We start from the raw sequence: 48,172 nt of genomic DNA, 5'->3' as shown, positions 1-48,172 counted from the left end.
CTGGCACATCACCTGGACCGCCAACGGGCACACCGGCACCGACACCACCACCCGCCCCGCCGGCACCCACCACATCACCGTCATCGAACTGTCCTCAATCCTCACCAACCCCAACCAATGAGCCAGCGCATCGACCCACCCACGCCATCGAGTGGACCGCTGCCGTGACGAGGCCGTTGACGTGACGAGACCGTCGTAGCACCCCCACGGCATGTCCCGTGACGCCGCCATGGCGGTCCACCGCGTCCGTTCGGCGCGGACTTGCCACACTGGCATACTTGAGGAGTTGCACCGGGGTGCTCCGATACCCGTGCACGCGTCGTCCTCGCTTGCCCCGTCCGGGCGAGCAGAGGCCGCTGCGCGGCTCGTACGCCGGTGCGAGGTCCGGTCCGCTGCCCGAGGCGACCGGTCCACGGCAGGCGGTCCCCAACAGACGCGAAGGAAAACCACGCCCTCATGGCTGAATTCATCTACCAGATGCACGATGTGCGCAAGACGGTCGGCGAGAAGCTCATCCTCGACAACGTCACGCTGTCCTTCTTCCCCGACGCCAAGATCGGCGTCGTGGGCCCGAACGGCGCCGGCAAATCCACCCTCCTCAAGGTGATGGCCGGTCTTGAGCCCATCAACAACGGCGAGGCCTTCCTCGCAAAGGACGCCACGGTGGGCCTGCTTCAGCAGGAGCCCCCGCTGACCGAGGGCAAGACGGTGCTCGAGAACGTCCAGGAGGCCGTCGCCGAGGTCAAGGGCATGCTCGACCGCTACAACGCGATCAGTGCCGAACTCGCCGACCCCGACGCCGACTACGACACCCTGCTCGCCGAGATGGGCGAGCTGCAGGAGACCCTCGACCAGCGCAACGCCTGGGACATCGACTCCCAGCTCGAACAGGCCATGGACGCCCTGCAGTGCCCGCCGTCTGAGACCCCCGTCGACGTGCTGTCCGGTGGCGAGCGCCGCCGCGTCGCCCTGTGCAAGCTGCTCCTGGAACAGCCCGATCTGCTGCTGCTCGACGAGCCCACCAACCACCTCGACGCCGAGTCCGTCAACTGGCTCGAGGGGCACCTGAAGAACTACCCGGGCGCCGTGCTGTGCATCACGCACGACCGCTACTTCCTCGACAACGTCGTGGGCTGGATCTGCGAGGTCGACCGCGGCCGCCTCTACCCGTACGAGGGCAACTACTCGACCTACCTGGAGACCAAGCGCAAGCGACTGCAGATCGAGGGCCAGAAGGACGCCAAACGCGCCAAGATCCTCGAGCGGGAGCTGGAGTGGGTCCGCTCCAGCCCGAAGGCCCGGCAGGCCAAGAACAGGGCCCGCCTGGCCCGCTACGAGGAACTCGCCGCCGAGGCCGAACGTTTCCGCAAGATCGACACCAGCGAGATCAACATCCCGCCGGGCAAGCGCCTGGGCGCCGACGTGCTGCAGGCAACCGATCTGCACAAGGGCTTCGGCGAGCGCAAGCTCTTCAACGGCCTCGACTTCACCCTGCCGCGCGCCGGCATCGTCGGCATCATCGGCCCGAACGGCGTCGGCAAGTCCACGCTGTTCAAGATGATCGTCGGCGAGGAGACCCCCGACTCCGGTGAGCTCAAGGTCGGCCAGACCGTCGAGATCAGCTACGTCGACCAGAGCCGCGCCGGCATCGACCCGGACAAGACCGTGTGGGAGGTCGTCTCCGACGGCCTCGACTACATCAAGGTCGGCAACTTCGAGATGCCCAGCCGCGCCTACGTCGCCTCCTTCGGTTTCAAGGGCCCCGACCAGCAGAAACCAGCCGGCGTGCTGTCCGGCGGTGAGCGCAACCGACTGAACCTGGCGCTGACCCTCCGGCAGGGCGGCAACCTGCTGCTGCTCGACGAGCCCACCAACGACCTCGACGTCGAGACCCTGCAGAGCCTCGAGGACGCCCTGCTGGAGTTCCCCGGCTGCGCCGTCGTCATCAGCCACGACCGCTGGTTCCTCGACCGCATCGCCACCCACATCCTCGCCTTCGAGGGCGACGAGGACAACGATCCCAAGTGGTTCTGGTTCGAGGGCAACTTCGCCGACTACGAGAAGAACAAGATCGATCGCCTCGGTGAGGAGGCCGCGCGTCCCCACGCCAGCCGTCACCGCCGCCTCATGCGCGACTGACCAAGACCGCTCGTATCCAGGAGCCCGGGCCATCTGTGGCCCGGGCTCCTGCTCTGTGCGCGTCCGTGACCGCCGGCTCCGTGCCGCCCTGGGCGGGGGAGCGTGGTGCGCCAGGCCGCGGTCGCGGGCACGTCCCGGCCACAGGGCGCTCGGCAGGGATTGCGGACTGATATTGTCCGCTTTGAGCAATACGGGGCAGGGGACTGTCCCCACGATGTTATCTTGACGTCAAGATAAACCGCTGGACCGTCGCCGCCGCGCTCACCCGCCGCAGTAGACCAGACGCCTGGGAAGAGTCAATGAGCCTGAACAGTTTCGATGCCCGCCACGACCTCGTGGTGGGGGACAGCCACTACGAGGTATTCCGGTTGGACGCGGTGCCCGGTCACGAGCACCTTCCGTACAGCCTGAAGGTGCTGCTGGAGAACCTGCTGCGCACCGAGGACGGCTCGTCGGTGACCGCCGACGACATCAGGGCCCTCGCGGGCTGGCGCCCAGACGACGAGCCCCACCACGAGATCCAGTACTCGCCGGCCCGTGTCATCATGCAGGACTTCACCGGCGTGCCCTGCATCGTCGACCTGGCCACCATGCGCGAGGCAATGGCCGACCTGGGCGGCGACCCGGCCCGCATCAACCCGCTCAGCACCTCGCAGATGGTCATCGACCACTCCGTCATCGCCGAGCACTTCGGCACGCCACAGGCCCTGCAACTGAACACCGACATCGAGTACGGTCGCAACAAGGAGCGTTACCAGTTCCTGCGCTGGGGTCAGGGCGCCTTCGACAACTTCACGGTCGTGCCCCCGGGCACCGGCATCGTCCACCAGGTCAACATCGAGCACCTGGCCCAGGTCACCTTCACCCGCGAGAAGAACGGCGTCGTCCAGGCATATCCCGACACCTGCGTCGGCACCGACTCGCACACCACGATGGTCAACGGCCTCGGCGTCGTCGGCTGGGGAGTGGGCGGCATCGAGGCCGAGTGCGCCATGCTCGGCCAGCCCGTGAGCATGCTCATCCCGCGCGTCGTCGGGTTCCGGCTCAGTGGTGAACTGCCGAGCGGGGCCACCGCCACCGACCTCGTGCTGACCATCACCCAGATGCTGCGCGAGTACAAGGTCGTCGGCAAGTTCGTCGAGTTCTTCGGCGAGGGCGTCGCCCGGGTGCCGCTGGCCAATCGCGCCACGATCGGCAACATGAGCCCCGAGTACGGCTCGACGATCGCCGTCTTCCCCGTCGACGAGGTCACCCTCGACTATCTGCGCCTGACCGGCCGCGACGAGCAGCAGATCGCCCTCGTCGAGGCCTACGCGAAACTGCAGGGCCTGTGGCACGACCCGGCCCACGAGGCCAGCTACTCGGAGTACCTCGAACTCGACCTGTCCATCGTGCGGCCCTCGATCGCCGGTCCGAAACGCCCGCAGGACCGCATCCGGCTCGACGAGGCCCAGGAGACCTTCCGTCGCGACGTCGTCAACTACGTCACCGACACCACCAGGGCCCTCGACACCGAGATCGACGGTGAACCCGTGCGTCTCGACAACGGCGCGATCGGCGTGGCCGCCATCACCAGCTGCACCAACACCTCGAACCCGTCGGTCATGATCGCGGCCGGTCTGCTCGCCAAGAAGGCCGTCGAGAAGGGCCTGCGGCGCAAGCCCTGGGTCAAGACGACACTCGCCCCCGGCTCCCAGGTGGTCACCGACTACCTCACCAAGGCCGGACTCATCGAGCCGCTGGCCGCCCTCGACTTCGACGTCGTCGGCTACGGCTGCACCACCTGCATCGGCAACTCCGGCCCGGTGATCCCGCAGGTCTCCCAGGCCGCAGGAGACAACGACCTGGCCATCACCTCGGTGCTGTCCGGCAACCGCAACTTCGAGGGGCGCATCAACCCCGACGTGAAGATGAACTACCTGGCCAGCCCGCCCCTGGTCGTGGCCTACGCGCTGGTCGGCACGATGGACGCCGACCTGACCACCGAGCCGCTGGGCGTCGGCTCCGACGGCCAGCCGGTCCACCTGGCCGACATCTGGCCCAGCGAGGACGAGGTCGCGCAGGTCATCAACGACTGCATCGACCCGCAGATGTACAAGGCCGACTACGCAGACGTCTTCACCGGCGACGAGCGCTGGCAGAACCTCCCGACCCCCACCGGCGATCTCTTCGCCTGGGACGAGGACTCCACCTACGTGCGCAAGCCCCCCTACTTCGAGGGCATGCCGGCCGAGCCCGACCCGGTCGAGGACATCTGTGGCGCCAGGGTGCTGCTCAAGCTCGGCGACTCGGTCACGACCGACCACATCAGCCCCGCCGGTGCCATCAAGGCGGACACCCCGGCCGGCAGATACCTGCTGGAGCACTGCGTGCAGCCGCTCGACTTCAACTCCTACGGCTCGCGTCGCGGCAACCATGAGGTCATGATGCGCGGCACCTTCGCCAACATCCGGCTGCGCAACCAGCTCGCGCCGGGCACCGAGGGCGGGTTCACGAGGGACTTCACCCGGCCCGGCGCGCCGGTCAGCACCGTCTACGAGGCCTCGCTCAACTACCGGGCAGCCGGCGTCCCGCTCGTCGTGCTGGCCGGCAAGGAGTACGGCTCGGGCAGCTCGCGTGACTGGGCCGCCAAGGGCACCCTGCTGCTGGGCGTGAGGGCCGTCATCGCCGAGAGCTTCGAGCGCATTCACCGCTCGAACCTCATCGGCATGGGCGTTCTGCCGCTGCAGTTCCCCGAGGGCGAGAGCACCACCAGCCTCGGGCTGACCGGCGAGGAGACCTTCGCCATCAAGGGTGTCGAGAGACTCAACGACGGCGCCATCCCGAGGATCATGACCGTCGTCGCCACCGCCGCCGACGGCTCCGAGACCAGCTTCGAGGCCGTCGTACGGATCGACACCCCCGGCGAACGCAACTACTACGTCAACGGCGGCATCATGCAGTTCGTACTGCGCAACCTGGCACGAGCCTGAGCCGTCTGCTGCTACTGTGCTTCGTGCGGAATCCGCGTGCCAGCGGTGGGTCACCCATGGGTGAGCCACCGCTGGCCCAGAGAGATCCGGTGTCTTCACCGGGCGATCGGTGCGGATGAGGGTGGTCAGGCCAACAGGCCGGGCCACCCTGCCCGCCGCAACAGACGGACAACCACGCACCGGAGTTCACCCGCCCGGTCACGGAAAGGACCACGATGACCCCCTTCGGTTCCAAGAGACTCGTTCAGGCTGCCGCCGTGCTCGGCAGCATCACCCTGCTGGCCGGCTGCTCGGGAGGCGGCTCCGACGCGGATGCCGCATCCTCGGCCGCCAGTGCCGTTTCCTCCGCCGCCAGTGCCGCGTCGTCGGCCGTCAACTCCGCCGCCGACGAGGCCGCCAGCGCCGCCGCCGGGGCAGCGAGTGCCGCCCAGGAGGCGGGCTCCGAGGCAGCCGAGATCGCCGATGAGGCCTGGCGCGAGGCCCTCGACCAGGCCGAGAAGACGATCCAGGCCTCCGCCAGCACCTTGATCGGGGAATCCGATGCGAATGTCAGTATTGACGGCGACTGCGACAGCCTGAACATTTCTGGTTCCGACAACACGATCGTCGCCGAGGGCGTCGGCACCCTCACCGTCGGAGGCAGTGGCAACACGATCTATGTCAAGGACCCGGTCACCATCAACCTGCTCGGCTCGGACAACACGATCGTGTGGAGCGGCACGGAGCAGCCCACGATCAACGAGGCGGGCGCGGACAACACGGTGCGCCAGGCATCGTGACCGACTGACCCGCACCCGGACGAACAGGCCCCGACAGGGCTCCAGCCGAAAGAGCCTCGTCGGGGCCTGCTGCTTCAGCAAGGCCCGCCGGCCTCACCACCAGCCCATGAGGGCCCCGACGCCATGCGCCGCCGCCACCTCCTCCCCGGAGCAGCTGAGACCGGCTGTCGCCGGATTGCGACATCGGGGCGACAGCCCTGCGGCATCGGCTCCCTAGGCTTGAGGCAGACGAGATGAAACGGGAGTGCACGACCACTCGGCACCCCAGGGCCCAATTTCATCCGGCTCCGATCCACAACCCGGGCCCGCCAGAAGAACCGGCGGGCCGACGAAAGGAACAACGACCATGAACCCGATGAACCACGGCAGGAAGCTCATCCTCGTCGTCGCCGGTGCCACCAGCGCCATCCTGCTGGCCTCCGGCTGCTCGTTCAGCGTCAACGACTCCTCCACGCCGACCACGACCACCCAGCCGGCATCGGTGTCCTCGACCACTGCCGATCCCAGCGCCTCCAGCGCCGCACCCGCCAGCACCGCGGCGGCCCCGAACACGCAGGCCAGCACCGGGACCACGGACGTGGCTGACCCGGACGATGACATCACCGATCCCGAATGGCTCGAGGCCATCGCCAACTCCCAGAAGACCATCGCCGCCACCCCGACGACGACCATCAGCGGCTCCGACCAGGTGATCACCGTGCGGGGCGACTGCGATGTGCTGATGATCAGCGGCTCGGACAACACGATCATCGCCGAGGACGCAACGAGAATCGACATCTCGGGCAGTGGCAACAAGGTGTTCGTCGAGGAGACCAGCACAGTGACGATCGGGGGCTCCGACAACATGATCGTGTGGGACGACGGCACCGAGCCGACCGTGCAGGAGAGCGGCTCGGACAACATCGTCCGACGGGCCCGCTGAGAACCGTCCCCTTGCCCGACCATGGGGCGGGATATAGTGCAGGAACTCCGCGGGGGCGCCAGGGGCGCCCCCGCGGTCGCATCGGATTGACAAGGAACTCATCATGCCCGACGACCACGGCAGGCGGACGGTCCTCCTCGTCGACGACGAGGACGCCATCACCGGTGCCCTCGCCCCCTACCTGGAGCGATGCGGCTTCCGGGTGCACGTCGCCACCGACGGTGCGCAGGCCCTGACGCTGCACGACCGGACGGCACCCGACATCGTCGTGACCGACGTCCTCATGCCCCGCATGGACGGCCGTGAACTCGTGCGCCGCATCCGCGCCAAGGGCGGGTGGACGCCGATCATCCTGCTCACCCAGATCGACGCCCCCTACGAGCGCTCGGCCGCGCTCGACGAGGGGGCCGACGACTACCTGTCCAAACCCTTCGATCCCCAAGAACTCGTCTCGCGCATCAGGGCGGTCCTGCGCCGCGCCTCCGGCGCCCCCAAACCCCTGTCGGCCTCCGACACGGTGGTCTGCGGCGATCTCGTCGTCGACCGGGTCGCCCGCCGGTTCTTCCTCGCCGACCGCGAGCTGTCCCTGACCCCGAAAGCCGCCATGCTGCTCGACTACCTCGTCACCCACCCCGGCGAACTCCACACCCGAGAACGACTGCTCGCGGCGCTGTGGGGCATCGACTTCGCCACCTCGACCCGCGCGGTCGACCACCGTGTCCGTGAGATCCGTCGCGTCCTCGGCGAAGATCCCTCAAAGCCGCAGTACATCGAGACGGTGCCCTCGATCGGCTACCGCTTCATCGGGCAGGTCCACGCGTCATGACCACGGTCCCGCGCACCGGCGCCGATCCGCAGCATCTCGGCGCCGACGAAGAGTCCGCCTCCTCGCCGTGGCCGGGCCGGCTGCTGCCCCTGTTGCCCGCTGCTGCCGCTGCCGTGGCCGCGCTCGTCTGGTGGCTGGCGGGGGAGCGGCGTTCGCTGGTGCTGTCCGCAGAACTACCCGGTGTGCTGTTCGGTGCCGGGGTGGCGGCCAGCGCCGTCCTGCTCGGCGTCCGGTTCCTGCGCACCGGCACGGCGTCGCGCATCGAGCAGGCCCGTCAGGACGCCGAGGAGTTCAACCGCCAGGCGTACCGCCAGTTCCTGGGTCGCCTGGATCACGAGTTGAAGAACCCGCTGACGGCCGTGCGCGCCGCGGCGAACAGCATCGAGGACGACGAGAGCCGTGCCATCATCGACGCCCAGTCCCAGCGGATGGGCAGACTGCTCAAGGACCTGCGCAAGCTCGCCGAGATCGAGGTCGCGCCACTGGAGATGGAGGAGGTCGACCTCGTCGAGGCCACCCACGACGCAGTGGACGCGGTTCAGCAGGAACTGGCCGTCGCAGGGCAGCGACGCTCCTTCTCGGTCAGTTTCCCCGGTGCGCCATGGCCGCTGCCCACCGTTCGAGGCGACGCCGACATGCTCTACTCGGCGGTCTACAACATGGTCTCGAACGCCGCCAAGTACACCGGCCCGGAGGCCCTCATCGAGGTGCGCGGGTCCCAGAACGGGGGCGCCGTCACGCTCGAGGTCGCCGACACCGGGATCGGTATCCCGGCCGAGGAGATCGGTCAGGTCTGGAGCGAGCTGGGCCGGGCCAGCAATGCCCGCGGCCTGCCCGGTCACGGTCTCGGCCTGTCCCTCGTCGCGACGATCGCCTCCCGCCATGGCGGCAGCTGCTCACTCAGCTCCCGGCTGGGCGTGGGAACGAGCATCACCATGACCCTGCCGGCTGCGGGCTGAGGCGTGCGCCGCCGGGGGCGATGCGCGTGCTCCCCGCCGAATGTGCCGGCTGCGGGGCTGTGAGGGGCACGGTGGGGCATGGCTCCTGCGCGAGGACCGACCGGTGTCCCTCGGGGACACCGGCTGCACGGCCCCGGATCGCCCTGCGGGTGTGCCCGTGACCCTCGGGCGGGGACGACACGGTGATCTGTCAGTGGCTGCGTCCACACTGGTGAGTGAACAGGAGTTCGATTCATCGAGTGGATGAGGACGGTGCGAGATGAGCGTTGCCCCCGATCATGCGACCGGTGTCAGGGCCCCAGCAGGCTGGCCCTCCCGGGTGGCCTCGCCAGGTTCGGTGCGGATGCGTCGTGACGCCGTGGTCTTCCTGCTCGAGCACTGCCCGCCCGAGTTCAGGGCCCACGCGCCGCTGCGGCGCCGGCCACTCGTCCTGGCCCGTCTCGCCGCCGCCCACGTCGACAAGCAGCTCAAGGTGACGCGCAGGGCGCTGGCGCAGGAGCGGGAGGGCCCGGAGCAGGCCGCTGTCCTGGGCATCCTGGACGACGCGGCGGCGGTACTGCGGAAGGAGGAGACGCGACTGATCAAGGCGTCCCGCTCCGTCGCCCTCGTCGAGCAGGCGCTCCGCGCCGAGACGCCCTGGGGCGGCCACGACGCGGATCCGCATCGGTGACGACCCCGGCCGGGCGCCCGGTGGACAATCGACGTCCCCGGCGGCAAGGAGCCGGTCGGCGGCTCGTGACTCAGCCCTGCCCGGTCACGCGGTTCACCTCGGCGATCATCTGGCTGGCGCTCAGCGCGCCCGGGTGGGCGACCTGCACCACGCCGTCGGCGTCGATGAACACGTGGCTGGGAATGCCCATCACGCCGAACGAGCCGGCGATCTTCGAACTCGCGTCGGGCACCTGGGAGTACGTCAGGCCGAGCGTGTCGACGTACCGCTGCACGGCAGCGGAATCCTCCGACAGGTACAGGCCGACGGTCTGGAGCCCCGCCTGCCTGCCGTGCTGGTAGGCCGCCTCGATGTCCGGCGCCTCGGAACGGCAGGCCGCGCACCACGTGGCCTCGAAGACGAGCCAGACCGGATGGCCACGCAACTCACTGAGCGCCACCGTCTGCCCGTCGATCGTCGTCGCCGTGAAATCGGGGGCCTGCTGGCCCACCTCGACCAGTTTCGAGGCGCCGCCACTGATCTGGACACTGGTGATATTGGTCTCGTCGGCCTCGTCGTGGTGGTTCACCAGCCACACGCCGGCGATCACCACGCCAGCTGTGACGGTGAGCACGAGCAGGGTGAACAGGGGGCTGCGCCGGAACCTCGCCCAAGCCGACTGCTCGGCCCCGGTCCGCTGCGCTGCGGGCGCCGTCGCCCCGGCACCGTGATGATCAGGCATAGGAGTGCAGACCTCCGAAGAAGAGATTGCCCATGAAGGTGAAGATCACCGCGGCGAACCCGAGGATCAGCAGCCACGCGGCCCTGGCCCCGCGCCAGTTGCCGACGACCCTCGCATGCAGATAGGCGCTGTAGAACAGCCAGGTGACCAGTGCGGAGGTCTCCTTCGGATCCCAGCTCCAGTAGCGTCCCCAGGCCACATTGGCCCAGATCGCGCCGAGAATGATCATGAGCGTGATGAGCGGATAGGCGATGACGATCGAACGGTAGCCGATCTCGTCCAGACGATCCCTGCTCGGCAGCCGTACCCGGCCGAGACGGTCATGCAGCAGGTAGAGGATCGCCGCGCCGAACGAGACGGCGGCTGCGCCATAGCCGAGTGAGGCGGTGATCACGTGCAGGGGCAGCAAGAAGCCGTTCTGCAGGGCCGGCATGAGCTCGGTGGCGGCGTCATCGAGGGTCAGCGAGTACAGGCACAGCGCCAGGCCCACCGGCAGCACCCCCAGGGCCAGTGCCCGCAGCTTCGTGCGCCACTCGACGATCACCATCGCCAGCATGGTGCCCCAGGCGAAGGAGACCGCGAACTCGTACTGGTTCGACAACGGCGCCCTGTGCACGACGATCGTGCGCAGCACCAGGCACGCCGTGAGGCAGACGAACGCGAACTGGTCGAGCACGGCCGCGTAGTGGGCCAGTCCCCGGCCCCTGGGCTGCGCGGGCCGTTCCTTCGTCGTCTGCTCGCCGCCGGCGCCGGCGCGGGCCGTCGACACGACGATCTGGGCGATGAGAGCCAGGGCCACCGCGATGGTTGCCGCGACCAGGCAGTATCGGGAAATCTCAAGCATTGTCGGCGCCCTCCTCGGCAGTGTCCGCGAGGCTCGCGGCCATGCGGTTCAGCAGGTTCTCGAATGACGTGTCATGGCGGTCGGGGCAGGCGAACTGTACGAGCGAACCGCCCTCGGAGGACTCGCTGATACGCACCCAGACCCGCCTGTGGCGGGCGAGCATCGTCATGCAGATGCCGGCCAGTAGCAGGCCCGAACCGATCCACACCCACACGGCTCCCGGGTCCCGGGCGACGAGCAGCCCGGTGTACGACTTCTCGCGGTTGAAGGTGAACTTCAGCCCGCCGACCGTGCCCTGGGTGCCCTGCTGGATCGTCCCCGTGCCACGCAGCGTCTGCTGGCCCTCACCGTAGACCTCGATGCGTGCCTCCCCCGGGGCCAGCTGGGAGGCGTTCGCGCCAGAGGCGGCCGTCATCACGTAGACGTCGAGGTGCTGCTCGGGCAGGGTGACCATCCCGTACGCGTTCTGCCCGTCATCGGTGCTCCACTGCAGCGGCACCACCTGCGTGGTGATCTCGCTGCCGTCGGCATCGGCGATGGTCACGTCCGCGGCGACACCGAAGTAGCTCTGGTTGAAGGCCACCTCGTCGACAGTGAGCGGGTGGTTGACGCGCACCATCTGGCGGGCAACCTGCTGGCCGTCCCGGTAGACGGCCAGGTCACTGACGTAGTCCTTGGGGCTGCCGTCGGCGTAGTAGCTGTCCTCGAAGGAGATGAGCTCGACCTCCAGACCCGTGTCGTGGCCCACCGCGACGCGGCTCTCCAGCGGGACCGTCACATCCTCGTCCTGGAAACCGGCCGCGCCGGTCAGGGTGAAGCCGATGAGGATGATGATGAAGGCGGTATGGGCGAACACCGTGCCGAAGGGCGCGAAACGGAACCTGTCTGCGTAGATCTGGTCGGAGCGCTCAGGGTCCGACAGCACCCGGAAATGGGCCTTCGACAGCATCGTGCGCACCTGCTCGTGGGCCTCGCCGGTGCCCAGGGGGCTCACCGCCTGTGCGCGGGTCTGGGCCCGTGAGTAGAAGCCCGTTGTCACGCGCGTCTTCGGGTGCGCTGCGTTCTTCCACAGCACTGGGATCCGGTGCACCGTGCAGGCGATGATCGACAGGGTGAGCAGGGCGAGCACCGCGATGTACAGCGGCGAGCTGAACATGTGGAAGAAACCGATCGCATCGAGCACGCTCGTCCAGCCGCCGTACCTCGATCGTGCCTGCTCCAGCCAGGCGGCGTACATGTCGGGATCGGAGCGCACCGTCGAATCCGCCTGCTCGATGAGGATGCCGAGCAGGCTCAGCACGCCCATCGCCAGGATCAGAGCCAGACCGACCTTCTTGCTGTGGAGGAAGCGGTAGATCGCTGCGAAGAAGTCGCCGACCCCGATCTGCGGGGTCTCGTCGTACTCATCGGCTGGTGTCGTCATGATTGTTCCCACCTAGTCCTCAGGGAGCCAGCACCGGCAGATACCCGGCCAGGCGCTCGAAAAGATTCGTGATGATCAGGAAGCCCGTCACCATGAGCAGCGCACCGCAGATGCGCGAGACCGCCACGTGATGACGCTGAAGCCAGCCGAGCCGGTTGCACAGGTGTGAGGCGCCGGCCGCCACCAGCACGAAGGGGATCCCCAGCCCCAGGCAGTAGACCACCATGAGGAGGGCGCCGCGCCCGGCGGAGGAACTCATCTGCGCCAGGGCGATGATGCCGCCCAGGACGGGGCCGATGCAGGGAGTCCAGCCGGCTCCGAAACCCACGCCCAGCAGGAGCGAGGCGAGCCCGGGGTGTGATGAGGAGCGGCGCGCCCGCAGCAGCGGCTGGCTGCTCTGGTCGAGCGGGGTGAGTCGGAGGAGGCCCGCCACGTACAAACCCATCAGGATGATGACCGCCCCGCCGACGATGCGCAGGAGCCCTCGGTGGCTCGCCAGGAGCTCGCTCAGGGCGCCGAGCGAGGCCCACAGCGCCATGAAGACGGCAGAGAAGCCCAGGACGAAGAGCAGGGCCCCGGTCACCGCCTGCCGCCGCGAGCCCGCAGCGCCGTCACGGCCCTGCGCCACGTAGCCGATGTACACCGGCACGATGGGCAGGAAACAGGGCGACGCGAACGAGACGATGCCTGCCAGCAGGGCGATGGGAAGAGTGATCGATTCCATGGTCGGTCACGGTGTCGAACCGGCACTGGGGGATGCGGTCATGTCGTCGAGGCTGCCCATGTGCGATTCGACGATCTGGGCGTACTGGCTGTCGGGTTCGAGCTCGATGACCCTGTTCCACTCCTTCTTCACCCGCTCGATGTCGGGCGGGTCGATCGACAGGTAGTAGTAGCCGAGGTTGAAGTGCAGATCCGCGCGGTCCGGGTCGAGCTCGTTGACGATGTCCCAGTGCTCCTTGGCGCAGTCCAGGTCGCCGATGTTGAAGCACGAGACGCCGAGAGTGAGCTGGGCGTCCACGTCGTCGGGCATCAGCTCGACGCGCCGGGCCTGCCACTTGGAGGCGTTCTCGTAGTCGTCGACCGCGGCGTACAGCGAGGCGAGCTGAGCCATCGCATCGGTGTCCTCGGGGTTGTCCTTGATGCGCTGTTCGAGCTCGGCCACCTGGGCCGCGTCGAGCGTCGGTGTCGCACTGGACCCCATCATCCCCGCCGAGTCGGAGGCGTCTGAGCCCGAGGAGCCCGCGGGGGCCCCGAGCTTGTAGACGGCCAGGACGACCGCCACGACGATGGCGACGATGACGATCCGTGCCACCCAGCTGGTGGGGTCAGCGCGGCGGGAGGAGGGCGCCGCGTCCTTGGTCGCCTTCGACGCTTTCGTCCTTGAGGTCGTGCGCGGGGTGGCCGCGTCGACGCCGTTGACCGAGTTCTTCCGGGCGGCCTTCCTGGCCAGGCGGCGGGCCTCGGCCACCTCGTCGATCTCGTCGAGGGCGACCGGGTCATCGGGGTCGACCGCCTCGTCGGCAGGGTCATCGGGCTCGGGAGGCGGGTCCTCGGCCGGGTCGGGCACGTCCCCGGACGGGTCTGCCCCCTCGACCTCCGCACCCCCCTCTGCGGCACCGAGCGCGATGACGGCATCGACCTTGGCGATCTGCTGGGTGATCCATTCCGTGCGCCCCTTGGGGGCGGTCTTGAGGGATGCGCTCAGTTCGGCCTTCTTCGCGGCCAGCTCCTCGTCGCTCGCATCCGGGGGGAGTCCCAGCGAGTTCAGCAGCGTACGTCTGGCCTGGGACAGGCTCGAGTGCTGCGTCATCATCATCTCCGGTCCGTCATTGATCCGAGTCGTTCGCTGTGTGCCAGTGTGACAAGCAGGGACTCCATGCGGTATCCACCTTTGGGTATGTGCGGGGTACAGAAAGTGCGGCACCGGTGCACATCACCGGTGCCGCACTGCCTGTTTTCTGGATCGTCAGCGTCTCACGACGGTGACGGGACGGATGTGTTGATCGGGGTCGAACCCGCCGGTAGCGGGGCGGCCTCGTTGTTGGCGCGGCCCGGTTCGGGCGTGCTCGGGACATCCGCCCCGCTCAGCGCGAGCTGACCCTTGCGTGCCGTGTCGGTCACGTCGTTGAGGATCCGCAGCGAGTACTCCGGGGCGTGGAAGCCGTGGGAGTTCTCGGACTCGACGTAGTCCATGTAGAACTGCGCCTTGCGCTGGTAGTTGCGTGCGGCCTCGATGCGATCGGCGGGTGTCCCATCGGTCTGGGCCTTCTCGATGTCATTGATCAGGTCGACCAGGGCGTCGAAGGAGACGTCACGGGCCTGGTAGAAGCGGGTCTGGATCGTCGCCACGCGCGCCTTGAGCTCGTCGTCGGAGGCCTTGTGGCAGGTGCCGCAGGTCCCGTTGACGTCCCCCATCGGCGTGGTGACGTGGTGGTTGCTGACCTTCTTCGCGCCGGAGCTCTGGTACGCCATGTGGCAGTCGGCGCAGGTGACGCCGGCCTGACCATGGGTGCCGTTCGACCAGGTCTCGAAGTCAGGGTGCTGTGCCTTGATGATCGAGGCGCCGGTGAGCTTGTGCGTGAAGTCCGTGAAGTCGATCTCCTGGTAGTAGTTGTACGCGTCGTCGATCGTCAGGCCCTTGCTCCATGGGAACGTCAGGTTGTCGTCGGTCGGGGACCGGTAGTACTCGACGTGGCACTGGGCGCAGACGTAGGCGCGCATCTCCTGGGTGGAGGCGTCACGGTTCACGTCGTAGTCGGAGACGCCCTGCGAGGCCTTGTAGGCGGCGATGCCCTTCTCGAAGGCCGGGCGGGTGACGCGCAGTTCCGTCGTCGCCGGATCGTGGCAGTCGATGCAGGCCACCGCGCCGTTGTGCTTGGCGATCTCGTAGGCGTCGTCGTAGGTCATCGCGTTCATCTTCGCCCAGCCGGCCTCGGCGTCGCCGTCACCCAGATCGTTGAACAGTTTCGGCGTGCTGACGTGGCAGTTGAGGCAGTAACCGGGCTGCTTGAACTGCGTCGTCCGCTTGGTGTAGCGCTGGTCGATGAGCATCCAGTTGTGCCCGCGGGGCTCGGTGTAGTCCACCGAGAACGGGTAGCCGGACCACATGGTCACCAGCCGCTCGTCGTTGGCCAGGTTGTCGTAGCTGAGCCATTCGCGGGGATCATCGGCGGTCGGGGTCCTGGGGAAGTAGTTCCCGGAGCGCGGGTCGCTCGTCTTCATGTACGACTCGTACTGCTCGGGGAAGTTCTGCCCCCACACTGCCGGGTCGACCACCGTCTCGTCGAGCGCGACGACCTGGGTGAACTGCTCCCTGCCCTCCTGCTTGTGATTGAAGATGCTCGTGAGCAGCGCGACGATACCGGCCACGACCAGGGCTCCGGCGATGAGGAACACGATGAACAACGCGGTCTTGCTCATGCGCGAGACCCGCGGTCTGTACTGTGACTGGTTCGATCCGCTCATCCTCTTCTCACCTCCTGTGCCTGTGCTCGGTGTGCTGACTGTTCTGGCTGCCCGGGCCGGAGGGCCGGGACGCTGGGATCACTTGCCCCGCACGTCATGGCCCACCCCCTGGTGGCATCGGATGCACATGATCTGGTCGCCGTCCCGCTGGCTGGCCAGCACGTCGTGGGTGAAGCCGCCGTGGCAGTAGATGCAGTTGTTGTTGATGATCTGCAAGGAGACGTCGCGCGCCCGGATGTTCTGCGGGTAGTTGCCGGAGGTGAAGGCGATCGAGTGGTGCAGGCCGTTCTCGGCCTTGACGGCGTACTTGCCGACCAGATCGTGGGGGGTGTGGCAGTCGTTGCACCCCGCCACGTGGTGGTGGGCCCCGGCGTTGTAGGCGTCGTAGTAGTCCTGCATCACGTGGCAGCTGGCGCAGGCCTTGGGGTCATGGCCCAGGTAGGACAGGCCGTTGGCGTAGACGAACGTGAACGCCGCCAGGCCCACCAGGGCGCCGATGAGAAGCCCCATGATCCCGGGCAACCAATGACGCGCAGCAGTCAACACACCAGATGCCCGGTGTCCGCTCGTCATGGTCACCCACCCCCACGGCAGTGTGAATTGTCCCTGACTCAATCCTGATGGAGACGGGCTGTCGCGTCCATGGGGCGGAGGGCACAAACTGGGCACAGAAAGGGCACAAGGGCGCTGGCCGGGGGCGGTCGCCGCGGTGATCGCGCGGCCGGTCAGACCCTGGCGTTCAGGCCGTTGCGGATGATGTACGCGGCGGCCTGGTTGCGGTTGCTCATGCCGAGCTTGCGCAATGCGTTGTGCACGTGGTTCTTGACCGTGCCCTCGGTGATGGTCAGGTGCGTGGCGATCTCGCGGTTCGACATGCCCTTGGACACGAGCGTCATGATCTCGAGTTCGCGGCGGCTCAGTCCGTGTGCGGTGTCCGGTTCGGGGACGATGACCTTCTGCACGTCCAGGCCGCCGCGCAGCTGGTTGAGCAGGCCGCTCACCAGCCGCGGCGACAAGGGGGACTGGTCTGCCATGACGCCGCGGATCATCTGCAGCAACTCGGCCGGTTCGAGATCCTTGAGCAGATAGCCGTCCGCGCCGGCCCGGATGGCCTCGGTCAGCAGCTCGTTCTCGTCGTGCACGGTGAGCATGACGATCTTCAGTCCGGGGTGCCGCTCACGCAGCAGCCTGGCGGCCCGGGCCCCGTTCATGACCGGCATCTCGAGATCGAGGATCGCCACGTCCGGTCCGCTGGAGGCAACGGCCTCCAGGGCCTCCAGTCCGTTGGAGGCCTCACCGACGATCGTCATGTCGTCCTCACGGTCGATGAGGGCGCTGACTGCTCGGCGGAAGAGCGTCTGGTCATCGGAGATGACGACGCGGATCGGATTCGTGGGTTCCGGCTCCGCCGGGATCGTGTTCATGCATGCGTCCTTTCCTCACGCAGGCCCTCGTCGGAAACGGCGAGAGGGACGACTGCGCTGACACAGGTGCCCGCCCCCGGGATGCTCATGATGCTCAGGTGTCCGCCGATCTCCTCGATGCGTTCACGCATCGACAGCAGGCCGAAGCGGCCGGGGCCGGGGGCAGGATCCTCGAAGCCGATTCCGTCGTCGCTGATGTTGACGGTGATGCTGCTCGGATTGGCGCGCATCGTCAGGTCCACGGAACGTGCGTGCGCGTGCTTGCGCACATTGGTGAGCGCCTCCTGCACGACGCGCAGCAGCTGCAGACGTGCCCCGGCCGCCAGGGGTACGTCCGGCTCGGCCAGCTCGAGACGGCAGGTGATGCCGCTGCGGCGTTCGAAGGCGCCGGCCGCTGACTGGATGCCCGAGCTCAGCGAACCGGTCATCTCCTCCGGCATGCGCAGGTCCCAGATGGCCTCCCGGACGTCGGAGTAGGCCATGGCACAGTCCTGGCCGATCTGGGTGAGTTCCCTGGCCGTCTCGTCCCCGAACTCGCCCCGCTCGGCCAGGGAGGAAAGCCTCAGGTGGGCCGAGCCGAGCACCTGGGCGACCCCGTCGTGCAGTTCTCGGGAGATCCGCTCGCGTTCGTTGGCGATCATGCGCGCCTCGGAGTCATCCGCGCGAACGGCCCTGGCGATGAGGCGCTCGGCCATGCCGGCCATCGCCACCAGCACGAGTTCCTCGGCCTGCCGGCGGCTCGGGTCGGTGCCGCCCAGGCGTGCGTGCCACAACCAGCCGAACTCGTCGTCGGTGCCGAGCCCCACCCGGACGACGTCCTTCTCGTCCATCGCGCGCGGGCACTTCAGCCGCGGCCCGGTCAGGATGCAGGTGCTGCCGGGGTCGAGCAGGCAGGTCATCGGCTGGAGCTCTTCGGCGGGACGGACCTGCATCTGGACGGTCTGGCAGCGTGTCGCGGTCAGACAGCGGTGCACGCACAGGCCGCTCTGGTCCGGTCCGAGGGTCGCGTGAACCTGCGCGACGACATCGGCCAGGGAACCGACGAGCTCGGTGACGGGCAGGGTGGTCCTGCCGGCTGGCCGCTGGCCATCGGTTGCTGGTGCATGGTGTCCGGTCATTCTGAGCGACTGCCTGGCTTCCTCGTCACAGCGGTTCGGTCCTGCCCTCCCCGATGACGCCATAACCCACCATAACGGGGCTCCAGGCAAAAGTGTGGGTTGGGCCGTGGAAAATCTGCGTGGCGTGTCCTGCCGGTGCTCGATGGACCTGCCGCGGCCCGGGGTGCGTCTCACTCTAGACTGGCGCACATGGCGCTGCTGGACCGTATCCGTGAACCCTCGGACCTGCGAACGCTCAGCGACGAGGAGCTACGGGCGCTCGCCGACGAGATCCGCCGGTTCCTCGTCACGAACGTCGCGCGCACCGGCGGGCATCTCGGTCCGAACCTGGGTGTCGTCGAGCTGACCATGGCCATTCACATGGTTTTCGACTCCCCGAAGGACCCGATCGTCTTCGACGTCGGACACCAGAGCTACGTCCACAAGATCCTCACCGGTCGTGCCGCTGAGTTCGGCGCGCTGCGCCAGAAGGGCGGGTTGTCCGGCTATCCGAACAGGGACGAGTCCGAGCACGACTGGGTCGAGAACTCGCACGCCTCGGCGGGCCTCAGCTGGTCCGAGGGCATGGCGCGGGCCTTCAGACTGACCGGGCGTGCGAATCGGACGGTCGTCACCGTCGTCGGTGACGGCGCGCTCACCGGCGGAATGGCCTGGGAGGCGCTCAACAACATCGCCGCCGATCCAGGGCTGCCGATGGTCATCGTCGTCAACGACAACGGCCGGTCCTACTCGCCGACGGTGGGTGGCCTGTCCAGGCAGCTGTCCGGCCTGCGCACCGATCCCCGGTACGAGAAGGCCATGGAGAATGTGAAGACGACCGTCTCGCGTGCTCCGCTCGTCGGTAGACCCGCCTACGATCTCCTGCACGGCCTCAAGATCGGTTTGAAGGACGTGCTCGCCCCCCAGGGCCTGTTCAGCGATCTCGGTCTGAAGTACATCGGCCCCATCGACGGCCACGACCTGCAGGCGCTGGTCGTCGCCATGGGCCAGGCGAAGGGCTTCGGCGGGCCGGTCATCGTGCACGCCATCACCCAGAAGGGCAAGGGATTCGCCCCGGCGGAGAACCACGAACGCGATTTCTTCCATGCCATCGGCAGGATCAACGAGTGCACCGGTGAGCCCCTCACCCCGTCGGTGCAGGCCACCTGGACCGACGCCTTCGGGGCCGAGCTCGTCGAGCTCGGTGCCGAACGCGACGATCTCGTGGCGATCACCGCCGCCATGCTCCACCCGGTGGGACTGGGCCGTTTCGCCGCCGCCTACCCGGACCGCGTCTTCGATGTCGGCATCGCCGAACAACATGCCATGGGACTGGCCGCCGGCCTGGCCCGTGCCGGCCTGCACCCGGTCGTCGCGGTCTACTCGTCCTTCCTCAACAGGGCCTTCGACCAGCTGCTGCTCGACGTGGGCATGCACCGGCTGGGTGTCACAGTCGTCCTCGATCGCGCCGGTGTGACCGGCCCGGACGGCCCCAGCCACGACGGCGTCTGGGACTGCTCCATCGTCGGCATCGTGCCCGGTGTCCACCTGGCCTCCCCGCGTGACGAGGTCCGTCTGCGTGAGGCGCTGCGCCAGTCCGTCGGTATCGAGGACGCCCCCAGCGTCATCCGCTACTCCAAGGAGAAACTGCCCGACCCGATCGAGGCCGTCGCGAGCAGTGACGGCATCGACGTGCTGGCGGCGGGGGAGCGGCCCGAGGTGCTCGTCATCGGTTACGGCCAGCTGGCCGGTACCGCCCTTGCCGTCGCCAGGGCACTGGAGGGGAGGGGACTGTCCGTCACCGTCGCCGACCCGCTGTGGTCGTTGCCGGTGACCGATGCGCTGCTGCAGCTGGTCGCGCAGTACTCCCTGGTTGCGACGATCGAGGACAATCAGGTCGTCGGCGGCGTCGGTTCGCAGCTCCAACTCGCCATGAACGCCAGGGGCGTCAATGTCCCCGTGCGCCAGTTCGGCGTCCCCCAGGAGTATCTGCCGGTCGGCTCCCGCGCTGAGGTGCTGGCCGACATCGGTCTCACCGCTGAGCGGATCGCCGAGTCCGTCGCCGCGTCATGGGCGGGGCTGGGGCACGGGCTTTCCTGATCGTACGGGGATCACCAGCTCCTCGCCTGTGCTCAACGCGGCGTGGAGCCCAGCGCGGCGACGATCACCGGCGCGGTCAGCCGGCACTGCCATCCGCGCGCGCCGTGGGCGGCCAGACGAGCAGCGACATGCTCGCGGTCGACCGTCTCCAGCGGCTCCCAGGCCAGCCGGCGCAGCGTCTCGGGTGCGATGAGATTCTCCGGCGGTACGTCCAGGGCCTTGGCCAGGCGGTTCATCGCAGGGCGCACGCGTTGCCAGCGGCGCCATGCGTCCGGATTGGTGCGTTGCCAGTTGCGCGGCTGAGGGGAGGGGCCCTCGTGGGGAACCCGCAGACGCGGTAGCTCGGACTCGCTCATCGCGGCGATTCGCCCCGCGGCCGCGAGCCAGCGGCCGCGGTAGCGGCGGGCGTTGCGGCGTTTGAAACCCATGACGGCGTTCATCTGAGCCATCCCGGGCACGTCGGGGGTGTTCTTGGTGATCTGGCTGGCCAGTTCGCTGATCGCCTTGTCGGGCAGGATCTTGCCCGGTGCCCGGTCCAGTTCGCGGGCCACCCGGTCGCGTTCGGTCCAGATCTCGCGCACCAGCGCCAGGCCACGGCGGGTGCGCACCGAGTGCAGGCCGTTGACGTGGCGCCATGGTTCGGCGGGCGGTGTGGGGGGCTCACGGTGAGCGTCGATCATGTGCTGGAACTCCTGCTGCGCCCAGCCCCATTTGCCCTGCTCGTGCAGCTGGCGCCACAGCAGATCGCGCAGTTCGACGAGCAGCTCGACGTCGAGTGCCGCATAGGCGATCCAGTCGGCGGGCAGGGGGCGCTTGGACCAGTCGGCGACCGAGTGCTCCTTGAGAAGGTGGACGCCGAAGAATGTCTCCGCCATCGGGCCCAGCCCGACCCGCGGCATGCCGAGCAGGCGCCCGGCCAGTTCGGTGTCGAACAGTCTCTCGGGCAGCAGACCGAGCTCGCTCAGGCAGGGCAGGTCGGAGTTGGCGGCGTGGATGACCCATTCGCTGTCCGTGATCGCCTCGCGCAGCGTACTGAGGTCCGCGACGGAGCCGTCCCCGGGCTCGAAGGCCTGTGGGTCGATGAGCCAGGTGCCGCATCCGTGGCGGCGGATCTGCAGCAGATAGGCCCGGCCGCTGTACCGGAAGCTCTGGGCGCGTTCGGTGTCGATGGCCACCGGTCCGGTGCCGGCCCCGAGGACCTGGACGCATTCGGCGAGCTTCTCGGCCGTGTCGACGAGGGGAGGCAGTCCCTCCCCTGGGACGGCCAGGACGGGCAGGCCGGAATCCGGGTCGATCAGTCCGTCGCGTTCAGTCGTGGCGTGCTGCGCGCCGTCGGTGTCCTTCATCCTGTTCCTGTCACTGAGAGGTTGACGCGGATCGGAGTGACCTTCTCGGGCAGCGGCGGCATGCCGGCCGCCTGGCACATGAGCTGTTGCCACGCGCGAAGGTGGCCGGTGATGTCGGAGGGATCGTTGATGAGCGGGGTCCAGCTCGCCCGGATCTCGATCTCGTCGCGATTGGCCTCGGTGCTCATCGAGCCGAACGAGCGGCTCGTCACGGTGGTCACCGTGCCAGCAGGCGCGGTGAAGACCGCACCGCATTCGCCGAGCGCCTCGACGAGCCAGCTCCAGGCCACCTCGGCGATGAGGGAGTCGGCGACCATGTCCGCGTCCGTGCCGGCCCGCACCAGGGTGACGATCCGCCAGTCACCGTCCCAGGTGTCATTGCCCGCTGGATCGTGCAGCAGGATGAGCCGTCCTGATCCGTACTCCTCCGCATCGGTTCCCAGTTCTGCTTCCAGTGCGTAGCCGTAGGGGGCGATGCGCTGGGGGGTGCCGATCTCCTCGACGTTGACGTCGGGTCTCCATCCGAATGCCTCGAGCTCGGTGATGACACGGCGGAAGCCGTCGTCCCCGAGGCGATCACGTAGGTCGGTGGGCATGCCCTGACCCTACGATTCTGCTCACCCGCTGCCCTGGACGCCACGCCGCGGCGCCGCAGCTGGCGGGGGAGGGCTCGACCATCGCCCGTGGATGGTCTCAGGCACCCGCGGCCGGGGCGAATCGCAGGCTGATCGAGTTGATGCAGTAACGCTGGTCGGTGGGGGTGTCGTAGCCCTCCCCCTCGAAGACGTGGCCCAGATGTGAACCGCAGTTGGCGCACCGCACCTCGGTGCGCGGGCGGCCGGGGATCGAGGTGTCGGCCAGGTAGCGCACGCGGTCGGCCGCCAGCGGGGTGTAGAAGCTGGGCCAGCCGCAGTGGGAGGCGAATTTGGTCTGGGAGCGGAAGAGTTCCGCGCCGCACGCACGGCAGCTGTAGACGCCCTCGGCGAAGTGCTCGTCGTACTCTCCGGTGAACGGGGCCTCGGTGCCGCACTGACGGAGCACGTGGAACTCCTGCGGGCTCAGTTCCGCGCGCCACTGCTCGTCGCTCTTCTCGACGGGGTAGTCACCCATGTCTTCCTCCTGTTCGTTGCCCCGAGACTAGCTCTGCGCCTCGAAGGGCAGAGGCCGGGAGAAAAGGTGGGATCGCTGGGTCACGTGCTCAGAGAGCGACCAGTTCGAGGGAGCTGGTGATGACGTCGTCGCCCAGGTGCTCGTCGGCCGGCACGGCGTCGAGCATGTCCATGGCGGTGAACGAGTACCGGCTCATGACGAGCTCGATGATGCGTTCGTCGGCGCCGAGGGGGGCGCTGACAGTCAGGGCACCCGCTGACAAGGCCTGCTCGACAGCCGCCATGAAGCTCTCCGATGCGGTGAGGAACAGTGCACCGACCGCGATGGCCCTGCGCCCCTGTTCACGCAGCAGGTTGATCGCCGCAGCGATGGATGAGCCGGAGCCGTCGACACTGGCCATGGCGACCGGCAGCCTGTGGTGAGAGCTCCACTGGCGGGCGCGGCGGGCGATGAGACCCTGCCCGCGGACGTCGCCGCTGTTCGGCGTGGCCAGCACGAGGCCGTCCAGTTCGAGGGCATGGCAGCTCGACAGGGCATTGCGCAGGCGCAGGTCCAGGATGCTGAGGAGTTCGGCGGCCGGACCGATCGGGCGGGCCATGGCGAGATTCATGTCGGGGTGAGCAGCACGGACGCGTTCGAACATGTCACTGGCGGCCTGTCCCACGTCGACGGCGTGGGTCAGGGACATGGGGACGAACGCCGCCTCGCGTGTTCCGCGGGACGCCAGGGCGCTGATGACCTGGGGCCCGCTCGGCGGGCACTGATCGAGGAATGCGAGATGGATGGGCAACTCGGGGCGCTGGATCTGCATCCGCTTGCGCAGCAACCGTATCTCCTCGGCGCCGTCGGCCAACAGAATCAGTGCTGGTGCAGTCATAGCGTGCCCTTATCTCTTGTTACTGTCAGGGCGGCGCCGTTGCCGTGGTGTCTCAACTGTCGGACATTTTTCCGCGAATAGCAAGTTGGATGTCCACGATGTGACACAAGAAAATGAATCCGCTTGGCTGTGCGGCCCGCCATGGCTGAGCTCTCCGGGGTGTTGGGGGCGAAAGATTTTTCTGCTCGACCCTCGATCTGGACGTTTCCCGCGGGTCTGGACCATGGCGTGTCGGAGCAGTCGCGCTACCCGGGTCGGTCGGCGCCGGCCGCGCATGCCGTCTCAGTCGCTTGTCAGAGAGAGCAAGGGTGCCCGGAGCGGGATTCAGGGTCGGATCGGTTGTCGACCGGCGCACTGAAAGAACTGCGGGGCGCACTGCCGACAACCCTCATCCAGGAAGTGGAAAGAGTTATCAGTGGGCGATACTGGGTTCGAACCAGTGACCTCTTCGGTGTGAACGAAGCGCGCTACCGCTGCGCCAATCGCCCGGCTTGGCCAAAGCTAGCGCACCGCTTCAGGTCTGGACAAATCCGTTGCCATGGGTCCTCGCGGGGGCCGATCCCTCGCGGCGGGTTCCCCCGGCGCTGCGGGACGTCGTCCCGTCGGCGGGGTAGGTCGTGGGCGGGTCAGGCGTCCCTGGGCTCGTACGGCCTCACTCGAGGGGCGCGCTTCGTGTCCGGTTGCTCTGCCCCGGCCTGTCCGCCCGCTCGTCCTATGGTGAAGCACCTGGTCAGGTCACTGTTGACGGGAGCGGGGCAATCGCTCGCAGCGTTCGATTTGTGCTGTCCGGATGAGTTCGCTATTGTGGTCTCCGCGCTTCGTCGAGGGAAACCTCGTGAAAGCGATGCGGACGTGGCTCAGTTGGTAGAGCATCACCTTGCCAAGGTGAGGGTCGCGGGTTCGAGTCCCGTCGTCCGCTCGGAGAGGCCTTGGCCCCATCCACTGACCATGAAGCTTCGTGGTGGAGGCAAGCTCTTCACCCGGTGGAGTGGCCGAGAGGCGAGGCAGCGGACTGCAAATCCGTATACACGGGTTCAAATCCCGTCTCCACCTCGGGCGGCTGGCGCAGTGGTAGCGCGCTTCCCTGACACGGAAGAGGTCACTGGTTCAAACCCAGTGTCGCCCACCATGATGAAGACCCCCGGTTCCTCACCGGGGGTCTTCGTGTGTGCCCGCCGCCCCGCGGATCAGCGGGGGCGGCGGACGGGCATCGCCCGCCCGGCCGGGCTTATTCGGGAATGGAGATGCAGTAGGTGCGGCCGGGTTCGTCGTAGGTCAGCCCGCTCGTGGAGGTGTCCGGGCAGGTCGCGTCGTACTCCTCGATGATCTCATCGATGCGGAAGTAGGCCTCGGTACTGCTGCAGTCGACGCTCTGGAAACTCAGATCGCTTGTCTCAGTCGGGTAACAGGCGTCCTTCATCATCTGGGGCACCAGACACATGCTGGCCCTCGTGCCATTGCTCGTGATGGTGATCTCGTCGTAGACGCCGCCGATGTTCTTCTCGGTGTCGGCCACGTCGGTGCAGGTCACGTCCGAACCGGCCTTGGCGACGTAGTAGGCACCCTCGGTGCTGCAGTCGACGCGTTCGGTCTTGACGTCGTCCTTGGTGCCGGACAGGGCCACGCACTGCCCGACGTCCTTGGTGGCGTCGTGCGTGGCCGTGATCCAGCCGTAGACGAGCCTGCCGCCGATGGCCAGGGCGACCACCACCACGATGCCGATGATGCGCTTGAGCACCACGTTGCCGCTCTTGGCCGGGACGCTGCTGCCCATTGCGGCTGCGGCGGGCGGAACCTGGCCCTGCTGAGGGGGCTGGCCGTTGGGCTGGAAGGGTGGCTGGCCCTGCTGAGGGGGCTGGCCGTTCGGCTGGAAGGGTGGCTGGCCCTGCTGAGAGGGCTGGCCGTTGGGCGGGAACTGGCCTGGAGCCTGCTGCTGGAACTGCGACTGGCCCTGCGCCGGTGCGGGGCCGTACGTCTGGTTGATGGCATCCTGGCCTGTGCCGGGCTGCTGCGCGGCGTTGGGATCATTGGGCTGCCACGAACCGCCGGCGCCATCGGCGGCGGAGGTGGCCTCGTTCGGGTTCTGGGGATCGCTCATGTCTCGTGAGTATCGCACAATGGTTCCCTCTCCATCTGCGGTCTCAGCCAGAATTCCGCTCCCGCCCGGCGGGACCGCCCTCACGACTGGCATGTCCGGTCGGGAAAGGCCGCCCCAGGGCTGATGTCCCGGATGCCGGAGGCGGCCCCGCGCCTGACCGGCAGGCGGCGAGATCCGCCGTACGGCCAGCTCAATGGGGCAGAATGTACGAGGTCCCAGCATGGGACTGCTTCCCGCCGCAGGCGGGTGATCGACCACGGGCGGCCCGGTTCGCCGCCGAAAGGAACAGAAGTGTCGGTATCAGTCATCATCGCCAGTGATCGCCAGGATGAGCCGAAGGTGGTCGGTGCGGGCAGCACGGGCCTCGACCTGTTCGGCGATGACAAGTCCGTCGTCGCCATGCGCGTCAACGGCGAGACCTGCGACCTGGCCACCGAACTGTCCGACGGTGACCGGATCGAACCGGTCCTGGCCGCCAGCGAGGAGGGGCTGGCCATCATTCGTCACTCCGCCGCGCACGTGACCGCCCAGGCGCTGCAGGAGATCTTCCCGCAGGCCCGCCTCGGCATCGGCCCGCCCATCACCGACGGCTTCTACTACGACTTCAAGACCGATCCGCTCAACCCGGAGGACCTCAAGGCCGTCGAGAAGAGGATGCAGACGATCATCAAGCAGCGTCAGCGCTTCGTTCGTCGCGTCGTCACCGAGGAACAGGCCCTCAGCGAGGAGGCCGACGAGCCCTTCAAGATCGAGCTGATCACGGACAAGGGCCGCCCCGGGGTGCAGGACGGTTCGCAGGTCGAGGTGGGCGGCGCAGAACTGACCATCTACGACAACGTCCGCCGCGACGGCACCGTCGCCTGGAAGGACCTGTGCCGTGGCCCGCACGTGCCGCACACCGGCTACATCAAGGCCGTCGCCCTGACCCGCACCAGCGCCGCCTACTGGCGCGGGGACCAGAGCAGGGACACGCTGCAGCGCGTCTACGGCACCGCCTGGGCCAGCAGAGAGGACCTCAAGGCATACCAGGAGCGCATGGCCGAGGCCGCCCGGCGCGACCACCGGAAACTGGGCGCCGAACTCGATCTGTTCAGCTTCCCCGAGGAGATCGGTCCCGGCCTGGTGGTCTTCCACCCCAAGGGCGGCATCCTGCGCCACGAGATCGAGTCCTATGTGATCGGCCGCCACCTCGAAGCCGGCTTCGACTTCGTTCACACCCCCGAGATCAGCAAGGGCGGCCTCTTCCACACCTCGGGCCACCTGCCCTACTACGCCGACACGATGTTCCCGCCGATGACCGTGGACGAGGAACACGACGCGGACGGTGAACTCACCAGGGCGGGCCAGGACTACTACCTCAAGGCCATGAACTGCCCGATGCACAACCTCATCTTCCGTTCCCGCGGGCGTTCCTACCGGGAACTGCCGCTGCGCTTCTTCGAGATGGGCCGCGACTACCGCTACGAGAAGTCCGGTGTCGTCCATGGCCTGACCCGGATGCGCGGATTCACCCAGGACGACTCCCACACCTACTGCACGCCCGAGCAGGCCGAGACGGAGATCACCGAGCAGATCGCCTTCTTCCTGTCCATTCTCGAGGCGTTCGGGCTGGACGACTTCTACCTGGAACTGTCCACCCGTGACGAGGAGGGCTCCCACAAGGACAAGTTCATCGGCTCGGACGAGGACTGGCGGGAAGCAACCCGGGTCCTCGAACGGGCCTGCCGGGCCACCGGTCTGCAGCTCGTGCCGGACCCGGGCGGGGCCGCCTTCTACGGGCCGAAGGTCTCGGTCCAGGTGAAGGACGCCATCGGCCGCACCTGGCAGATGTCGACCATCCAGTACGACTTCAACCAGCCCGAGCGCTTCGACCTGGAGTACACCGCCTCCGATGGTTCGCGTCGGCGCCCCGTGATGATCCACTCCGCCAAGCTCGGCTCGGTAGAGCGCTTCATCGGCGTGCTCACCGAGCACTACGCCGGGGCCTTCCCGGCCTGGCTGAGCCCGGTCCAGGTCGTCGCCATCCCGGTCGCCGGCGAGTTCAACGACTACCTGCACGAGGTCGCCGCCAGGCTCAAGACCAGGGGGGTGCGTGTCGAGGTCGACGACTCCGACGACCGGATGCAGAAGAAGATCCGCAACGCCACCCGGCAGAAGGTGCCCTTCATGCTCATCGCGGGGGAGAGCGACCGCGCGGCCGGCGCGGTCAGCTTCCGTTTCCGTGACGGCAGCCAGTTCAACGGCGTCGACGTCGACGAGGCCGTCGACCGGATCGTCGGGCACATCGCCGCACGCGCCAACGAGGACCCGACGGCACCGGGGCAGGCGAACTCAGGTGAGTGAGCCGGAGCCCCCGGGCACCACAGCCGGGGCCGTCGAGTGGGTCGAGAACCTGCCCGGCGTCCCTGACGCCCTTCAGCGGTTGTGGACCCCGCACCGGGCCGGCTACGTCGGCGGTGAGGGCAAGCCGAGCGACTCCGGGGCCGGCCCGCAGTGCCCCTTCTGCCGGGCGCCGCGGATCGGCGACGACGAGGCCTCGCTCATCGTCCGGCGCGGCCGGACGGCCTTCGTCGTGCTCAACCTGTACCCCTACAACCCCGGGCACCTGCTCGTCTGCCCCTACCGGCACGTGGCCGGGTACGTGAACACCACCGAGGACGAGGCCGGTGAGATCGCCCAGCTGACCAAGCAGGCCGTCACGGTCGCCAGGCACGTCTCGGCCCCCGCCGGGTTCAACATCGGTATGAACCAGGGTGAGGCCGCGGGCGCCGGTATCGCCGCTCACCTCCACCAGCACGTCGTGCCTCGATGGCTTGGGGACACGAATTTCCTGCCCATCGTCGGACGGACCAAGGCCGTCCCCCAGCTCCTGTCCGACACGCGCAGGCTCTTCACCGATGCGTGGGCCGAACTGTTCGGCCCACACCAGGAGGTCACGCATGCTTGAGCATCTTCGCTCCCGCTGGACGAAGGTCATGTCACCGATCGCACTCGCCCTGCTCAAGGCCCGTGTCACGCCCGACATGGTCACCTGGGCGGGCACCATCGGAGTCGTCGCGGTCTCGCTGATCTGTTTCCCGAACGGGTGGCTGTGGCAGGGCGTCCTGCTGCTGCTCGTCTTCATCTTCTCCGACTCGCTGGACGGCATCATGGCGCGCACCAGCGGCCGGAGCTCGGACTGGGGCGCCTTCCTCGACAGCACCCTCGATCGCATCGCCGACGGGGCGGTCATGGGTGGCCTGGCGCTCTACTTCGTCGGCGCCGGCAACAACGTCTGGTGGGCGGGGCTGGCTCTCGCCACCCTCGTGCTCGGCCAGGTGACCAGCTACACCAAGGCCCGCGGCGAGTCCCTCGGCTACGAGGTCAACGGTGGTCTGGCCGGTCGCGCCGACCGTCTGCTCCTCAGCCTGCTCGGTGCCATGCTCACCGGGATCGGCGTCGACTGGGGGCTGCCGGTCTGCCTCATCATCCTGGCCATCGCCGGGGTCATCACCGTCGCCCAGCGCATGATGCTCGTCCGCCGTGCCACCAAGGCCCCGTCGCAGGCCGGGGAGCGCCTGGAGTGAGCGCCCGTCGCCACCACCGACCCAGCATGCTGATGGTCCTCAAGGCCGGGGCGCACCTGCCAGGGTGGTTCTGGCGTCCCGTCAGCGTCATCGGGGCGGCCGTGCTCGTCCTGAGGCCCAACCGGACCGTGCGCCAGTGGCAACTCAACTACGAGCGCGTCCAGGGGCGTGCGCCCGGACCGCGAGCCACCTATCGGGCAATGACCGGCTGGATGGAGAACACGATGATCTCGCTCCAGCTCGCCGGGTGGAGCGAACGCCGCATCCGCCGCCGTATCGTCCTGGAGAACCCCGACGCCTGGGAGCGCCTCAAGGCCGTCCACGAGGAGGGCGGTATCGTCGCGGCCCTTCCGCACATGGGCAGCTGGGACCTCGTGGGTGCCTTCGCCTGCCTCGAGGGGCTGCCGGTCAGCTCGGTCGCGGAGGGGCTGCCCGATGGCCAGTTCGAGTACTTCCGTGATCTGCGCAGCAGGCTCGGTTTCCGCATCTACAACGTCAAGGATCGTTCAGTCTTCCCGCGGCTGCGCGCCGACCTGGACGAGGGCCGTGTCGTCTGCCTCGTCGCCGACCGTGACTTCAGCCGCAGGGGCGTGCCGGTCACCTGGCAGCTGCCCGGCGGGGACGCCGAGATCACGATGCCCCCCGGGGCCGGGCTCCTGGCCCAGCAGAGCCATCGCCCCCTGTTCGGCGTGGTGACCTGGTTCGACCGGCTCGGCAGGCTCCACGTCCTCGTCACCGAACCACTGAAGGTGGCCCACGGGGCTGACGGATTGCCGCTCATCATGCAAGAATTGGCCGATTTCTTCAGCGAGCAGGTCAGCGGGCACACCGTGAGCTGGCTCATGCTGCAGAGATTCTTCAAGGGGGTGAGCGCATGAGGGTGGGGATCGTCTGCCCCTATTCCTTCACGTATCCCGGTGGCGTGCAGAATCATGTCCTCGGACTGGCCTGCTGGCTCAAGAAGCACGGCCACGAGGTCTCGATCCTGGCCCCGGGCCAGGCGAGCCCTGCCCTGCTGGCAGAGACCGGCCTGCACCCGGAGGAGTTCACCAGCGCCGGGCACGCCGTCCCGATCAACTTCAACGGATCGGTGGCCAGGATCAACTTCGGCCCGGGCCCGGCCGCGAAGGTCAAGCGGTGGCTCGACTCGGGCCACTTCGACGTCGTGCACCTGCACGAGCCCATCGGCCCCAACATCGGATTGATGGCGCTCTACCTGACGGACCGTCCGGTCATCACCACGTTCCACACGGCGATGCCGACGCTGCGGGCCATCAGGATGGTCAACTCGATCCTGCCGAGCGTCGTCAGCCGCATCGACGCCTCGATCGCGGTCTCCGAGGCCGCCGCGAAAGTGGCCCACGAGCACTCCGGCGTCAACCCGGTGATCATCGGCAACGGCATCCACGTGGACGACTACCCGCTGGAACCCGTCCAGGGCCGCTGGCGGGGCGGGGACGCGCCGCGCCTGACCTTCCTCGGCCGCTACGACGAGCCCCGCAAGGGCTTCGAGGTGCTCACCCCGGCGCTTCCCCTGGTACGGGCCCAGTTCCCCGACCTGGACGTCATCGTCATCGGCTCGGGGTCGGCGCGCTCGGAGCAGGGCGTGCGCTTCCTCGGCGGACTGGACGACGAGGCCCGCAACTACTGGCTGGGCCACACCGACGTCTACATCGCCCCGCAGACCGGCCGGGAGAGCTTCGGCATCGTGCTGCTGGAGGCACTGGCCTGCGGTGCCCCTGTCGTCGCCTCCGACCTGCCGGCCTTCGTCGACGTCCTCACCGACGACGAGGGCATCGTCGGTCACGTCTTCCGCAACGGCAACTCGGCCAGCGCCTCACGGGCGATCCTGCGCAGCCTGTCCGAGCCCCGCGACCTGCGTCTGGAGCGCGGCAGGGCCCAGGCCGCCCGTTTCGACTGGTCCCAGATCGGCCCGCAGATCGTGCAGATGTACCGCACCGCACGGCTCAACTCGGCGAGGATGCGGCTGAGCAGCCGCTGGAGGTTCCCGAGCCTGCGCACCCGCTCCTCCCGGCGGGGCGCCCTGCGTCCCTGACCGAGCATTTCCTGTGCACTTCTTGTGTACAGTGTCTGGCGGTGCGTGCCCGGGTGGACCGTCCGTCCGGGACGATGATTGACTGTGCGGCAGGTGGGCCCGCGCTCACCTGCCGCACGCGCGACCGCGGCTCCACTGCGGGCGCGCCGGAGGCTTCAGGCTCTGCCGGAAGGGTGAGGACATGGCGCAGTTCCCGGCTGGACTTCGGTACAGCAGCGAGCACGAGTGGGTTCGCTTCGAGGAGGGCAGCGCGATCGTCCGCGTCGGTATCACCGACGGTGCGGTCGATGCCCTGGGGGACGTCGTCCATGTCGACCTGCCCACCGTCGGCAACGAGCTCGTCGCCGGTGACGCCTGCGGCGGGCTGGAATCGACGACCTCGGTCCGCGACGTCCACTCGCCCGTCACTGGTGTGGTGAGCGCCGTCAACGAGACCGTCATCGCCGCGCCTGAGACCATCAACGCCTCGCCGTACGGCGAGGGCTGGCTGTTCGAGGTCGAGCTGGCCGAACAGTCCGGCACCGACGATCTGCTCGACGCGGCCGGACGTGCCGGTCTCGTGCAGCAGTAGCCAGCCACCGGTTCCCGCTACCATGGTGGCAGGGCCAAGCCACAGCGTCCGACGGGGGAGTCACATCATGATGATCTGCGCCAAGTGCGGCCACGAGAACGCCGACGGCAGCAATTTCTGCGCCCAGTGCGGCGAGCGGCTGAGCACCGCGTCCGACACCACGTCGGTCATCCCGGCCATCGACGAGGATGCCCCCCACGCCGAGATCAGCGCCGAGGACTCCGCCGCGGTGCACGCGCTGCCCGCCGGCCATGCCCTGCTCGTCGTCACCCGTGGCCCCGACGTCGGTGCCCGCTATCTGCTCGACCAGCCAGAGACGCTGGCCGGTCGCAGCCCCGACTGCGACATCTTCCTCGACGACATCACGGTGTCACGGCACCACGCCAAGTTCGTCATGGGCCGGGACGGCGTGACGATCACGGACCTGGGCAGTCTCAACGGCACCTATGTGAACCGGACCCTCGTCGACGGCTCGGCCGTCCTGCGCCACGGTGAGGAAGTGCAGATCGGGAAGTTCCGGATGGTCTTCTTCGTGAGTGAGCTCGGACTTCGCTGATGCCCCCGGCTCAGCTCGTCGGTATCGGCCGTGTGGTCGAGACCCTCAAGGCCGAGTTTCCCGACATCACGATCTCGAAGATCCGTTTCCTTGAGACCGAAGGACTCGTCTCGCCCGAGCGGGCCCCTTCCGGTTACCGCAAGTACTCCCCGGCCGACATCGACCGGCTGCGGTACATTCTTCGCGTCCAGCGCGACCAGTACCTGCCCCTGAAGGTCATCCGCGAGCACCTGGAGATGATGGACGCCGGCCAGCAGCCGCCTGCGGCCGAGAATCCCCCGCAGCCTCCGGCCCAGTCAGGACCCGCCGAGGATCCGGCGCCCACGGCGACCACCGCGCAGCGGACCCCCAAGACGGTGCGCCTGACCCGGCGTGAACTCATCCGCGAATCAGGTCTGCCCGAGGCCACCCTCATCGAGCTGGAACGACAGCAGATGGTGCTGCCGCGGCGCAACTCCATGTACTACGGGCGTGATGCCCTCATGATCTGCGTCGTGGCACGCCGCCTGCAGGACTACGGCATGGACACCCGCCACATGCGAGCCATCAAGCAGGCCGCCGAGCACGAGGCGGGGCTCATCGAACAGGGCGCCCTGCCGCTGTCACGCCGTGGCGGGAACAACAGCCAGGTGATCGCCGAACTCGCCAATCTGGTCGTCCACGCCCACGCCGCGCTCGTCCAGACGATCCTGGAGCACTGATCATGGTCACACTGTCAATCGTCGGGGTGCAGCTGATGGAGTCCAGCGAGCAGCCCGTGCTCATGCTCGGCCAGGCCTGGACCAGCCGTTTCCTCCTGGTCTGGGTCGATGCCCAGGTCGCTGCCGCGTTGTTCGCGGCGGCCGATCCCGACAGCCGGGACGACCCGAGCCTGCGGACCTACGAGCTCTTCGCCCAGGCCCTGGCGGTGACCGGGGAGCACGAGCTGACCGGCCGCGTCACCGGATGGTCCGACGGCGTCTTCAGCGCCGAGCTCGTCATCGACGGCGCACCGGTTCCCGGACGGCTCTCGGACATCGCCGTCCTCTCCCACACGATGGGTTTCCCGCTCGAGTGCCCCGACGAGCTCATGACTCAACTGGCCGTTGAGGCTTTCGAGGGCGACAGCGACGTCATCGAGGAGTTCAAGAACTTCCTCGACAAGGTCGAGGCGGATGACTTCGGTGAGGACAGTCCCTAGTCACATGCGGTTCGGGAGAGGATTCGAGGGCTCTCGGGGCAGCGGCTGCGGCCTGGGCCCGCCCGACACGCCGGACCCGGAAGATTGCACGGACGAGGGCTCGGCGCTTACCGTCAGGTGTGCAGCCGCTCGTGCGAGGCTGTCCATCCGACGAAAGAGGCCATTGTGACCAACCCCGTTCCCGAGGCCCCGTCGTCCGTCCTCGTGCAGGACGCACTCTTCGAGGGTGACTTCTCGGCGGTCCCCGAGGACGCGGGTTTCCGAGGTCCCGTCGCCTGCTCGGCCGCAGGCATCACCTACCGCCAGCTCGACTACTGGGCCCGTACCGGCCTGGTCACCCCTGGCATCCGGTCCGCCGACGGCTCGGGCACGCAGCGGCTCTACTCGTTCCGGGACATCCTCATGCTGCGCGTGGTCAAGAACCTGCTCGACGCCGGCATCTCGCTGCAGCAGATCCGCAAGGCCATCGACCACCTGCGCGCCCGTGGTGACGAGAACCTCACCGGCATCACGTTGATGAGTGACGGCGTCTCCGTCTACGAATGCACGAGCGAGCACGAGGTACTCGACCTGCTGCGCGGCGGCCAGGGCATGTTCGCCATCACGCTGGATGGTGTCGTGCGTGACCTGGAGGGTTCGCTCACCGAGCTGCCCACCGAACGCACCGACCTGACCAGTGGCGACGACGAGCTGGCACGCCGCCGGCGCGCTGCCGCGAACTGACGGCCGTCGCCTGCTCTCCGTCGCGTCTCCAGGGGGAGATTCGCCGTCCCGTTAGACTCGTCCCCATGGATCCTGCTCCAGCCGCGGTGGAGTCTCGCGGGCGTGCTGCCGCCGGCCCGGCCGCGGCCGGGGCCTGCACCGACGGTGGTGGTCGATGAGTCGGGTCTACCACGCGCTGCCCGCCCCGGCATCCGCGGCCGAGACCGTCCGGGGACCGGCCGGTAACGTCAACCGTCTCCTGGGCTGGGCTGCGCGCAATCGGATCGTCGCTCACCTGTGGCGCACCAACGAGCGGTTCAACAACCGCCTCGGCAACCAGTTCGCCGGCGGCATCACCTACTTCAGCGTGCTGGCCGTCGTGCCGGTGCTCATGTTCGCGTTCAGCGGCCTGGGATTCGTCCTCACACGCATCCGGCCGTCCTGGCTCGTGCAGGTGAAGGAGATCATCACCCGCAACGTCTACTCGGGTCCGGTGCGTGACACGATCCTGAGCTACGTCGACCAGTACCTGTACAACTGGCAGGCCGTCGGACTGGTCGCCACCGCGGTGGCCCTGTGGGCCGGCGCCGGCTGGGTGGGCAACGTCAAGGGCGCCATCCGCGCCATGTGGCGGCCCGAGTTCGACACGAACGAGAAGAGGCACTTCTTCCTCACCGAGGTGCTCATCAACATGGGGCAGCTCATCTGTTTCATCGTGCTGATCCTGCTGGACCTCGCGGCCAGCACGGTGTTCATCACCTGGGGCGAGGACCTGGTCCACCTGCTGCCCTTCAACGCCCTCGGGCTGTCGAACTGGCTGGTCAGACTGGTGTCCGCCGCCGTCTCGCTGGCCTCCGGGTGGATGCTCTTCTTCGCCTTCTTCACGGTGCTGCCGGCCGAGAACAGGGCCCCGAGGCGATCGGTGCGGCGCGGCTCGCTGATCGCCGCCGTCATGTTCTGGGTGCTGCAGGCCGGGGCCGGCACGCTGGCGGCGATGTTCGCCCGCAACCGCAGTGCCGCCCTGTGGGGCGCATCCTTCGTCGTGGCCCTGCTGTTCCTCAACGTCTTCGCCCGGCTCATCCTGTACGTCGCGTGCTGGATCGCGACCGCCAACCAGCCGGCGGTGGCCCGGCGCTGGAGCGATTTCGATCAGCCGCTGCGGCACCACGACGACGTGGTCACCGTGCCGGGGCACTGGGACGCCGCGGACGAGGACCGCGCCCGCCGCCAGACCGAGGACACGGATCCGGGCGCGGCCGCACGCCGCAACACCGTCTACGTCCTCGACACCGTCATGGGCAGTCTCATGTCGGGGCTGGGCGGCCCACCCGCCGACGCGATGACGCACCGCGCACCGGTCGTCGGTGGCGGGCATGGCCGCGGCGCGCGGCAGCGGCTCCCGGAACGGCTGGCGCAGCGGACCTCGTGGAGTCCCACCAACCCGTCACCGGCCACGAGCGAACGCAGGGGTGAACGTCGCGCCCGCAGCGGCTGGCTGAGCGGCCTGGCCGCCGGACTGGGCGCCGGGGCCCTCCTGCCCCGGCTCCTCGGCCGGCTGCTGGCCCGCCGCAGGGCATCGCGGCGCGAGTGACGGCCCGCCCCGCGTGTCCGCGCCGGGCCGGCCGGTCAACCGGATGCGGGTTCCCCGGCCGGTGCGGCCGCCTCAGGCGGTGACCGCCACGGTGAGCAGATAGGCCAGTCCGGTCAGCTCGATGAGCGAGCCGAAGACATCGCCGGTGATGCCGCCCAGCCGGGCCAGCAGATGACGTTGCCACAGTGCCTCGACGAGCCAGGCGAGCGCGCAGGCCACGACGGCCGCGATCGCGGTGCGCACGCCGAACAGCAGCCAGCCACTGACCGCCGAGACGACGAGCACCCCCGCCAGGTCCAGGGCCAGCGTCGCCGGTGTCGTGAGGTCGGCGAAGAGCCTGCCGAGGCTGCTCGTCGGGGCGGCCGGGACCCCGCGGCGGCTGGCCAGGACGGCGCCAGTGCGGGCCACCATCGGCATCGTCACGAGCGCCCAGACACCGCGCCAGCCCGCCAGGTGGGGGGAGGCCGCGGCGGCGAGCTCCAGGGCGAGGACGCCGACGACGGCGACGACACCCATCGGGCCGATGTCGGACTTCTTCATGATGCGCAGCGCCTCGTCCGGGGGCTTGCGGGAGCCCAGGCCGTCGGCCGTGTCCGCCAGGCCGTCCAGGTGGAAACAGCCGTTGGTCAGTGCCAGCACCGCCAGGCCGGCCGCCATGGTGAGCAGTCTGCCGCCGTCGAGCAACTCGACGAGGGCCGCCGCGGTACCGGCCAGCAGCCCCAGGCACAGGCCGATGACGGGGATCATCCGCATCCCCCTCGCGCAGGCCGGTCGGCTGAAATCGTCCACCGCCGGAGCCGGGATGACGGTGAACATCGCCCACGCGGTGACGAAACCACTGGCCATCAGGGCCGCTCCTGGCCGCTGACCGGGCAGGGGAGTGTGGTCGTGGCGGGCAGGTCGAGGGCGCGGCCCGCCACGCACAGGACGACACGGTCGCACCGGTCGGCGATGGTGGCGTTGAGAATGCCCAGCCAGTCCCGGAAACCCCGGCTGCCCGCGCCGGCCGGGACGATCCCGGAACCGACCTCGTTGGTGACGAGCACCACGGTGCGCCGGCTGGTCTCCAGGGCCGCGGCCAGTTCGCCGACGCGCGCCCGCACCGCCGGCTCGGCCGTCTCGCGGTCGGTCCAGAAGCCGGCCTCGTCGAGGACGCGGGTCAGCCACACGCTCAGGCAGTCCACCAGCACCGGCGGGCCGTCAGCGGCCAGCACGGCGGCGACATCGAGCGTCTCGATCGTGTGCCAGCCGGCGGGTCGGCGGGCCACGTGAGCGGCGATGCGCGCCATCCACTCGGGGTCGTCCTCGTTGCGTTCGCTCGTGGCCACGTAGTCGACCACCGGGGCGGCGGCGAGCAGCGACTCGGCGTAGCTCGACTTGCCTGAGCGCGCCCCGCCCGTGACGAGGGTCCGGCGCCCCCCGGCGGGGCCGAGGCGGGCCCCGAACGCCTGCAGCGCCTCGACGAGGGCCCCGGTGCGCGGGTCATCGTCGGGCAGCTCGATGGTGAAACGGCTCATACGTCCTTCTCCGCGCTCACCTGGCCGTCGGAGAAGTGGGACATCTCACGCATGATCTTCGCTGCTGCGGCGAGGACGGGCAGGGCCAGCGCGGCACCGGACCCCTCACCCAGACGCATGCCGAGCTGGAGGAGCGGGGTCAGGCCGAGCGCCTCGAGACCGACTGCCAGACCGGGTTCTGGCCCCAGATGGCCTGCGAACAGGTAGCTCCTGGCCCGGGGGGCGAGGGCGACGGCGGCGAGGGCGGCCGAGACCGCGATGACGCCGTCCAGGACGACCGGGACGCGGGAGGCGGCGCCACCCAGGATGAACCCCGCCATCGCGGCGTGCTCGAACCCGCCGACGCCGGCCAGGATGCCCAGGGCGTCCTGCTCGGTGACGCGGTTGGCCGCCAGGCCCTGCTCGACGGTGCGCGTCTTGCGGGCGAGCATCTCGTCGTCCGCGCCGGCCCCACGGCCGGTGACGTCCTTGGCGGAGCGGCCCGTGTAGGCGGCGATGAGGGCGGCCGCCGGGGTGGTGTTGCCGATGCCGAGCTCGCCGGGCACGAGTGCCCGCGCGCCGGCCGAGATGGCGTCCCGCGCGGCCCCGATGCCGATCTCGAGGGCCTGGGTGGCCTGTTCGCGGGTCATCGCCGGCCCCTGGGTGAGGTCAGCGGTGCCGACTGCGACACGGCAGTTGACGATGTGCTCGTCCTCGGGGAGTTCCTTGAGGCCGCCCACGTTGTAGAGCCGGTAGCCGGCGCCAGCGTGGCGGGCCAGGACGCTGACGGCGGCCCCACCGGAGGCCAGGTTCACCCCCATCGTGTAGGTGATCTCCTGGGGCCAGGGCGAGACCTTGTTGGTCTGCACTCCGTGGTCGCCCTCGAAGACGCCGACGAAAGCGGGGTCCGGGACCGGGGGCGGGCACTGGCCCGAGATGGCGCACAGCTGCACGCCGAAGGCCTCTAGGTCGCCGAGTGAACCCGGCACCTTCGTCAGGTCGTCCTGCCAGGCCAGGGCTTTCGCCTGGGCGTCCTCGTCGAGGGGCCCGATCGTCTCGATGGTCTGTCGCAGTGTCTCACCACTCATGTGTTCTGTCCGCTCCTTGATCCTTGTTGTGGTCCTCGCCGTCCACGTGGGCGAGGTGGTACTCCAGGGCTCTGACGAAGGCCCTGCTCGTGTCCGGGTCGCGCACGGCCAGCCGCAGCCAGCCGGCCCCCAGCCCGGGGAAGGACTCGCCGCCGCGCACGGTGAATCCGGCGTCGCGCAGCTGCGCCCGCAGCCGCTGCGGGTCGTGCCCGCGCAGATCGGCCAGGACGAAGGGGCCGGCCGGTGCGGGCACCGTGGTCACGCCGATCCTGGTGAGCTCGCAGACGAGGACATCCCGGTCGCGGGCCGTCGCGCGGGCCTGTCGCCGGGTCAACGCGAGGGCCTCCGGTGCCGCCGTGGCGACGGCGGCGTCGACGGCGGGGGCCGAGACCGACCAGGGGGGCTGGTGCGCCGCGAGCCGGGCCACCAGGTCCGGGTCACCGACGACGTAGCCGATGCGCACCCCGGGAATCGACCAGGTCTTCGTCAGTGAGCGCACGACGAGCAGGCCCGTCATGGCGGGGCCGATGAGCGAGTCCGGTTCGCCGGGTACGCAGTCCATGAAGGCCTCGTCGACGACGAGGACGCGGCCCGGGGCGCGCAGGCCGAGCAGCGTCCGGGTGGGGTGCAGGACGCTCGTGGGGTTCGTCGGGTTGCCGACGACGACCAGGTCGCTGCGCGGGTGGACGCGTCCGGGATCGAGGGTGAACCCCTCCTGCGGCCGCAGGACGAGTCTCCCGACAGGGTGGCCCTTGGCGCGCAACGCCACCTCTGGTTCGGTGAACTGCGGGTGCACGACGGTGGCCCATGCCGGTGCGAGCGCCGCGGCGATGAGGCTGAACGCCTCGGAGCCGCCGGCCGTGATGAGCACCTGCTCCGGCGCCACGCCGTGCCGGGCGGCGACGGCGAGGCGGGCGGGTTCGGCGTCTGGGTAGCGGCCCCAGCCGTCGGTGCGGGCGGTGAGTTCGCGCACGAGCCAGGAGGGGGGAGCCGGCGCGTGCACGTTGACGGCCAGGTCCGTGGTGCCGGGCACCAGGTCCTGGTCGCCGTGGTGGCACAGGTCGACGGTACCCGGCAGGGCGCCGATCGCCGGTTCGGTGGCGGGATCGGGACGCCCGGTGAAACCGGCGGCCGCCGCGGCGAACCGCTCGGCGAGCTGCGGGCAACCCGCCCAGTGCAGGTGCTGGTAGCTGGCGTGCACGCTGGCCGTGCCGCCGGCGGGGGAGGCGACGACGCCCTCGCTGCGGCCGTCGACGTGCCAGGCGGGGGCGAGCGGGACGCCGCCGAGGCTCGCCCCGGTGACCGTGCGGTGGAACTCGTGGGCGCGGACCTGCTCGCCCGCAGGCACGAGGAAGCTGTCGGTGGCGGCCGTGGCCACGTGGTAGCCCATCGTCAGGCGCGGGGTCATCGCCGAGTCCAGGTCGAGGGCCCCGGTCATCGCCAGGCCGTCGAGACTGCGGCACAGGTACAGCAGGCCGGCGCACTCGGCGACGACGGGCATGCCCTGATCGACGAGGGCGCGGATCTGGGCGCGCAGCGGGCCGTTGGCGGTCAGTGCGGCGGCGTGGATCTGGGGGAAACCGCCGCCCAGGTAGACGCCGGTGGTGCCGTCGGGCAGCTGCTCGTCGAGCAGCGGGTCGAACGGCACCACCGTGCAGCCCGCCGCCTGGAGCAGTTCGGCGGTCTCGGTGTAGCGGAAGGTGAAGGCCTGGCCGGCGGCCATGGCGATGACGGCGCCCCCGCCGACCCGGGCCAGCTCGGCGGCCGGGTCCCACGGGGCGTGGGGGAGCGCGCTGGCCTCGCCCGCCAGGGCCAACACGGCGTCCAGGTCGACGTGCTCGCCGACCAGGTCACCGGCCTGTTCGACGACCGCACGCGCCCGGGCGCCCTGCTCGTCGGCCGTGACGAGCCCCAGGTGCCGCGAGCCGACCCGGACCTGCCGCCTCGTGGGGATCCTCCCGAGGACCGGCAGACCGAAGCGGGCGCAGCCCGCCTCGACCTCGTCGGCGACGCGCGGGCTCATCACCCGGTTGAGGATGACACCGCCGATCCTGACGCGCTCGTCGAACGCGGCCATCCCGGCGCAGACCGCGGCGGTGCTGCGGGAGGCGTGCGAGGTGTCGGCGACGAGGATCACGGGTGCGTCCAGCAGGCGTGCCACGTGGGCCGTCGAGCCGAAGCCCACCGGGTCGTCGCCGCCGTCGGGCCAGGGGCCGAGCTTGCCGTCGAACATGCCCATGACCCCCTCGATGACCGCCACGTCGGCCGGTTCCGGGGTCAGTGCGCCGTGCTCGAACAGTGGCACGATGCGTTCGGGGCCGCACAGGAAGGGGTCGAGGTTGCGTCCGGGTCGCCCGCAGGCGAGCGCGTGGTAGCCGGGGTCGATGTAGTCCGGCCCCACCTTGAAGCCGGCCACGGCCTGCCCGCGCGCGCTGAGCGCGGCCATCAGCCCGATCGCCACGGTCGTCTTGCCGGTGCTCGAGCTCGGCGCGCCGATGACGATGCGGGGCAGGGCCAGGGATGCCGGGGTGTTCACCATTCGATCCCCGCCTGACCGCGCTCACCCTTGTCGAAGGGGTGCTTGACCTTGTCCATGACGGTGACGAGGTCGGCGACGTCGATGATCTGCTGCGGGCAGCCGCGGCCGGTGATGACCACGTGCTGCACGCCGGGTCGGCCGACGAGGAAGCGCGCGGCCGTCGCCGGGTCGACCCAGCCCTTGTTCAGGACGTGGGTGAACTCGTCGAGGATGTAGACGTCGTGCGCCTGGGTCTCGATGAGGGCCCGCACGTGCGCCCAGCCGGCTTGTGCCATGGCCTCGTCGTCGGCCGGGTCGGTGCCCCGCAGCCAGCTCCAGCCCTGCCCGAAGCACTGCCACTCGACGGGACCGCCGACGCCCTCCGCCTCGTGCAGGGCACCCAGCTGCTCGTAGGCGAGCCGTTCGCCGGCGGGCCACTTGCCGGACTTCACGAACTGGAAGACCCCGACCGACCAGCCGTGCGCCCAGCAGCGCAGGCCCATGCCGAAGGCGGCGGTGGACTTGCCCTTGCCGTCGCCGGTGTTGACGATGAGGCGGGCCCTGCGGCGCAGCCGGGCGGTGCTCGGGGCCGCCGCGTGCCCGGCGGCCGCGTCCGCCGTGGTGATTCCCGGGCTCGCGACGGTGCGGTTCAGTTCAGGGCCACTGCTCATCGCGCACGCTCCAGTGCCAGCGCCAGCAGGGCGTCGACGTCGAGATTCTCCTCCATCGCGTCGGCCAGGGTCTCGATCATCTGTTCCCGGCGGCGGGCGTACCCAGGGGAGCTCTCGTCCGGCGCCCAGCCCGAGCCGGTGAGGGCGGCGACCTCGGACAGGAGGGCACGCCGGAAGGCGTCGTTCTCGAGGCTGCCGTGCAGCATGGTTCCCCAGGTGTTGGCGCTGCGCACGCCGTCGAGGAATGGTTCTCCGCCGGTGATCTCGCAGACCCCGTGGTGGATCTCGTAGCCGGTGACATTCATGCCCCGGTAGTCGTAACCGGCGACGCGGACGGTCTTGTCGCCGTCGAAACGCACCCGCATCGGCAGCAGCCCCAGGCCCGGCACGACGCCGTTTCCCGACTCGATCTCGTCGTCCAGCTGCCGGGCGAGCATCTCGTAGCCGCCGCAGATGCCCAGCACCGGGCGGCCCTGGGCGTGGCGCAGGGCGATGACCTGCCCGAGGCCGCGCTCGTTCAGCCAGGTCAGGTCGCTGACGGTGGAGCGGGAGCCGGGCAGGACGAGCAGATCGGCCTGCCCGGCCACGGACGGGTCATCGGTCACCTGCACGTCGACGCCGGGTTCGGCTGCCAGCGCGTCGACGTCGGTGGCGTTGGAGATACGGGGCAGGCGGATGACGGCGACCCGCAGGCCGGCCCGGCCCTGCTCGGCCTCGCGGGCCCAGCGGTCGACGCTGAGGGCGTCCTCGCCGTCGATCCACACGCCGGGGAGCCAGGGCAGGACACCGTAGCCGGTCATGCCGGTGCGGGCGCTGATCTCGGCGAGCCCGGGTGCGAGGACCGAGGCGTCGCCGCGGAACTTGTTGATGACGTAGCCGCGCAGCAGGGCGCGGTCGGCCTCGGCCAGCAGCGCCCAGGTGCCGTACAGACTGGCCAGTACGCCGCCGCGGTCGATGTCGCCGATGATGACGGTCGGCAGGTTGAACTTCCTGGCCAGGCCCATGTTGACGTAGTCGCCGGCGCGCAGGTTGATCTCGGCTGGGCTGCCGGCGCCCTCGCAGACGACCAGTTCGTGCTCGGCCGCCAGGGCGGCGTAGGCCGCGAAGGCCGCCTCGGCGAGCCGGCGGCGGCCGGTGGCGTACTCGCCGGCGTCGAGTTCGCCGGCGGGCGAGCCCATGAGGACGATGAAGCTGCGGCGATCGGTGCCCGGCTTGAGCAGGACGGGGTTCATGGCGGCGGTGGGGACGACCCCGGCGGCGGTCGCCTGCAGGTACTGGGCGCGGCCGATCTCGGCGCCGTCGGGGCAGACCATCGAGTTGTTCGACATGTTCTGCGCCTTGAACGGGACGACGTCGATGCCGCGCCGGGCGGCTGCCCGGCACAGGCCGGTGACGAGGGCCGACTTGCCCGCGTCCGAACTCGTCCCGGTCATGAGGAGACCACTCATGATTGTCCTTTCCGGCGGCGTGCGCCGCGACGGTGTGCCGTCCGGTGGGCGGCCCGGCCGGTGGCGAGTGCCCCGAGCCCGGCCAGCGCGCCGGCGGCGCCGCTGACCAGGTGGACGAGCCTGCTGGCCCTGCGTACTGCGGCGCCGTCGGGCCGGGGGCCCTCACCGAGCAGGCCCCGGTGCTCGACGCGCCCGCCCGGGTAGACGTTGCGCCCGCCCAGCCGGACGCCGAGCGCGCCGGCCCAGGCCGCCTCGCACCATCCGCCGTTCGGGCTGGGGTGGTGGGCGGCGTCCCGGAGCATGATGCGTGCGGCCCGCCGGGCGTCGCCGCCGACGGCGGGGGCGAGCACGCAGGCCAGGGTGCCGGTGATGCGGGCCGGGACCAGGTCGAGGGCGTCGTCGAGGCGGGCCGAGAAGGCGCCGAAGTGCTCGTAGCGATCGCTGTGGTGGCCGACCATGGCGTCGAGCGTGTTGACGGCACGGTGGACGAGCATCGCCGGGAGGCCGCCGACGGCGCCCCAGAAGAGCGAGGCGACGGCGGAGTCGGCGGTGTTCTCGGCCATCGACTCGACGGTGGCGCGGGCCAGCTCCGGTTCGTCCAGGCCGGCCGCGAGCCGCCCGCACAGGTGGGGGAGCTGCTCGCGGGCCCCGTCGAGGTCACCTGAGGCGAGCCGGTCGGCCATCGTGCGGCCCTCGCGGGCCAGTGAGCCGGCGCCGAGCACCACCCACGTGGTGACACCGGTGGTGACCATGCGCGCCAGGGTGCTGCGCCGGCCGGCCGCCTCCAGTCCGAGCCCGGCAGCCGCGGCGGGCGCGCAGGCGATGAGGCAGTAGGCGGCGCCGCGGGACACCGTGTCGGCCCACATGCGCTGTTCCAACCAGCCGGCCCAGCGTCCGAACCAGGCCACCGGGTGGCCGGCGTCGGGCGGGTCGTGGAGAAGACGGTCGGCGAGCACTCCCGCGGCGAGTCCCAGGCCCCTGCCCAGGCCATCGGCCCCGTGACTGCGGGGTTCGCCGGACACGTTCCCGCTGGGGTGCAGGCGCCGCGTCATGGCCGCCCCACCCCCACTAGTCTGCTGGCATGAGGCGGGCCCGGATCGAATTCGCACTGGTGCGCCACGGGGAGTCGGAGGGGAATCTCGGCGGGCGTGTTCTCGGTGGGCAGATGGATCCCGATCTCACGTCCCGTGGCCGCGCCCAGGCCAAGGCCGTCGCCAGGGAACTCGCGGGCTGGGGCGCCGATGCCCTGTGGAGCTCCGACATGGTGCGCGCCCGCCGCACCGCCGAGCAGATCGCCCTTGCGACCGGTCTTCCGGTGAAGACCACCGCGCTGCTGCGCGAGCAGAACCACGGCCGTCTCGACGGCGCGGAACCGGGAACGCTCACCGCCGAGAGCACCCCGCCGGGCCTGGACGTCACGGAGGTGCGCTGGGGCGGGGGCGAGTCCATCGTCGACGTCTACGCGCGCCTGCGGGTCTTCCTCGGCCAGATCGCGGCCGGCGCGAACAGTCGTGTCATCGTCGTCGGGCACTCGGACATGGGCTGCTGCTTCACCTCGATACTCGCCGGCCTGGGCCACCGCCAGGTGCGCTGGGACCGGCTGCGGCACGGCCAGGTGACCTACCTGGCCTGGGTGCCCGGGCAGCAGAAGCTGCCCGCGTGAGGGATTCGTCAGCAGAAGCTGCCCGCGTGAGGGATTCGTCGGCAGGAACCGCCCGGCAGCTGGGGCGGCGAAGCCACGAGCCCGGCCGGTGCGCACGGCTGGGGGCACGTGCGGGCCAGTTGTGCAGCAGCTGCGATAGCCGATCACCGGACCGTCCTTCGCCGAGTGGGGTCGAGAGGACACGGCCGGGGCCGTTCTCCTCAACCGGGAGCCGATTACCGCCACGTTCAGGCGACCGGGCTCGGGGCACGTGGCCTCATCACCGTTGCGGGACAGCGCCGGATTCGCACCGGCTTCGCTGAGAACGCGGCATCAGCCGTGACCGGCTGACCCCGTAGACCCTAGTACACGCCGGGGAGGAATCGGGCACCGATCGGGTCCGGTGGGACGGGGAGACCCGAATCGTGCAACTGGCACGCCGGCGAGCGCAGGGGCTCAGAGCAGCTGGGTGGGGACGCCAAGGTCACGCAGGAAGTTGGCGGCCCACTCGTTGATGTCATGCCGGAACACGTGCTTGCGCATGGCCCGCATCCGGCGGGCGTGGTTGGCGTGGTCGTCGCCGCTGGCGCGCAGCAGCTGGTTCTTCATGCCGTTCAGGTCATAAGGGTTGACCAGGTAGGCCTGCTTGAGCTGGATGGCCGCGCCGGCGAATTCGCTGAGCACGAGTGAGCCGTCGTCGGAGTCGTGAGCGGCGATGTACTCCTTGGCCACCAGGTTCATGCCGTCACGCAACGGTGTGATGACTGCCACGTCGGCGGCGCGGTACATGGCGGCCAGCGCCGTCTTCGGATAGCTGGAGTGCCGGTACTCGATGGCGCTGCGCCCGATGCGCCCCACCGAGGAATTGATGCGCCCGACCATCTCGTCCAGTTGTGAACGCAGTTCCTTGTACTGCTCGACGTTCTCGCGGGTCGGAGTGGCGACCTGCAGGTAGACGTTGCGTTCCGGGTCGAGCTGGCCCGAGGTGAACAGCTCGCCGAAGGCCCGCACCCGGTGGCGCAGCCCCTTGGTGTAGTCGAGCCGGTCGACACCGAGGAAGATGTGGTCGGGGTCACCGAGGTCGCGGCGCAGCTGGGCGGCGGCCTCCCGCACCTGCGGGGTGCGGGACAGGTCGAGCATCTCCTGGGCGTCGATGGAGATCGGGTAGTCGCGGGCGATGACGGTGCGCCCGTCCGGCAGGTAGATCTCGCCGCGCCGCGGCCGTCCGCTGGTGATGAGCCGGGACAGGCCGGCGAAGTTCTGGGCGGAACCCGCGTCCTGGAAGCCGACGAGATCGGCGCCGAGCAGCCCCTGGACGACCTGGGCCCGCCACGGCAGCTGCCGGAACAGTTCGGGCGGGGGGAAGGGGATGTGCAGGAAGAAGCCGATGCGCAGGTCCGGGCGCATCTCGCGCAGCAGCTCCGGCACGTTCTGCAGCTGGTAGTCCTGCACCCACACGGTCGCTCCGGGAGCGGCGACCTCTGCGGCGGCGTTCGCGAAGCGTTCGTTGACCCGCATGTACGACTCCCACCACTCGCGGTGGTACTCGGGGTGCGCGACGCAGTCGTGGTAGAGCGGCCAGAACGTGGCGTTCGACATGCCCTCGTAGTACTCGGCGACCTCCTGGGAGCTGAGCGGCACGGGCTGTACGCCGAATCCGTCGAAGGTGAAGGGCTCGATGTCCTCGTCGGCCGAGCCGGCCCAGCCCACCCAGGTGCCGCCCTGCTCCTTCATGACCGGGATGAGGGCGGTCACGAGGCCGCCGGGGGAGGCTGTCCAGCCCTGGGAGCCGTCGTCCTCGGTCGTGCGGTCGACGGGGAGGCGGTTCGCCACGACGACGAACTGGGCGTCACCGCGAGTGCTCATGTCGGCGGGGCCGACCGGGGAGGGCGTGTCCGGTTGCGTGGGTTGCGGCGAACTGCTCGTCAGGCCGAGTGACATGTGAGAAGACCCCCTTGACTTCGGCTGATTTTCCTCAAGGCTACCAAGACGGACGCCTCGGCCGGCCCGCACGCTTTCCGGCACGGCGAATCCGTGTGTTCTGGCACAGTGAACCCATGAGCAGTTCACACATCCCGCAGGCCCCCGCCGCACAATCCATGACGTGCTGGGCCGAGCGCCTCCGGCAGACGATCACCGGCCGGCCCGACCGGGCCGTGGTCTGCCTCGACTTCGACGGCACGCTGGCGCCGATCGTCGAACACCCCGAGGACGCCAGGCCCCTGCCCGCGGCACTGGACGCCGTCGATGCGCTGGCCGGGCGGATCCGGTGCGTCGCCGTCGTCACCGGCCGTCCCGTGCGCACGGTGCTCGACCTGAGCGGTCTCGACCACCTGGCGCACGCCGACCGGGTGCGTGTCTTCGGCCAGTACGGGGCGGAGCGCTGGGACGGCGCCACCGGCGAGGTCACAGTGCCGCCCGTGCCCGAGGCCGTGCTCGCCGCGAAGCAGCAGATCCCCGCCCTCGTCGACCGATCGGCGGCCGCCGGAGGCCCGGTCGAGGGCGTGCGACTGGAGGACAAGGGTCTGGCGATCGGCGTGCACACCCGCTCGTGCGCCGACCCGGCTGCCGCGCTCGCCGCGCTCGAACCGGGCCTGCGCGCCCTGGCTGGCGAGCTCGGCCTGGTCGTCGAGCCGGGCCGCAACGTCATCGAGCTGCGGGCCAGTGCCCTGACCAAGGGCGACGTGGTGCGTGAACTGGTGGCCGAACTCGATCCCGCAGCCCTCGCCTTCTGCGGGGACGACAGGGGCGACATCGCGGCCTTTGACGCGCTGCGCGCCTGGCGTGACGAGGAGCACCCGGGTGCGGTGGTCGTCTCCGGCTCGCCGGAGGTGCCGGATCTCGCCGAACGTGCCGACGTGCTGTGCGACGGCCCGGCCGGGGTCGCCGTCTGGCTCGGTGCTCTGGTCGACGGGCTGTGCCCGCGCTGAGCCGCTCATCGGCTAGCCTGTGAGGAGCCGGTGATGCGCCGGCCAGGGGCGTTAGCTCAGCAGGTCAGAGCAGGGGACTCATAATCCCTGGGTCGTGGGTTCGAGCCCCACACGCCCCACCAGAAGTTCGCAACTCCTGAGGGTTATTCAAAACTCTTGGTTTGAGGGGTGATCTTGGAGGCTATTTCACCAGTATGGGCGTGTCATGATAAAAGGTGAGGGCCTGCCACAGAGATAATTGGGTTACCAAACACCCGACAATCTCAGAACAGGCCCTCACATGTATCATACAACAGGCTTCTCCCCGGCCGCAATGGCAGCCCTCCACCAGATCCTGACCCACAATTACCCTCGCCTCCCGCAGACAACCGGACGCCCGCCC

At 69.3% G+C, this 48,172-nt stretch carries 43 protein-coding genes, 5 tRNA genes and 1 riboswitch; of the genes, 25 read left to right on the top strand and 23 right to left on the bottom strand.

Translation table 11 applies throughout. From position 1 onward, the window contains the following. Window positions 1-456: 456 nt before the first annotated feature. From ettA to D9T14_RS11265, 7 genes are all read left to right on the top strand, one after another. A complete protein-coding gene (gene ettA, locus D9T14_RS11295) occupies window positions 457-2,139 on the top strand; it encodes an energy-dependent translational throttle protein EttA (protein WP_119162676.1) in 1,683 nt (560 codons plus the stop codon). A 299-nt stretch (window positions 2,140-2,438) separates the two neighbouring features. Then, window positions 2,439-5,111, top strand: a complete 2,673-nt coding sequence (acnA, locus tag D9T14_RS11290) for an aconitate hydratase AcnA (protein ID WP_119162675.1) — start codon at window positions 2,439-2,441, stop codon at window positions 5,109-5,111. A gap of 215 nt (window positions 5,112-5,326) precedes the next feature. After that, complete coding sequence (locus D9T14_RS11285; RefSeq protein ID WP_119162674.1) at window positions 5,327-5,890, top strand: DUF3060 domain-containing protein; 564 nt, start codon at window positions 5,327-5,329, stop codon at window positions 5,888-5,890. 346 nt (window positions 5,891-6,236) lie between these two features. Next, window positions 6,237-6,812, top strand: a complete 576-nt coding sequence (locus D9T14_RS11280; protein ID WP_119162673.1) for a DUF3060 domain-containing protein — start codon at window positions 6,237-6,239, stop codon at window positions 6,810-6,812. A gap of 103 nt (window positions 6,813-6,915) precedes the next feature. Continuing rightward, the gene (locus D9T14_RS11275; RefSeq protein WP_119162672.1) at window positions 6,916-7,638 is read left to right on the top strand and encodes a response regulator transcription factor; all 723 of its coding nucleotides are present in this window, start codon (window positions 6,916-6,918) and stop codon (window positions 7,636-7,638) included. Beyond that, window positions 7,635-8,597, top strand: coding sequence for a sensor histidine kinase (locus D9T14_RS11270; protein ID WP_119162671.1), 963 nt, complete (start codon window positions 7,635-7,637; stop codon window positions 8,595-8,597). Before D9T14_RS11275 ends, D9T14_RS11270 begins: the two co-directional genes overlap by 4 nt. A 259-nt stretch (window positions 8,598-8,856) precedes the next feature. Then, complete coding sequence (locus tag D9T14_RS11265; protein WP_126464213.1) at window positions 8,857-9,267, top strand: hypothetical protein; 411 nt, start codon at window positions 8,857-8,859, stop codon at window positions 9,265-9,267. A 70-nt stretch (window positions 9,268-9,337) separates the two neighbouring features. Here the strand turns inward: D9T14_RS11265 and D9T14_RS11260 are convergent, their stop codons facing one another. From D9T14_RS11260 to D9T14_RS11215, 9 genes are all read right to left on the bottom strand, one after another. Continuing rightward, window positions 9,338-9,988: a TlpA family protein disulfide reductase gene (locus tag D9T14_RS11260; protein WP_119162669.1), complete on the bottom strand. Its 651-nt coding sequence runs from the start codon at window positions 9,986-9,988 to the stop codon at window positions 9,338-9,340. Then, the gene (ccsB, locus tag D9T14_RS11255; RefSeq protein WP_119162668.1) at window positions 9,981-10,832 is read right to left on the bottom strand and encodes a c-type cytochrome biogenesis protein CcsB; all 852 of its coding nucleotides are present in this window, start codon (window positions 10,830-10,832) and stop codon (window positions 9,981-9,983) included. Before ccsB ends, D9T14_RS11260 begins: the two co-directional genes overlap by 8 nt. Continuing rightward, window positions 10,825-12,255 carry a cytochrome c biogenesis ResB family protein gene (locus D9T14_RS11250; RefSeq protein ID WP_119162667.1) on the bottom strand — a complete coding sequence of 477 codons (1,431 nt, stop codon included), beginning with the start codon at window positions 12,253-12,255 and terminating at the stop codon, window positions 10,825-10,827. Before D9T14_RS11250 ends, ccsB begins: the two co-directional genes overlap by 8 nt. Window positions 12,256-12,274: 19 nt before the next feature. Then, entirely contained in the window at window positions 12,275-12,979 is a 705-nt protein-coding gene (locus D9T14_RS11245; RefSeq protein WP_119162666.1) for a cytochrome c biogenesis CcdA family protein, read from the bottom strand. A gap of 6 nt (window positions 12,980-12,985) precedes the next feature. Continuing rightward, the gene (locus D9T14_RS13715) at window positions 12,986-14,068 is read right to left on the bottom strand and encodes a tetratricopeptide repeat protein (protein ID WP_170175679.1); all 1,083 of its coding nucleotides are present in this window, start codon (window positions 14,066-14,068) and stop codon (window positions 12,986-12,988) included. A gap of 164 nt (window positions 14,069-14,232) precedes the next feature. Continuing rightward, entirely contained in the window at window positions 14,233-15,723 is a 1,491-nt protein-coding gene (locus tag D9T14_RS11230) for an ammonia-forming cytochrome c nitrite reductase subunit c552 (protein WP_197720657.1), read from the bottom strand. 78 nt (window positions 15,724-15,801) lie between these two features. Further along, window positions 15,802-16,233 carry a cytochrome c nitrite reductase small subunit gene (nrfH, locus tag D9T14_RS11225; RefSeq protein ID WP_119162663.1) on the bottom strand — a complete coding sequence of 144 codons (432 nt, stop codon included), beginning with the start codon at window positions 16,231-16,233 and terminating at the stop codon, window positions 15,802-15,804. Between the two features lie 215 nt (window positions 16,234-16,448). Beyond that, the gene (locus tag D9T14_RS11220; protein WP_119162662.1) at window positions 16,449-17,147 is read right to left on the bottom strand and encodes a response regulator; all 699 of its coding nucleotides are present in this window, start codon (window positions 17,145-17,147) and stop codon (window positions 16,449-16,451) included. Beyond that, entirely contained in the window at window positions 17,144-18,265 is a 1,122-nt protein-coding gene (locus D9T14_RS11215) for a sensor histidine kinase (protein WP_170175680.1), read from the bottom strand. Before D9T14_RS11215 ends, D9T14_RS11220 begins: the two co-directional genes overlap by 4 nt. 189 nt (window positions 18,266-18,454) lie before the next feature. Between D9T14_RS11215 and dxs the strand changes: the two genes are divergently transcribed. After that, the gene (dxs, locus tag D9T14_RS11210) at window positions 18,455-20,344 is read left to right on the top strand and encodes a 1-deoxy-D-xylulose-5-phosphate synthase (RefSeq protein ID WP_119162660.1); all 1,890 of its coding nucleotides are present in this window, start codon (window positions 18,455-18,457) and stop codon (window positions 20,342-20,344) included. Between the two features lie 32 nt (window positions 20,345-20,376). Here the strand turns inward: dxs and D9T14_RS11205 are convergent, their stop codons facing one another. From D9T14_RS11205 to D9T14_RS11185, 5 genes are all read right to left on the bottom strand, one after another. Beyond that, window positions 20,377-21,690, bottom strand: a complete 1,314-nt coding sequence (locus D9T14_RS11205; RefSeq protein ID WP_119162659.1) for an HRDC domain-containing protein — start codon at window positions 21,688-21,690, stop codon at window positions 20,377-20,379. Beyond that, window positions 21,687-22,286 carry a DUF3000 domain-containing protein gene (locus D9T14_RS11200; protein ID WP_119162658.1) on the bottom strand — a complete coding sequence of 200 codons (600 nt, stop codon included), beginning with the start codon at window positions 22,284-22,286 and terminating at the stop codon, window positions 21,687-21,689. Before D9T14_RS11200 ends, D9T14_RS11205 begins: the two co-directional genes overlap by 4 nt. Before the next feature lie 97 nt (window positions 22,287-22,383). Further along, a complete protein-coding gene (gene msrB / locus D9T14_RS11195) occupies window positions 22,384-22,800 on the bottom strand; it encodes a peptide-methionine (R)-S-oxide reductase MsrB (RefSeq protein WP_119162657.1) in 417 nt (138 codons plus the stop codon). Between the two features lie 88 nt (window positions 22,801-22,888). After that, window positions 22,889-23,677, bottom strand: a complete 789-nt coding sequence (locus tag D9T14_RS11190) for a sirohydrochlorin chelatase (protein WP_119162656.1) — start codon at window positions 23,675-23,677, stop codon at window positions 22,889-22,891. A gap of 416 nt (window positions 23,678-24,093) precedes the next feature. Beyond that, window positions 24,094-24,165: transfer RNA gene (locus tag D9T14_RS11185), tRNA-Val, on the bottom strand. Window positions 24,166-24,523: 358 nt separating this feature from the next. Here D9T14_RS11185 and D9T14_RS11180 point away from each other — a divergent pair. The 3 genes from D9T14_RS11180 to D9T14_RS11170 all read left to right on the top strand — a co-directional run bounded on the left by D9T14_RS11180 (window position 24,524) and on the right by D9T14_RS11170 (window position 24,806). After that, window positions 24,524-24,596, top strand: a tRNA-Gly gene (locus tag D9T14_RS11180). Between the two features lie 63 nt (window positions 24,597-24,659). Next, window positions 24,660-24,730 (top strand) — tRNA-Cys (locus tag D9T14_RS11175). A 1-nt stretch (window position 24,731) separates the two neighbouring features. Further along, window positions 24,732-24,806, top strand: a tRNA-Val gene (locus tag D9T14_RS11170). Between the two features lie 99 nt (window positions 24,807-24,905). On the opposite strand, the gene D9T14_RS13710 is transcribed toward D9T14_RS11170, so the two are convergent. Next, the gene (locus tag D9T14_RS13710) at window positions 24,906-25,775 is read right to left on the bottom strand and encodes a hypothetical protein (protein WP_182482080.1); all 870 of its coding nucleotides are present in this window, start codon (window positions 25,773-25,775) and stop codon (window positions 24,906-24,908) included. A 291-nt stretch (window positions 25,776-26,066) separates the two neighbouring features. Between D9T14_RS13710 and thrS the strand changes: the two genes are divergently transcribed. The 11 genes from thrS (at window position 26,067) to D9T14_RS11110 (ending at window position 35,997) form a co-directional block, all read left to right on the top strand. After that, the gene (gene thrS / locus D9T14_RS11160) at window positions 26,067-28,118 is read left to right on the top strand and encodes a threonine--tRNA ligase (RefSeq protein WP_374955808.1); all 2,052 of its coding nucleotides are present in this window, start codon (window positions 26,067-26,069) and stop codon (window positions 28,116-28,118) included. Then, window positions 28,111-28,722: an HIT family protein gene (locus D9T14_RS11155; protein WP_119162654.1), complete on the top strand. Its 612-nt coding sequence runs from the start codon at window positions 28,111-28,113 to the stop codon at window positions 28,720-28,722. Before thrS ends, D9T14_RS11155 begins: the two co-directional genes overlap by 8 nt. After that, window positions 28,715-29,341 (top strand): phosphatidylinositol phosphate synthase, encoded by a 627-nt coding sequence (gene pgsA, locus D9T14_RS11150; protein WP_119162653.1) that lies wholly within the window; start codon window positions 28,715-28,717, stop codon window positions 29,339-29,341. Before D9T14_RS11155 ends, pgsA begins: the two co-directional genes overlap by 8 nt. A gap of 26 nt (window positions 29,342-29,367) precedes the next feature. Beyond that, window positions 29,368-30,219, top strand: a complete 852-nt coding sequence (locus D9T14_RS11145) for an LpxL/LpxP family acyltransferase (protein WP_119162652.1) — start codon at window positions 29,368-29,370, stop codon at window positions 30,217-30,219. Continuing rightward, window positions 30,216-31,397 carry a glycosyltransferase family 4 protein gene (locus D9T14_RS11140; protein WP_119162651.1) on the top strand — a complete coding sequence of 394 codons (1,182 nt, stop codon included), beginning with the start codon at window positions 30,216-30,218 and terminating at the stop codon, window positions 31,395-31,397. The genes D9T14_RS11145 and D9T14_RS11140 overlap by 4 nt, the downstream gene beginning before the upstream one ends. A 181-nt stretch (window positions 31,398-31,578) precedes the next feature. After that, entirely contained in the window at window positions 31,579-31,968 is a 390-nt protein-coding gene (gene gcvH, locus D9T14_RS11135) for a glycine cleavage system protein GcvH (protein ID WP_119162650.1), read from the top strand. A 67-nt stretch (window positions 31,969-32,035) separates the two neighbouring features. Then, a complete protein-coding gene (locus tag D9T14_RS11130; RefSeq protein WP_119162649.1) occupies window positions 32,036-32,524 on the top strand; it encodes a double zinc ribbon and FHA domain-containing protein in 489 nt (162 codons plus the stop codon). After that, on the top strand, window positions 32,524-33,225 hold the full coding sequence (gene ftsR, locus D9T14_RS11125) for a transcriptional regulator FtsR (protein WP_119162648.1): 702 nt from the start codon (window positions 32,524-32,526) through the stop codon (window positions 33,223-33,225). The genes D9T14_RS11130 and ftsR overlap by 1 nt, the downstream gene beginning before the upstream one ends. Before the next feature lie 2 nt (window positions 33,226-33,227). Further along, window positions 33,228-33,704 carry a bifunctional nuclease domain-containing protein gene (locus D9T14_RS11120; RefSeq protein WP_119162647.1) on the top strand — a complete coding sequence of 159 codons (477 nt, stop codon included), beginning with the start codon at window positions 33,228-33,230 and terminating at the stop codon, window positions 33,702-33,704. Between the two features lie 165 nt (window positions 33,705-33,869). Then, a complete protein-coding gene (locus tag D9T14_RS11115) occupies window positions 33,870-34,427 on the top strand; it encodes a MerR family transcriptional regulator (protein WP_119162646.1) in 558 nt (185 codons plus the stop codon). A gap of 154 nt (window positions 34,428-34,581) precedes the next feature. After that, window positions 34,582-35,997 carry a YihY/virulence factor BrkB family protein gene (locus D9T14_RS11110; protein WP_119162645.1) on the top strand — a complete coding sequence of 472 codons (1,416 nt, stop codon included), beginning with the start codon at window positions 34,582-34,584 and terminating at the stop codon, window positions 35,995-35,997. A gap of 72 nt (window positions 35,998-36,069) precedes the next feature. On the opposite strand, the gene D9T14_RS11105 is transcribed toward D9T14_RS11110, so the two are convergent. The 7 genes from D9T14_RS11105 to cbiB are packed head-to-tail and all read right to left on the bottom strand — an operon-like array spanning window position 36,070 to window position 44,270. Then, window positions 36,070-36,843 (bottom strand): adenosylcobinamide-GDP ribazoletransferase, encoded by a 774-nt coding sequence (locus D9T14_RS11105; protein WP_119162644.1) that lies wholly within the window; start codon window positions 36,841-36,843, stop codon window positions 36,070-36,072. Next, entirely contained in the window at window positions 36,843-37,514 is a 672-nt protein-coding gene (locus D9T14_RS11100; protein ID WP_119162643.1) for a bifunctional adenosylcobinamide kinase/adenosylcobinamide-phosphate guanylyltransferase, read from the bottom strand. The genes D9T14_RS11105 and D9T14_RS11100 overlap by 1 nt, the downstream gene beginning before the upstream one ends. Continuing rightward, the gene (gene cobT / locus D9T14_RS11095) at window positions 37,511-38,581 is read right to left on the bottom strand and encodes a nicotinate-nucleotide--dimethylbenzimidazole phosphoribosyltransferase (protein WP_119162642.1); all 1,071 of its coding nucleotides are present in this window, start codon (window positions 38,579-38,581) and stop codon (window positions 37,511-37,513) included. Before cobT ends, D9T14_RS11100 begins: the two co-directional genes overlap by 4 nt. Next, window positions 38,571-41,120 carry a bifunctional hydrogenobyrinic acid a,c-diamide synthase/histidinol phosphate aminotransferase CobBC gene (gene cobBC, locus D9T14_RS11090; RefSeq protein ID WP_182482079.1) on the bottom strand — a complete coding sequence of 850 codons (2,550 nt, stop codon included), beginning with the start codon at window positions 41,118-41,120 and terminating at the stop codon, window positions 38,571-38,573. Before cobBC ends, cobT begins: the two co-directional genes overlap by 11 nt. Then, window positions 41,114-41,770: a cob(I)yrinic acid a,c-diamide adenosyltransferase gene (gene cobO / locus D9T14_RS11085; RefSeq protein WP_119162641.1), complete on the bottom strand. Its 657-nt coding sequence runs from the start codon at window positions 41,768-41,770 to the stop codon at window positions 41,114-41,116. Before cobO ends, cobBC begins: the two co-directional genes overlap by 7 nt. Then, entirely contained in the window at window positions 41,767-43,218 is a 1,452-nt protein-coding gene (locus D9T14_RS11080) for a cobyric acid synthase (protein WP_119162640.1), read from the bottom strand. The genes cobO and D9T14_RS11080 overlap by 4 nt, the downstream gene beginning before the upstream one ends. Further along, a complete protein-coding gene (gene cbiB, locus D9T14_RS11075) occupies window positions 43,215-44,270 on the bottom strand; it encodes an adenosylcobinamide-phosphate synthase CbiB (protein WP_119162639.1) in 1,056 nt (351 codons plus the stop codon). Before cbiB ends, D9T14_RS11080 begins: the two co-directional genes overlap by 4 nt. Before the next feature lie 29 nt (window positions 44,271-44,299). Here cbiB and D9T14_RS11070 point away from each other — a divergent pair, with 29 nt between their 5' ends. Continuing rightward, window positions 44,300-44,881 carry a histidine phosphatase family protein gene (locus D9T14_RS11070; RefSeq protein ID WP_119162638.1) on the top strand — a complete coding sequence of 194 codons (582 nt, stop codon included), beginning with the start codon at window positions 44,300-44,302 and terminating at the stop codon, window positions 44,879-44,881. A 172-nt stretch (window positions 44,882-45,053) separates the two neighbouring features. After that, a riboswitch (cobalamin riboswitch) is annotated at window positions 45,054-45,231 on the bottom strand. An 85-nt stretch (window positions 45,232-45,316) separates the two neighbouring features. Here D9T14_RS11070 and D9T14_RS11065 read toward each other — a convergent pair. Then, window positions 45,317-46,726 (bottom strand): alpha,alpha-trehalose-phosphate synthase (UDP-forming), encoded by a 1,410-nt coding sequence (locus tag D9T14_RS11065; protein WP_119162677.1) that lies wholly within the window; start codon window positions 46,724-46,726, stop codon window positions 45,317-45,319. Window positions 46,727-46,917: 191 nt separating this feature from the next. Here D9T14_RS11065 and otsB point away from each other — a divergent pair, with 191 nt between their 5' ends. Both otsB and D9T14_RS11055 read left to right on the top strand, forming a co-directional pair. Next, window positions 46,918-47,790, top strand: a complete 873-nt coding sequence (gene otsB, locus D9T14_RS11060) for a trehalose-phosphatase (protein WP_121588193.1) — start codon at window positions 46,918-46,920, stop codon at window positions 47,788-47,790. 45 nt (window positions 47,791-47,835) lie between these two features. Next, window positions 47,836-47,912: transfer RNA gene (locus D9T14_RS11055), tRNA-Ile, on the top strand. Window positions 47,913-48,172: the final 260 nt, after the last annotated feature.

Origin of the sequence: Propionibacterium australiense, from assembly GCF_003666605.1 — a bacterium.
GTDB classification, from domain to species: domain Bacteria; phylum Actinomycetota; class Actinomycetes; order Propionibacteriales; family Propionibacteriaceae; genus Propionibacterium; species Propionibacterium australiense.
The sequence above is the reverse complement of the archived record's forward strand: the minus strand, read 5'-3'. Positions and strand labels throughout refer to the sequence as shown.

Bases quoted from the DNA above. Each gene is read 5' to 3' on its own strand.
- ettA (WP_119162676.1), top strand. From the start codon at position 457: ATGGCTGAATTCATCTACCAGATGCACGATGTGCGCAAGACGGTCGGC.
- acnA (WP_119162675.1), top strand. From the start codon at position 2,439: ATGAGCCTGAACAGTTTCGATGCCCGCCACGACCTCGTGGTGGGGGAC.
- D9T14_RS11285 (WP_119162674.1), top strand. From the start codon at position 5,327: ATGACCCCCTTCGGTTCCAAGAGACTCGTTCAGGCTGCCGCCGTGCTC.
- D9T14_RS11280 (WP_119162673.1), top strand. From the start codon at position 6,237: ATGAACCCGATGAACCACGGCAGGAAGCTCATCCTCGTCGTCGCCGGT.
- D9T14_RS11275 (WP_119162672.1), top strand. From the start codon at position 6,916: ATGCCCGACGACCACGGCAGGCGGACGGTCCTCCTCGTCGACGACGAG.
- D9T14_RS11270 (WP_119162671.1), top strand. From the start codon at position 7,635: ATGACCACGGTCCCGCGCACCGGCGCCGATCCGCAGCATCTCGGCGCC.
- D9T14_RS11265 (WP_126464213.1), top strand. From the start codon at position 8,857: ATGAGCGTTGCCCCCGATCATGCGACCGGTGTCAGGGCCCCAGCAGGC.
- D9T14_RS11260 (WP_119162669.1), bottom strand. From the start codon at position 9,988: ATGCCTGATCATCACGGTGCCGGGGCGACGGCGCCCGCAGCGCAGCGG.
- ccsB (WP_119162668.1), bottom strand. From the start codon at position 10,832: ATGCTTGAGATTTCCCGATACTGCCTGGTCGCGGCAACCATCGCGGTG.
- D9T14_RS11250 (WP_119162667.1), bottom strand. From the start codon at position 12,255: ATGACGACACCAGCCGATGAGTACGACGAGACCCCGCAGATCGGGGTC.
- D9T14_RS11245 (WP_119162666.1), bottom strand. From the start codon at position 12,979: ATGGAATCGATCACTCTTCCCATCGCCCTGCTGGCAGGCATCGTCTCG.
- D9T14_RS13715 (WP_170175679.1), bottom strand. From the start codon at position 14,068: ATGACGCAGCACTCGAGCCTGTCCCAGGCCAGACGTACGCTGCTGAAC.
- D9T14_RS11230 (WP_197720657.1), bottom strand. From the start codon at position 15,723: ATGAGCGGATCGAACCAGTCACAGTACAGACCGCGGGTCTCGCGCATG.
- nrfH (WP_119162663.1), bottom strand. From the start codon at position 16,233: ATGGGGCTTCTCATCGGCGCCCTGGTGGGCCTGGCGGCGTTCACGTTC.
- D9T14_RS11220 (WP_119162662.1), bottom strand. From the start codon at position 17,147: ATGAACACGATCCCGGCGGAGCCGGAACCCACGAATCCGATCCGCGTC.
- D9T14_RS11215 (WP_170175680.1), bottom strand. From the start codon at position 18,265: ATGACCGGACACCATGCACCAGCAACCGATGGCCAGCGGCCAGCCGGC.
- dxs (WP_119162660.1), top strand. From the start codon at position 18,455: ATGGCGCTGCTGGACCGTATCCGTGAACCCTCGGACCTGCGAACGCTC.
- D9T14_RS11205 (WP_119162659.1), bottom strand. From the start codon at position 21,690: ATGAAGGACACCGACGGCGCGCAGCACGCCACGACTGAACGCGACGGA.
- D9T14_RS11200 (WP_119162658.1), bottom strand. From the start codon at position 22,286: ATGCCCACCGACCTACGTGATCGCCTCGGGGACGACGGCTTCCGCCGT.
- msrB (WP_119162657.1), bottom strand. From the start codon at position 22,800: ATGGGTGACTACCCCGTCGAGAAGAGCGACGAGCAGTGGCGCGCGGAA.
- D9T14_RS11190 (WP_119162656.1), bottom strand. From the start codon at position 23,677: ATGACTGCACCAGCACTGATTCTGTTGGCCGACGGCGCCGAGGAGATA.
- D9T14_RS13710 (WP_182482080.1), bottom strand. From the start codon at position 25,775: ATGAGCGATCCCCAGAACCCGAACGAGGCCACCTCCGCCGCCGATGGC.
- pgsA (WP_119162653.1), top strand. From the start codon at position 28,715: ATGCTTGAGCATCTTCGCTCCCGCTGGACGAAGGTCATGTCACCGATC.
- D9T14_RS11145 (WP_119162652.1), top strand. From the start codon at position 29,368: ATGCTGATGGTCCTCAAGGCCGGGGCGCACCTGCCAGGGTGGTTCTGG.
- D9T14_RS11140 (WP_119162651.1), top strand. From the start codon at position 30,216: ATGAGGGTGGGGATCGTCTGCCCCTATTCCTTCACGTATCCCGGTGGC.
- gcvH (WP_119162650.1), top strand. From the start codon at position 31,579: ATGGCGCAGTTCCCGGCTGGACTTCGGTACAGCAGCGAGCACGAGTGG.
- D9T14_RS11130 (WP_119162649.1), top strand. From the start codon at position 32,036: ATGATGATCTGCGCCAAGTGCGGCCACGAGAACGCCGACGGCAGCAAT.
- ftsR (WP_119162648.1), top strand. From the start codon at position 32,524: ATGCCCCCGGCTCAGCTCGTCGGTATCGGCCGTGTGGTCGAGACCCTC.
- D9T14_RS11120 (WP_119162647.1), top strand. From the start codon at position 33,228: ATGGTCACACTGTCAATCGTCGGGGTGCAGCTGATGGAGTCCAGCGAG.
- D9T14_RS11110 (WP_119162645.1), top strand. From the start codon at position 34,582: ATGAGTCGGGTCTACCACGCGCTGCCCGCCCCGGCATCCGCGGCCGAG.
- D9T14_RS11105 (WP_119162644.1), bottom strand. From the start codon at position 36,843: ATGGCCAGTGGTTTCGTCACCGCGTGGGCGATGTTCACCGTCATCCCG.
- D9T14_RS11100 (WP_119162643.1), bottom strand. From the start codon at position 37,514: ATGAGCCGTTTCACCATCGAGCTGCCCGACGATGACCCGCGCACCGGG.
- cobT (WP_119162642.1), bottom strand. From the start codon at position 38,581: ATGAGTGGTGAGACACTGCGACAGACCATCGAGACGATCGGGCCCCTC.
- cobBC (WP_182482079.1), bottom strand. From the start codon at position 41,120: ATGGTGAACACCCCGGCATCCCTGGCCCTGCCCCGCATCGTCATCGGC.
- cobO (WP_119162641.1), bottom strand. From the start codon at position 41,770: ATGAGCAGTGGCCCTGAACTGAACCGCACCGTCGCGAGCCCGGGAATC.
- D9T14_RS11080 (WP_119162640.1), bottom strand. From the start codon at position 43,218: ATGAGTGGTCTCCTCATGACCGGGACGAGTTCGGACGCGGGCAAGTCG.
- cbiB (WP_119162639.1), bottom strand. From the start codon at position 44,270: ATGACGCGGCGCCTGCACCCCAGCGGGAACGTGTCCGGCGAACCCCGC.
- D9T14_RS11070 (WP_119162638.1), top strand. From the start codon at position 44,300: ATGAGGCGGGCCCGGATCGAATTCGCACTGGTGCGCCACGGGGAGTCG.
- D9T14_RS11065 (WP_119162677.1), bottom strand. From the start codon at position 46,726: ATGAGCACTCGCGGTGACGCCCAGTTCGTCGTCGTGGCGAACCGCCTC.
- otsB (WP_121588193.1), top strand. From the start codon at position 46,918: ATGAGCAGTTCACACATCCCGCAGGCCCCCGCCGCACAATCCATGACG.